This is a genomic window from Bacillus canaveralius (genome assembly GCF_002860125.1).
Classification (GTDB): Bacteria; Bacillota; Bacilli; order Bacillales; family Cytobacillaceae; genus Bacillus_BJ; species Bacillus_BJ canaveralius.
On the sequence record NZ_PGVA01000026.1, the window covers coordinates 115,343 to 157,665 of the forward strand.

The window sequence follows — 42,323 nt, forward strand, 5'->3', positions numbered from 1 at the left end:
AAGCTCTTCTTCAGTTAACTGCAATGATTTTGCAGAGACTGCTTGTTCACCGTTAGGGCCTTTATCAAGTACTTCTATATCTGGTATTTCCGGATTAATCGTTAAGGGACCATTTGTATCTGCTGAATAGTTTTCGTTTTTCTGTTGTTTTTCTTTTTCTGCTGAAGTTGATTCATTATTGCCGCATCCCAAAAGTGTCAAACTTACGAAAAGTAATATAAAGGCTGAAGATAACATGTTTTTTTTCAATTTCATAACCCCTTTGTTTTTATTTCATACTATCTAATTTTTTAAATTGGACGCTTTGACGTGTGAACATCACCTCCCAGGTACCATACGACAGGTTGTAAATATGTAATCGATTACAATTATTTAAGCATGTTTTGTAATCGTTTACATATTAGAGTGAAAAGAGTTGGAAGAAACCCGTCTCTTCATGTTTTCGATTCCAACATTTTAATTTGTGAATTTGTTTATTGTGCTTGATTCTCTAACAACTAGTTTGTCTGATAGTATAAATTGCTGTTTGTCTAACGAGTCATTGTTGATCAACTGTAACAGCAACTCCATTGCACACTTTCCAATCTCAAACGTTGGCTGTTTGATAGTAGTCAGTGCAGGTTCAAACACCGATGCAAATTTTATGTCATCAAAACCTACCACAGATATATCGTCAGGAGCTTTTAGACCTTTCGATTTCATTGCTTTAATCGCTCCCATAGCCATCTCATCGTTTCCGGCAAAAACAGCAGTTGGCAGATTTTCCAACGCCAGCAGCTTCGTCATTAGGTTATAGCCGCTCTCATAAGAGAAATCTCCTTCTTGCACTAGGCATGGTTCAATCAGAAGGTTATGTTGCATCATTGCCTGTTGGAAACCTTTTAATCTATCCCTTCCAACTACTACATTTAGCGGTCCTGAAATATGGGCAATTCTCTTATGATGCAAACTTATTAAATGTTCAGTTGCCTTTCTAGCACTACTAATATTGTCAATTGACACAGTAGGAAGCTTAGAACCTTCAAAATACTCACACGCCAGTACAATTGGGTAGTCTTTTGCAATTTCCTCTAGCAATTGCTGGTTGCTTCTTGCTGTAAGAAGAATCATTCCGTCGGCTTTCCTCTGGCGCAGGATATCAAAATATCCATATTCTCTATCAATTATATTACCGGTATCACCAAGTAATACTTGATAGCTGTTTTCTCCGGCAATGGCCTCTATCCCTCTTAAAACATTAGAGAAAAAAGTATTTGTAATGTCAGGTACTATTACCAGGATTGTCTTGGTTTCCATTCTCCTTAGTTGTCTAGCCAGTACATTTGGTTGATATTTCAACTTTTCTATTGCTTGCAATACTTTTTCTCTTGTCTCAATTTTTACAGTTTCGGAGTTACTTATTACCCTTGAAACTGTAGCAGTCGAAACATTTGCCAGTTTGGCCACATCTGCAATTCTTACCATTTGGATGTCAAAATCCTTTCTAGTTCATCTATTACGTATTGTAATCGATTACATTTTGAAGTACAAGAATTTTTTTAAAAAATAAATAGTTTGGACACATGGCGTTGGATTTAACTAGTCACACGAGCCAAGTGCATCTTGCGGATATCCTAAGTAATCAGAAAATCTTCTCAACATGTTCTTATAAAAAATTCCTATATTTCGTCATTGTCGTTAACTAACGCACACTCTTATTACAGGTTGTTCGTATCAAGACAACACCTAAACAAAAATTAATACCATCCTGAGATGAAAGTAGAATCCACACCGCCATTTTCACCAAATCAATACAGATAACAAAGAAGCTGCGAAAAAAACACACTCATTTTTCGCAGCTCCTTTGCAATTTCGGGACTTTTGGACAGCCCACTAATTCAATTTATACTCCTCTAAACGCCTGGCGATATACTTCAGCCAACTCAGTGACGAGCGGGAGTTTCGGATTGGCGGTTGTACACTGGTCTTCAAAAGCCCGATCCGCAAGTTCGTCTACTTTTTGCTCGAAGACTTCCTTGCTGACGCCGTTCGTTTCGATGCTCATCGGAATTTCAAGTTCCTTGGCCAGCTTGATAATCGCTTGAACAAGACTCTCGACACCTTCCTCTGTTGTCCGCGCCGGAAGTCCGAGCGTTTTGGCAATTTCAGCATACCGCTTATCGGCGATAAAATGCTCGTATTTCGGAAAGGCTGCGAACTTCTTCGGCTTAGCAGCATTATAGCGAATCACGTGCGGCAGTAATATCGCATTGGAGCGGCCGTGTGCGATTTGGAACTCGGCTCCAAGTTTATGGGCAAGGCTGTGATTGATGCCAAGGAATGCATTGGCAAAGGCCATTCCCGCGATCGTTGATGCATTATGCATTTTTTCCCTGGCCCATTCATCGCTGCCGTTTCGATAGGCTGTGGGCAAATATTCAAACACAAGCTGGATGGCTTTCATGGCAAGTCCGTCTGTATAGTCATTCGCCATATTCGACACATATGCTTCAATCGCATGTGTTAACACGTCCATACCAGTGTCCGCCGTAATATGCTTTGGAACGGTCATGACGAATTGCGGATCAATAATCGCAACATCTGGTGTAAGCTCATAATCAGCAAGCGGATATTTAATATTATTTTCTTTATCGGTGATCACCGAGAATGATGTAACCTCCGAACCTGTACCTGATGTTGTCGGAATCGCAACAAACTGGGCTTTCCCGCCAAGGTTCGGATATTTATAGATTCGTTTCCGTATATCCATAAACTTCTGTTTTAAGCCGCCAAAATCTGTTTCCGGATGCTCGTAAAACAGCCACATCCCTTTCGCCGCATCCATCGCAGAACCGCCGCCCAAAGCAATAATGACATCAGGCTCAAAGCTGTTCATCAATTCTGCACCTTTCATCACGGTCTCGATTGAAGGATCAGGCTCAACATCCGAGAATATTTCACAATGGACATAATCCGGACGCTTTCTTAAATAGTAGAGAACTTTATCAACATACCCAAGCTTAACCATTCCAGGATCTGTAACAATAAGCGCTCTTGAGATTTTCGGCATTTTCGCTAAATACTGGGTTGAATTCTTTTCAAAGTAAATCTTCGGCGGAATTTTAAACCACTGCATATTGACATTCCTTTTCGCCATTTTTTTAACATTAATCAAGTGGATGGAACCTACATTTGTGGATACAGAGTTCCCGCCAAATGTTCCGCAGCCAAGTGTCAAAGACGGCATATAAGCGTTATAAATGTCGCCAATCGCACCCTGTGATGATGGGGCATTGACAATGATCCGGCCCGCCTTCATTCGGTGACCAAACTCGCTTATGACCGCATCATCGTTTGAGTGAATGACGGCCGAATGGCCAAGTCCGCCAAATTCGAGCATTTCTTCAGAACGGGTTAAGCCTTCTTCTGTGCTGTTCGCTTTATAACAGGCAAGAACGGGACTTAATTTTTCTCTTGAAAGCGGATATTGCGGGCCGACACCCTTTAACTCGGCAATAAGAATTTTCGTGTCGACAGGTACGTGGACGCCTGCCAATTTGGCAATGTCATAGGCAGGCTTGCCAACGATATCAGGGTTGACTGCACAAGTATTTTCACTGATTACCAGCTTTTCAACTTTTTGTTTTTCTTCATTGTTTAAGAAGTAACAATCATGACTAATCATTACTGTTTTCACAGCATCATAGATTTGTTTGTCAATGATGACAGCTTGCTCTGAAGCGCAAATCATGCCGTTATCAAATGTCTTCGAAAGAATGAGGTCATTGACCGATCTTTTCACATTGGCCGTTTTTTCAATATAGCATGGTACGTTACCAGGCCCGACGCCTAAGGCGGGTTTACCGGAACTGTAGGCTGATTTCACCATACCCGATCCGCCTGTTGCAAGAATAAGTGAAACACCCGCATGGTTCATTAATTGCCTTGTCGCTTCAACCGAAGGCGCTTCGATCCACTGTACACAGTTTTCAGGAGCACCTGCTTTTACCGCGGCATCGCGGACGACCCTCGCTGCTTCACTGCTGCTTTTTTGTGCGGATGGATGAAATGCAAAGATTATCGGGTTCCGCGTTTTTATAGAAATAATCGCTTTGAACATCGTCGTTGATGTCGGGTTTGTTACTGGCGTAACACCGGCGATGACACCAACAGGTTCGGCAATTTCCACTACTCCTTCATGTTCATTTTCATGGATGATTCCGACCGTTTTATTGTACTTAATATTATGGTAAACATATTCTGTCGCAAAAATATTTTTGATGATTTTATCTTCATAGACGCCCCGCTTCGTTTCTTCCACGGCAAGCTTGGCAAGCGGCATATGCTGATCAAGCCCGGCAAGTGCCATCTCTTTAACAATCGAATCGATTTGTTCCTGGTCAAACGCCTTAAATTCCTTCAATGCAGTTTGCGCTTTCTTAACTAAACCATCAACCATTAGAGCGGCGGCTTGCTTATCAGTTAAAACTTTTTCATCTAAAGCCATCATAAAAACCTCCTTAATTTTAGTTTGTGAAATATTTCACAAGTTCTACTAAAAAAAATAATGATTCCTGTTATTACACTTTTATTATAATTGATTGGTTGGAAAATGTGTTTGTCTTTTTTGTGAAATGTTGAGCATGATATTCACAATATAATTCTTTTTTATGAAATCGCTATCAATACCTTTATTTTTAATACTTATTAATGAATATATATGTATATATATTCAGAGATATGCAGAATTAAGAGTGAATAAGACCTGCAATCGCCGCGGACATTATTCACTCTGCATTCTATTATAACTATAACGCCAATCAAAAATTTGTTATTCACAAACAGGGTTGCATGGGATTTTTGACAATAGACATATCAGTGTATATCGTTATGTCTTTTCGAATGAGAACAACGTGGTTCATAGTCCAAAGATAAGAAGGAATTTGACTTCCTTCCTCGATCATCATTGCCTTAAAATACTTTATCTATAATTGAACAATATTTGAAACTTGATCGTACAACATTCTCACAACTTATTTTCGTTCTCGAACCGGTAGTCGTAAACGCCCCTTCCCGTCTTGCGTCCAAGGCGTCCCGCTTTCACATATTGCTCCAAAAGCGGTGCCGGGCGATATTTTTCTCCCAACTTTTCATATAGATACTTTAGATTGTGTAAGCGGGTATCCAGACCGACAAGATCGCCCAGTTCAAATGGACCCATTGGATAATTGAGCCCGAGTTTAATCGCTTTATCGATGTCCTCCGCTGTGCCGACACCCTCCTGCAACATGTAGAACGCTTCATTGCCAACAAGCGCGCTAATGCGGCTTGTCACAAAACCGGGAAACTCATTGACGACAACTGTTTCCTTACCCATTGTTCCAGCGGCAGCGCGGATCGCTTCAACTGTTTCGTCACTCGTTTCAAGGCCGCGGACAATTTCAACTAGGGCCATTTTATGGACTGGGTTGAAAAAATGCATCGCGATCACTTTTTCAGGTCTTTTCGTAAACGAGCCGATCTCTGTAGGACTCATTGTTGAAGTGTTAGAGGCGAACAGGCAATGCCCGGGAGCATGCTGGTCAATTACTTCAAAAATGGTCTTTTTAATATCAAGAACTTCCGGAACCGCTTCAATGATTAAGTCAGCCTCTTTAACGTGTTGAACGAGACAAATTGAAAAGGTTAAGCGACGCTTCGCTTCGTCAATTTCCTGCGTGGATAGTTTTCCCCGTTCACGAGATTTGTTGAAAATTCCAATGATCTCAATCTCGGCATTTTTCAACTGCTCATCTTTAATATCAACGAGTGTAGTCAGGAAACCGCCTACAGCACAAACATAGGCAATCCCTCTCCCCATCACTCCTGATCCAATCACAACGACATTCCTCAACTCCATTGCCCCCCTCTCAAAATAAAGCTCACATTAAAGCGGAGCTAGCTGTCCACTAAAGGGCAAACGGGTTTAGCGGCCGGCTGCCATAATACGAGATCATACTTTTGGTTTCTGTATAAAGGTCCAATGTTTCAATGCATAATTCCCGTCCGAAACCTGATTGCTTATAGCCTCCAAAAGGCGTTCCGGGGAACGCTGAAAACGGACAATTGATCATGACAATCCCTGCTTCGATTTGCTTCGATACTCGTGTTGCCCTGGCATGATCTTTTGTCCAAAGCGCCGATCCCAACCCGTATTGGCTGTCATTCGCCAAGTGAATCGCTTCTTTTTCATCTTTAAATTCCATCACAACCGCTACCGGCCCAAAAATTTCTTCTTTTACTGCTTCCATTTCGTGATTAACGTTTATAATAACTGTCGGCTCATACCAAAATCCATTTTCATAGCCGTCTATTTTCGCTTCCTTGCCGCCTGTTAAGACGGTTGCTCCATCAGCGACGGCAGACTTTACATAGCCGTCGATCACGTTCAACTGGTCCCGGTTTATAATGGCACCAACATGGGTGTCCTTTGAGAATGGATTCCCAAGTTTCAGCCGTTTTGTTTTTTCAATAAATTTAGCGATAAATTCGTCATACACATGCTCATGAACATAGAGGCGTGATCGCGCTTCACAAGATTGGCCGCTGTTATAAAAAATTCCAAAAAGCGAGCCGTCAACCGCTGCATCAATATCTGCATCCTCAAAAATGATATTAGGTGATTTCCCGCCAAGTTCAAGAGTGACCCTTTTCAGAGTTTGCGAGGCTTTCGCCATAATATCCTTACCAATGGCTGTAGAGCCTGTAAAAGCCACCTTATCTACATCACGATGCTCAACTAAAAAATTTCCAACGTCAGAACCGGCACCCGGTACGACATTCACAACACCTGCCGGCACACCAGCTTCCATGCAGATTTCGCCGAGGACAAGTGCTGTTAACGGAGTAGGAGACGCTGGTTTAACAATTACCGAACAACCCGCTGCAATCGCCGGGGCGATTTTCCAGGCAGCCATCATTAACGGATAGTTCCATGGAATAATTTGCGCACAAACGCCGACCGGCTCCTTTTCCGTTACATTTTGAAAGGATCCGGGCATACTGTTGACAGCACCACGGTGGCCAACTATCGCACCGGCATAAAATTCAAAGTCTTCAATGGCCTGCATCACCTGGCCCTGGGCCGCTGCCAGCGACTTTCCTGTATTTAAAATCTCTAATTCTACCAGTTCGTTAAATCTTGATCTCATAATACCGGCAATTTTATTTAGTGTCCGGGACCTTTTATTGACGGGAAAATGGCGCCAATTGCCATGGTCAAACGCATTTCTTGCTGCGCGAACGGCTTCTTCCGCATCTTCAATGGATGCTTTGCTGACTTCGGCTGCCTTTTCACCTGTGGCCGGGTTTATAACGGTATAAACCCCTCCATTCAAGCTGTCTTTTCGCTCGCCATTTATAATTAATTGATAAAATTCCCGCTTTGTATCAAGCGCTGCAAATTTCTGTTCCTTCAATGTTTCCATCCATTCATCTCCTTTTAATAGCCTTTAAAAATTGGTTTTCGTTTTTCAGTAAACGCATTGACACCTTCTTTATGATCATCTGTTAACCCGGCAATCCGCTGTGCCTGGGCATCCTTCTCCAAAAATTCCTCGATGCCGCACTGCCAGCTTGCTTTTAAATTACGCTTAATCAAGCCGACCGCTTTAGTAGGCAGTGCGGCAAGCCGGCCAGCAAACATGGCGACCTGCTCCTCCCACTCACCCGAAGCGATCACTTTTGTGACGAGTCCAATATTCGCTGCATCTTCAGCGGATATTCTGTCACCAAGCACGGCAAGCTCCAGAGCTTTTGCATGGCCAACGAGCTTCGGCAGGTAATATAGATTTCCGGCGTCTGGAACGAGACCCACATGAATGAATGCTTGAATGAAGCTTGCTTTATCAGAGGCAAGCCGGAAATCACAGGCAAGTGCGAGGCTAAGTCCAGCGCCTGCGGCCACTCCATTTACGGCGGCAATTACCGGCTTTTCGACTTTTTCAAGCTCCATAACCATCGGATTGTAGCGGGTTCGCAAAATTTCCCCATGGTCTGTGCCGTCAGTCACACCACCTAAGTCTTCGCCGGAACAAAAAGCGCGCCCCGCACCGGTTATGACAATCGCCCGTACTTCGGGATCTGCCCCGGCCTGCTTTAAGGCTTTTCTTAGCTCACGGTTTAACTCTTCGGTAAAAGCGTTTAATTTTTCAGGACGATTCAGCGTTAACCAGGCTGTTTGGCCACGGAGCTCATAGTTTACGGTATTGTACATCGTATGTACCACCCCTTATCTCCCTTTAAAATCAGGCTTTCGTTTTTCCTGGAAAGCTTTCATGCCTTCCTTTTGGTCCTCTGATGAAAATAGCAAATAAAAATTTTTCCGTTCAAATTGCATTCCTTCATATAAAGGATAATCGACGGCTTTTAAAACGGATTCTTTAATCAGCCTGATCGACAGCGGCGGCTGCAGCGCGATTTGCCGGGCAAGCTTGACCGTTTCTTCGATCAAGAGCTCCGGGGCAACAATTTGATTGATCAATCCGTACTTAAGCGCTTCTCGGCTTGAAATTCGTTTTCCGGTAAACAACCATTCCATCGCTTTTGTTTTACCGACGAGCTTGGTTAAGCGCTGTGTTCCCCCAGCACCGGGCATAATCCCGAGATTGACTTCGGGAAATCCGAACTCAGCACCTTCGGCAGCCAGTAAAAGATCACAGCAAAGAGCTAATTCGAAAGCACCGCCGAGCGCAAAGCCGTGAACGGCCCCGATGATCGGCTTTTTAATCCAGGCGAGACGGTCCCAGTCGGCAAACTGGTTCAGCATCTCCAAGTCGATCGAACTGGCATTTGCCATTTCGTCGATATCTGCCCCGGCAGCAAAGGCGCGCCCTTTTCCATTTAGCACGATGACACGAACATTGTCATCCCGGTCATAAGACTCCATCACCGATAAAATTTCAAATATCATCGTGCGATTCAGGGCGTTTAACACATGCGGACGATTTAAAGTGATCATACCGATCTGCTCGCTTATCCCGGTTTCAATAAATTGATATCCTTCACTCATTTACTTCTTCACCGATCATCATCGTAACTAAATCACCAGCAAAAGACATAACATCCTTTCCGGAAGCTTTGGCCTCGTCTGTTTTCATGGCCGCTTTGAATGCATCAGGACCGTCATAAAACATTTCGCACATTAAATAATACTTGCCCTCCCCTCCCATCGGGCTGCCGATTATTTTCGTTACTTTCATTTCGCGCAGACCGGGAATCTTGGCTGTCAACGGCGCATGAGTATTAAAATAATGGTCATCAAAAGCTTCCTTGTTTTCCGGGTGCTTGTATAAAGCGATTAATTTAATCAATCATTCCATCTCCTTTAATTAAATAGATTTATAGCCAATCTTTACATCAGCGTGGATACCGGCTTCATTGCCTCAAAAGGATTTTTGCAAGATTTGCAGTATAGGATACTCCGGCAGGCAGTCGGGCCAAAGAGATTGTCAATTGATGTGTATTCGGAATCACAATACGGGCAATTGACGCTCCAGCTTCCATCCGGACCGAACACTTTCGGTGGAGGCGCGATTCCGAATTCCTTTAACTTCTGCCTTCCAGCTTCTGAAACCCTTGCCGATGTCCACGGAGGATGATAGATAAATTGAACATCCACTTCGACTTCTTCCGATAGCCCAGATAATGCTTTTTCGATATTGTTCTTAATAATATCAAGAGCCGGACAGCCCATAAATGTCGGCAGTAACTGGAGTTTGACTTTGTTGTCCAGCACCTCCAATTTTTCAAGCATGCCAAGTTCAATGATGGAAATCGCATCTATTTCCGGATCCTTTACAAAATAAAGCGCTTCCAAAACTCTTTCTTCGAGAGTATGGACATTAACTATTTCTTGATTGTTGTCCTTCACGGTCATCCTTCCTTTACCAGCTTGCGGCTGGATCAAAGTGGTATACTTCCCCAAGAGTAGAAATGGCCTTGGTGAGATCATCAGTATGAACGCCGTTTCGTCCATCTCCGTGTTTCATGGGAAAACGGGTGGGAATCTGTAGATTGACAGAGTTAAAAACGGGTTTCATCGCTTCTTTCCACCGCTTTTGCAAGATTTCCTCCGAATCTATCAAATCGTGACGCACAATTTCAGCACCTTTATTACCAAGACTGAGCAATCCGCCGAAATCGTCCATTACGATTGTAATGGCCTGCTCCATTCTCGATCTTGCTTCACCGCCGGCGAGCATCAACTGTTCAAACCATGTTTTCCAATGGAGCTGATGATAATAAAGTTCCATACTAATCTTTACCGCCGTTTCGGACAAAGGCTGATAGCTTGAGTTTTTCATAGAATTGATTTTGATTTTTTTGGCTGCCGTATAGAAATAATGGCGGACAACGGCAAATGCCCAATCATAATCAGGTTCTCTTAAATAATCGCCCGGTCCATTCGCCATTTCCAATAAAATAGCATTGCGGCGCTGTTCGGGTGTGCGGACGTGGGCCAAAGCGTCAACGCTGCCTTCACCAAGATCCTCAAGCAGCTGATAATACATGGCTGCATGGCCCATCGTGTCCTGATTAATCGATGAGAAAGCGACATCCTCTTCAATATGGGGAGCAAGTCCAAGCCATTCCGATCCTCTATAAGCGAGAATAAAATCATCATCTGCCAGTTGATACAGCAATTCAGCCAAAGAGTCTTTATAAGATGGATTCTCAAGTGCTTCAGCTGAGTTAAGCTTTTTCACGATCGTGCTCCCCTCCCCATGATAATATTTCCTTCTCATCGAGCATCCCCTGCTCATATTGACGCCATTTCTTTTTTAAATAGCCGTATCCTTTTGTATTTCGATAATCTTTGTTGTCGATGCGCTGCAATGATTGCCGTTCTGGAGCGGTCATCTTTCTAATATATGAGCGTTTGACGACCCAAATATCTGAAACAGGCTCCCTCCTCATAAAATTTTCTTGAGCCATAATCAAAGCGAGCTCTTCATTCGGCGCCAATAAAGAAAACTGATACTGAATCGGCGCTGCATCATTTCTTTTGCTAAACACTTCGTATTCCTGGTAAAAACCTTCACTGCCCAAAAAAACCCCCTCCTTCGATGACATTAGCTCCCGCTGCCCAACGCTTCACGGACCCATGAATTCATTTCATATGATTTGCGGCGCAGCTTTAGCCGTTCCTGCGATTTTGGTCCGTTGTTTTTAACAATCTGCTTAAAGCGGGCCCAATCAGGCTGCTGATAAATCCATTTGTTTGCTTGATTATCGAAATACATCGTCTCATCCGGTACCGTTAAGCCGAGTGACAACACTCTCGGAATATATTTTGAGAAAAAGTCCTGACGAAGCTGTTCGTTTGTTTTTGTGCGAATTTTATATTTGATCGTGATATCCTGTTTCGAGGTCCCGGTCGTTGAAGCATCCCCGGGCCCAAAAAACATCAGCAAAGCTTCCCACCAGCGGTTGATTGACGCTTGAACCATTTCGCGTTGCTCTTTCGTGCCCTCGGCGAGCGCCATAATAATCGCCTCCCCATGCTGGGCGTGAAAAACTTCTTCTGCACAGATGCGTTTTAAAGCCCGGGCATATGGACCGTAAGAAGCGCTGAGCATATTCGTTTGCGTGATAATGGCAGCGCCGTCAACGAGCCAGCCGATCAGGCCTGCGTCCGCCCAGGTCGGTGCTTCCATATGGAAAACATTATGGAATTTTAGATTACCGCTAAACAGATCATTCATAATATCTTCACGTGTTTTTCCAAGTGGCTTCATTAAATCTTCAGTGACGCGGAGGAGCAGCTGGCCATGGCCCATTTCATCCTGAACCTTTGCCATAATGCCAAGCTTGCGCTTCAAGGTCGGCGCTTTCGGCACCCATTCTTTTTCGGGAAGCGCCCCCATTATTTCGCTGATCCCATGCATTGAAATCAGCTTAATTAAGGTCATTCGATACTCATCGGGCATCCAATCGTCCGCTTCGATTTTTTCGCCTGCTTCTATCCGTTCCATAAAAAGCTCGTATTTTTGATGTTCTGATAAACACTCAAATGAAACCGTTTCTTCCAAATTTGCCACCTCCAGTTTATCGATTCCGACATTTGCTAAAGTGCAAAATTACCCTGCTCATTCCTTCGATCAATAACCCTGAGCGCCTTTCCCTCTGAGCGGGGGATCGACTTTGGTTCCCGGATGACCGTATCCATTGCAATCAGGCAGCTGCTTTTCAAAGCGGCCTTAAGTTTTCGCTCTAACTGGCGTATCTTGTCATGGGCCAGGTCAAAATCGATAGCTTTAAAGCACTCTTCAGTTATCTCGACGTGAAGCTCCAGTACTTTAAAAGAACGTTTTTGCAGCATATGAATTTGATAATGGGGTGCCAGCTCTTTCATCTTTAACATGCTGTGCTCAATTTCTGAAGGAAATACATTCACCCCATTCACATTGAGCATATCATCGATCCGCCCCTTTATTCTCGACATCCGGGCCGTTGTCCGGCCGCATCGGCACTTTTCTTTATTTAATGAAGCAACGTCGCCTGTCCGATAGCGGATAACCGGAAAAGCTTCCTTTGTTAAGCTCGTAAATACAAGCTCACCGTCATCACCATCGGCAAGAGGCTCAAGTGTTTCAGGGTCAATCACTTCGGCATAAAAGTGATCCTCGGCAATATGGAGGCCATTTTGCTCTTCATGACATTCGATCGCCACCCCCGGCCCAATCACTTCACTTAACCCATAAATATCACATGCCTTGATAGCCAGCTTCTCTTCGATTTTACGGCGCATTTCCTCTGACCATGGTTCGGCCCCGAGGATCCCATAACGCAGTGACGTTGCTGCTGGTTTTTTCCCCATCTCTTCCATTGTTTCAGCAATATTTAACACATAGGATGGTGTCCCACAGATAACCGTTGGCTGGAAATCTTCAATCAGCATGATTTGCCTTTGCGTGTTTCCCCCTGAAATCGGAACCGTGACCATCCCCAATCTTTCACTCCCGTAATGGAGACCAAGCCCGCCTGTAAATAAACCATAACCATAGGCATTATGGAGAATTTCCCCTGGTTCTCCCCCGGCAGTGGCAATCGAGCGGGCGACAATTTCGCTCCACATCTCGATATCATGTTTCGTATAGCCGACAACGGTCGGTTTCCCGCTTGTACCTGAGGAAGCATGAAGACGAACCAGCTCGGTTTTCGGAACAGCAAGCAAGCCAAACGGATACCCTTTTCGCAAATCTGCTTTGGTCGTAAAAGGCAGATCTACCATATCATTCAGACCCAGGTTTCTTTCAGGATTGAAACCGTTTTCATTAAACTTTTTTCTATAGAACGGAACATGTTGGTAAACTCTTTCTGTTGTTTTTTTCAGCCTTTTTTGCTGAAGGGATCTTATTTCCGTTCGAGTGGCCGTTTCAATCGAATCGATAATCAAATTCTTCCCTCCTTAATGAGCGTTCGATAAGATAAGCCAAATCATCAATCGTAAGTTCTTTTTGTATGACGTTAATAAATCGTAATGTAATATTTGTGTTATACACTGTTTAAAACAAAGATAACTTGAAAATATTTAAAAGTCAACTAATTTTTCTGAAAATTATCTATATTTAATAAATGCGACCGCTCTTTTTCTTTTTGTTTAATAGAGGTGTTTTTCAGGAATTAAAGAAAGAAAGATTTCAGTTCAGGGAGGGGAATTCTTATGTGGATCCGTCAGCCATTTTTTAAATATGGGGCTGCCGTCTTACTTGCTTTATTGATTATCTTTATGTTTGGAAAAATTGATTATTTTATCTGGCCCTTTCAAAAGACGATTGCCACAATATTTTTCCCAATCCTTATTTCCGGGCTGTTGTATTATATTTTGCGGCCGGTTGTCAGATCGCTTTCAAAGCATATCCATAAAACGGTTAGTATCGCTCTCGTTTATTTATGTATCATTGGCATCGGCTATGCGTTTGTTTATTTTGCCGGAGCAATTATTGGAGAACAAGTTCAGCAATTTTCTGAGCAGTTTCCGGAAAAGCTAAAGGATTTCTCTGAGGAATCGAAAGAAATAGTGGAAGAAAATAACTTTGGGATGTTTTCTGCAGATGATATCGAACAACGGGCCTTAAAATATTTAAGCTCCATGACTCGAAATATTGCGACGCTGATTTCAACGATCACAAGCGTCGCTACCGTACTCGTGATTGTTCCATTCATTGTTTTTTATTTTTTAAAGGACGACGACAAGCTGATACCTTTTCTGCTCAGGTTCATACCTGACGATGTTAAGCATGAAGGAGAGCGGATTTTAAAAGACGTCGATAAAACGTTGTTTACTTATATCACAGGCCAATTTTTGATCGCTTTTACGGACGGCGTTTTGATGTATATCGGTTACTTAATCATTGGTCTCGATTATGCGTTAATCCTCGCCCTGTTCGCAATGTTTTTAACGGTCGTTCCATTTCTCGGGCCTTTAATCGGGGTGATCCCCGCTTTGTGTGTCGGGCTTCTCAATGATCCATTCATGGCGCTGAAAATTATCATTGTGTTAATCATCGTACAGCAGCTTGAAGGGAATCTCGTCACGCCGCAAGTGATGGGCAATCGATTGAATCTTCATCCGTTGACGGTCATCACCCTGCTTCTGGTTGCCGGTTCCATCTATGGCTTTATTGGAATTTTGATCGCCATTCCACTTTACTCGGTTGTAAAAGTGATTGTGAAAGACTTTTGGAGGTTCTATAACTTAAGGCAACGAAATATAACAAATGCGTAAGCTCCTTGTCCACCCGACAAGCGCTGGCCGACTAAAAAGCGCCACACGTCAATCGCCGAATGCCGGCACTAGTACGTCCTGTACGTCGCAGGGCCGGACGGTGAAGCCGTTCTCTGACTTCATGCATATAAAAATCAAATGATTTTTTTAGTGCGATTTTACACAAAAAATTATTTTTTCAATATCATTTTGTGGGAGTTTTTCGTAAGTCATATTCCAGTTTCGGCTTGAAAGATGCAGGAAAATACGAAAAAAGCCATTGTACGACACAGTTCCGACAATGGCTCATCATTCATTTATTTTGCTTTCTTTATGATCAGCCGTGTCAACCACCTGATTGACAATCCGAGAACGCTGAAGACGATCAACGAGGTAAAATGGCTCCAACCGATATTTAGTTTTAACAAATCATAATGCATAAAGATAGGCTCAATAATAAAGGAAAACACAAATGCCAAGCCGAGATTAGCGAAAAAAAACGGCCAGTTATTTGGAAAAAATTGATATATAATCATATAAGCGACTGGAATTACGCCGATGTCAGCTGATATTAGTGTGTGTTTAATTGGAACCAGTCCTTTAGGATACTCCCAGAATCCGAACGTTGACCCAAGCTCATCAAGCAAAGATGCGATGCTCGACCATAACAAACCATGAAGCAAAATTTCGAGCAGCCGTCCCCTGTCGACTATTTTCCACCAGACAATCCATGGGATAAAAGTAGCGGCGAGCAAGAACCACCAGTGAGGCTCAAATAAGCTATAATCAGCGAAATAGACTTTGCCCATTGCATCGATCACATCCTGGTATTCCTGGATTTTTTTATATTCCACATTATGTGCCATTTACACCACCTGTTAGTCCTTTGCTTGAAATGATCGGGAAAGCTTACCGTTTATCTTAGTTCGATTGGTGTACCAGCAGGAACGTCAAAAAAGAAAATCAAAAAGACCGTAAACGGGATACTTAATGCAATTGCTAAAAGCGGTTTGCGAAAATGAATATAAATGATCGTATACATGACCGTATAAAACATCAACGAATAATATACATTCCAACCGTGAAAATAATGGATCATGTCGAAATGATAATAAATCGATTCGACAATAGAACTACATATAACCCATTTAAAAATATAAAAAACCTTTTTTTTTGACTCTTTTCCGATGATATGTGATAGATATAAAATCGTAGCTCCCGGCAGGACAAGAAAAGAATAGGCAAGATCGGTAATGATATAGCTGAATTGGGGTATCGGTTCATACTTCCATAACCAGTAGTTAGCCGCAAGTAGATTGTAAAGAATGCTGGCCAAGGCTACAAAAAGCATAGTTGGATAGTAAGAGTACCAGTTTTTCCAATCACCCCAAATAAAAGCAGCTGTTATTACAAAAACAATCAAAAAGAGATGCATACATTAATCACCTTTACGTGTTCGAATATGTTCAGTATTTGCTAATGAATGTAAACCTATGAATGCAAACAGACTCGTACAGTAATGACCTCATAAAAAAACCATGCCGTTTTATTTTTAACGACATGGTTTTTAGCTTTTATTACGTAATGTTCTCGTTCTCCAAGTACATTTTTCGCGCTCTCAAAAAACGGATCGTATTTAAAACAATCGTTTTTGTAACCGCATAGAACGGAATGGCTAAAATCATTCCCAATACGCCTGCAAGATTACCCGCTACAAGCAGTAAAATAATAATTGTCGCCGGATGGGTATCAAGCCGTTTGCCGAGAATGAGCGGGGATAAGACGTTCCCTTCAATTTGCTGCGCGATTGCGATTACGACTACAACAAGAATCGCTTTCGTAGGAGAATCAAACAAAGCAATCACAACAGCAGGTGCGCCGCCCAAAATAGGTCCAACATACGGAATGATGTTTGTAACGGCAACAATCAACGCAAATACAAGCGCATAAGGTAAATCAATGATCAAATAGCCGATAAAGGCAATCGTACCAACAAATAAGGCGACTGTCACCTGCCCCTGAATATAAGCAGCAAGTGTTTCATTTGTGTCTTTTAAAGTATTTAACGCTTCCTGCCGATAGCTTGCGGGCAAAAATTTTACAAGCGCCTGGGGAAAGTTCTTGCCGTCTTTGAACATATAAAACAATAGGAACGGAACAGTAACAATCGTGATCGTGATATTCGCAAGCACACCGAACACATTTGAGATCCCGTTTGTCAGTTTATCCGGCAAAGTATTGGCAAAATTGATAATCGCGTTTTCGATATTTTCAATAGGCACGTAATCCTGTGTCATAAACCATTGAAATTGCTTTGAATCAGCTAAATTATCAATCACGTTTCTCGTTTGCGCAACGTACATTGGCAAATCATTGAATAACGCGGTAACCTGCCTGGATATGACAGGCGCAACAAGGACGACCACAAGCGCTATTAAACCAATAAATAGAACGTACAGTATCGCGATCGCCAGCGTTCTTGGGATTTTAGCCTTCTGCAGCAAAACGAGAGCGGGATTTAATAGAAAATACAAAAAACCTGTAATGATAATTGGAAAAAACAAAGTCGAAGCAAAAACGACAATTGGTTCAAATAAAAAGGAAATTTTCGTTGAAACATAAACAATAATTAAAAGAAGCAAAATTTCTAATGTCCAAAAATGGAGTTTTGACTTAAACAACGAGTTCATCCTTTCAATATGGCAGGCTGCATCCTTGCACACAAAAATTATTTAACATCCAAACTGTTCCGCGAATTACACATTTCTTAAAATTAACTCTAGTCTGCGATTTCGCTCTTGCTTGTCTTGTTCATCTGCAAGATCGTATTTTTTCAGTAAATGGAACACATTATTCAGGATGTCCTGCGTATGCTCTTCAGCTAAAAATTTTGAAAATAACTCCGTGATTTCTTTCGGCAAATATTCAGACTGTGACGCAAATTTATTTTTGACATCGTCATGAGAATGATCGACATTGCACTCACTCATGTTATAACCTCCTCTATCCTTTCTCTCATATTCCCTTATTAGTGGCTCTTATTCACAAATGCCCTCTGTTTCTGGTCAGTATGTATGTTCTTCGGCGTTCGGCTACATTTTATCATGATGGAATGCTTTTATCCACGGCTGGATGTTTTGTATCTGCGAGCAAAATCCCCTCGATAACAAGCTTCAATAAAACATCCTCTGCGAAAAAATGTATCAAAAAAGATAGAATTGCACAAGGAAAATACTGGTTACACAACGAGATCTTCGAAAATAAGCAATCTCCCTTTAATGATTTTTATTATATTAAAGCCAATTATTTCCAATAAAACTAAATGAAAGCGGGTATATATGTAAAGTAATTATCTGGTCCGTACTCCTCGGGAGCAGCGGAACAAGCGGTATGTAACATCACCTGTCGCGCGACAATGTGAAGAGCTCTTAAAAGAGTTCTCCTATTGCAAAGATACATTGATCTCTCCAATTCAACTTCGAATCATATCTATCAGGAGATTGGTTTTCAGCCGATTATGGACTCGACAAGTGGTTAAGTTTTCGTGAGTTTGAACGGAGTGATGGTGCTGGGACAGAAAGGATTTTTTGTTTTGTCCGACGAAAAAATAAAATATACGAAAACCCTTACAAAATAGGCTGTTAAAATGGGACATTAGATAAGTTTGTTTCATATATTAATGTACAGTGAAGCGTGGAAATCCTATATTTCGCAAACCCTTTTAGCAATCGAGCCTATCAATATTTTTCCTGAGCCCAGCTTCACCGTTGGCAAGCTGGAGTCGCTATTGAAATTAGCTGGCCGACCATCATGATTAAAAAGGGGTGAGACAATGAACAATACAGTATTATTATTTTTAGCTGGTATTCTGGCTGGATTTGCACTATTAAAAGTTCCGGCAGTATCTTTTCTTACCGGATTAATATCTTTATTCCAAATTATCGGAGCACTTGCCATCATCGTGTTCTCTCTTGCGTTAATATATCTGGGCTTAAGAACCCTGCTGAGCCGAAATTGGGGTTAATATAGGGCCTAATTAATTTGTTATTCATAGTTCGAAAGGACCAATCTTTTTGGTCCTTTTGTATGTGTCAGTTTATTAACGTCTTATTGTTAGTTACACTGATAATGTTTGCATACAAAGGCATGCGATGATCTTGATAAGCGAAACAAAGTACAAATACCTGGTTTTTAAGATTTTTATCCCATGCCTTACACCGAGAAATCATGGTCACTTTCTTCTTCATTACCAAATTATTTTCCTCTCCCCCTCTTTTTGAATTGAAGCCCTTATTAAATTTATGTCTGTATGAATAGTTTAGCATCATAGGCTACATAAACTATGGTATATATCGGCAATATGATATTAAACTATCCTGCCCCACCAGCAAAAAAAGCTGCCGTAGCAACTCAATAGTAAAAATCAATGAACTGTGAATAAATATAATTTTTCAACTCTATTTAAAGCCGCATAGTGGTATTGTTATTAACACGACGTATCCATCACTAACGAATCACACATCTGATCCGAGTCAGAGATACATGCTTGTTCATATGGTGGCATAAGTTCAGCATTTTTGAACTCACGATACGGGACATCAACTGGTCCTCGAGCACTACTGTCTTTTTGCAATTCATTTACAACAATGCTGCCTATTTGTCTGCCAAGACGTAATCCTTGTTCGTTATCAATAGGGAAGTGAATCCCACCGTAAAGTCTGGACAGTGCGTCTTCTTCAGCTAATTCATGAATACGTTTGCTCTCTGCTGGAAAGAAATAGCTTAAAATAACCTCAGCCGCACCTGCGACCGCACCGTGACCCGATGTGTATGACGGATGTCTTGGTGTACATATTACAGTAGCAAGATCTTCATCAAATTGGTTTGGCCTGGCTACAAGCCATTTGTATTTCACATACCATGTAGCAACTAAAGCATCATTTAATCCAGCATAAAAAGCGGCAAGAATCCTGGCTGCTCTGGGTGCTTCAACACCATACGTGTCGATTAATTGTTCCACAATTGGGATCCACTGCTTTGAAGGAGGTCCACCCCCCCAATACTTTGCGATAATAATTTGCCTCTCTGTTAAATTATCTAAAACATGGTGAACCATTCCAAGTTGTTTACACCAGTCGATTGTATTTGGGTTTCGAACCGCAAGCTTTATTGGACATCCATCTAATGTCTCAAACCCTTTATTCGGATTGCGGCGAATATAGTACGTTCGCCACTGACCCGAAACTGTTCAACCGGATTGGTTGGCGGCCGGTTTTCACCTGCATAAGGAAGCTCTGTCCACAACGGATAGCTCCTTTTCACTTTCTTCAATGTCATCACCACACTTTCTGTTTCTATATAAATATGCTTTGTCCACTTTGTTGTATACACAGAAACCTAAATGCTCGTACACCAAACGGGGAAATTAATGGTTCTCTTCTTCAAAAACTAGTTCATAAAATGGAAATCCTTCATCTTCTTCCGGGATCGATTTAAACCCTAATCTATTATAGAAACCCGATGATGCAGGATTCGCATTCCACTGTAACCAGGAAGCTCCGTTTACCTCAGACCATCGCCTTATACTTTCAAAAAGTGATGCTGCAATACCCTTATTTCTTGCTCATCTAATACGAATAAATCATGGAATCGATGTAACTTTCTTCCCGTTCTTAAATGGGGTCCATAATCTTGAACCCAACCGCACCCTACTGCTTTATGATTGACAAAGGTTGCCTTTTCCACGTTGATGATTTGTTAAACAATAAAAAAGGGAGCCTTCACTGCTATATCAGTAAAGCTCCCATCATTATTATCGAGGATGATTAGATTCTAATTGACTCCACTTTCCTCCATATACATTAGCTCCCATAGATGTCCATCTATATCCTGAAAACTCCATCCGTACATAAAGCCATGATCAACTGGGTCATTAGAAGTCTTTCCGCCAGCTGCTAGCGCCTTATTCACAATCTCATCAACTTGCTCCCTGCTTTCAGCAGATAACGCTACAATCACTTCTGTAGTCTGAGTAGCATCAGAAATATCTTTTTTGGTAAAACTCTTAAAATAATTTTCAACCAGTAGCATGACAAATATATTTTCGCTGATCACCATACATGTGGCATTTTCATCGGTAAATTGGGCGTTAAATTCAAATCCTATTTGTGAAAAAAAATCGATGGAGTTATGCAAATCTTTTACCGGCAAATTGACAAAAATTTTATCTGCTTGAACTGCCATACTATCACCGTTCCCTTTCTTTTTATGTCCTGCTATATATTTTCTGTATTGTTTGCCATATTCCTTCCTAAAAAGGAAATTGTTCTAATAGATTCTTTAGCTAAGCCGCTGTTGCAAATGTAGCAACCCGATAAATCCCGAGCTTTTTAATTGAAATCTCCCAATTCTCCAAAGCTTAAAGACATTTATAATATAAAACAGTTGTATGTAGCTCCCCATTTGCTGACTTGGCGTAATAAGGGATCCGTCCAGCTTCCTGAAAACCTAATGATTTATAAAGGTGATTTGAAGGGGTACCCTCTCTTGTATCAAGAACTAACAGCGACCTGCTTTCTTGAATCGCTCTTTTTTGAACGGTATCCATTAATAAACGACCAATGCCATTATGTCTATAATCGGGATGTGTCATTAATTTTGCTACTTCCGCTCTATGCGTTCCATTCTGTTTAGTGGACAGAATGAGTTGAACGCTCCCGACAATCTGATTGTTAATCTTCGCTGCTAACAAAATAACTTCTGGTGATAAGACAGCTTCCCAATATTTAGTTGCCTCTGAAAGCGTCATAGGTGGCAGAAAGCCTATTGACGCTCCCTCTTCCACCACTTTTACCAAAAGCTCAGAAAGCTGATTAATATGTTCATCAATCGTAGTTAACTCTGCGATATTAATATCATTTAACAATAGAATCACCTCAGGTTCCTTCAAGTTCACTTTGTATTCGTTTGTAAACAATTGTGGATGTAGTTATTATAAATCTGATGATAAACGTATCATATTCCGACACTGGATTCCGTTCTCAAAAATTGCTTCTATAGTAATGTCTCTTAAAAAAATCCCGGTCGACTCCAGTTATCCTAAAACCACATTTTGATAAAGAGCAAGTTGCATTATACTTGAATTCCCAGTACCAATTTCAATTGTTTTATATCCTTGTGACCTGGCCCGATTAGCATCCACACTACGCAAAATCACTTAACCGCAGTGTGACTCCAGGAACCACATTGAGTAATTACATGCCGCTTGTTAGTAAAAGTCTTTTTCAGTCTTGGACCTATTTTTCTAACTTTATTATTGCTTTGGGAAAAAGGAAAAATTTAGAGTAATCTGTTTCATTTCCTTCCTATTTATGATAAAGTTATTTTTATAATATTTATGCTATTCAAAGGAGGAATGTAATATGAGCGTATATACAATATCTGAAAGCATTGTTAATTTCATATCACAGCCCTTCGGTAACAAGGAAGTATTAATTTAAATTAATATTTCCATTTCAATGGTTGAATGTTTATGATCCATGGGCTGTGAAAATAGCGTATGGTTTCTATTTAACGGGGAAGTTCTGACTTTAGCAGACTTCCACTGCAAAGACCGGTACGCCGGTCTTTTTTGTTTTTCAAAAAAACATTCAATCATTGGAGGAAACTAAATTGAAATTAAAGCAATTAGGTTGGAGTTTATTTTTCGAAAAAGGATTTACTTCCTATCAAAACGGGAGCTATACAGTCGGAAGAGTAGCCCTTGAGCATAAAAGAATTTACCGTCTATATACAGAATACGGCGAACTACTTGCCGAAGTCACCGGCAAACTGCGCCATTTGGCCTCGGAGAGACAGGACTTTCCGGCGGTAGGTGACTGGGTTGTTATAACGGTTAGACCTGAGGAACAAAAAGCAACGATTCATGCAATCTTGCCGCGTAAAAGTAAATTCTCCAGAAAACAAGCGGGACTAACGACCGAAGAGCAGATTGTAGCTGCCAACGTAGATGATGTATTTCTGGTCACTGCGCTAAATACAGACTTTAACCTCCGCCGTATTGAACGGTATCTGCTCTTGGCATGGGAAAGCGGAGCCAATCCGGTTATTGTATTAAGCAAAGCCGATCTTTGTGAAGATATTAATCAACGCATTAAAGAAGTGGAAAGCATTACAATGGGTGTACCCATTCACGCAATTAGTGCCGAGACAAACAATGGGTTAGAACAGCTCACACCTTATTTACAGGAAGGCAGGACGGTCGCGCTTCTTGGTTCTTCAGGAGTGGGCAAGTCCACTTTAACAAATGCCTTGTACGGCGAAGAAAAACTGGAAGTAAAAGCCATTAGAGCAGACGATGATAAGGGCCGTCATACAACCACACACAGGGAGTTAATTGTATTGAAGGATGGCGGAATAATCATTGATACTCCCGGAATACGGGAGATACAGCTCTGGGGTACGGATGAAAGTATAGGTCATAACTTTTCTGATATAGAGGGCTTGGCATCGCAATGCAGGTTCAGGGACTGTCAACATACTACTGAACCCGGATGTGCTATACAGAAGGCACTTGCTGACGCAACACTGGATGAAGCGCGTTATAAAAACTATGTTAAACTTCAGAAGGAACTTGCTTTTCTTGCAAGAAAAGAAGATCAACGCGCGTCACTTGCTGAAAAGTCCCGCTGGAAGAAGATTGCGGGTGACCGAACTAGAAACCATCGAAAATGATGGACGTAGCGACGAGAAAAATAAGTGATAATCCAGCTTGTAGACAAGGCCTATTTTAGGCAAGGCCTACAAGCTTTTTTCGAAGATTTATCTAATATGATTAGAGTATGGGTCAATAACTCCAGTCAACAATAATATCGTTAAGATAGAAACTACTATCCCGGAGCCGATAAACCCCAAAGCTAATCCTATTTTCTTTTTACTAAAGTAAATACCTATTAGTAGTGACAATAAAGCCAATGGAATAAGAACTAAACCTAAACCAATATTCATTTAATCTCCTATTCTTTTTCAAAATTAATAGTGCCCACCAGTTTTACATAAAGTTATGACATCACAGATTTTGAAATTGTATCGATGCTCTAATAGTGGCGTTCTCGGTGTCCTCATCAAGTTCACCTACAATAATTTTATGTCTTTAATTTTCTCTTTAATCAATTGTATAACGCTTTCATAAAATGAATTCTCATGTGGTACAAATTTATTTCTTCCAACAAACTTATCAATTAAAATCTTTTCTCCATCCTTATTGATTTCAAATCCCTTTATCCGAATTTCTTCTTTTTCTCCTAACCAAAGCTCATTAAAATCATCAAATTCAGCTCTTACAATCCCTGAAACTTCTTCTTTTTGTAATGTAAATTCATCAAAAGCATTATTGCTTTCATATAAAAATACGTTAGCTATTTCTTTATCAATAAAGTTTTCTTTTATAACACAGTAATCAATAATTCCTAATGGCACTAACTCATTAACAGAAACATCAATACCTATTTCTTCTTTAATCTCCCTTATTCCATCATGTACAGTTTCATGGGCTAATAAATGTCCAGCAGCAGTAATATCCAAAAGGTTCGGATAATCTTTTTTCAGGTCACTACGAAGTTGAAGATAAATATAATCTACTTCCTCTTCTCTACTAATAAACCAACAATGGAATGCTTCATGCCAGTGTCCTACCCTATGTACTTCTTCACGTGTAGCAACACCAACTTGATTTCTATCTTTATCAAATATTTTTAGTTTTTCATTTTCCATAATTCATTTACCCTCTAATTGTTATTTTGGTTCAACACATAATATCTATTTTCGTATCTTCTTCAATAAACCGTACCTCTTTAGCATTCTGAGTATAATTATCAAACTATAAATATCATCATAGCGTTTGATTGTATAAAGCACCAATTTCTGTGTTTCTTGTTATAACAACGATCATACTGAAGCAGGTAATTATTCTGAGTGCAAGTTCTTAACGGAATGAAATACTGCGATACCAGCAAATATAAAGGGAAATATACCTATTACAATTGATAAGCCGGCATTGCATATTTAACAGTATTGGTCTTGTTTGTTCCAAGCGTTCACTATCAATTAATTTTGTTTTGTGGTTAATTTTATTAAAAGTGGTTCAATTAAATTGTCGACCCCTACAAGACCCAGAATTGTTAAAAATATTTTTTGTACTCCATAGAACGCCTCTGTAGGAATGGAATATTCATTCAATGTGTGTGTTCCGCCAAACTCACCACCACCTCCAAGGGTGACTGCTGGTATACCCATGCTTATAGGAACATTAGAATCCGTACTGGATGGGTTGCCTAATTTCGGTTCAAAACCAAGAGACCTAGTTGCTGCTAACGCAGCTTGCACTATGTATGAATCGGGTGCTTGAGAACCTGCGGGTCTATAGCCGACTAGATCATATTCCACGCGTATTGTGTTACCCCCCCAGCGCTTATTTTCCTCATCTGCTGCACGCTCTACAACTTTTAAGACCTGTTGTTCGAGTTTGAACAACTCTTCGTGAGAGGTGGAACGTATATCAATCATCATGTTAGCTTTTTCTGCGATCGTGTTGATTGAAGTGCCTCCATTAACAGTGCCAACTGTAAAAGTTGTCTTAGGCTCATCTAGAGTTGTTAAATTAGATATGTCAGCAATCGCTCGACCCATAGCATGAATCGCACTTGGTAAACCAAAATCTCCAAAACTATGGCCTCCTTTCCCTATATAATTAACACTATACCTGCGACTACCTGTACCGAGATAAGTAGTACGTGAAGGCTCACCAGGTTCAATTGAAATAAACCCATCGATACTGAAACTACCATTAAATAATGCTTTAACTCCTTTCAAATCTCCTAATCCTTCTTCCCCTACAGTAGCTGCGAAAATGATATCTCCGATTGTCTCAAGACTTGTATGATTGAATGCTCTTATAAGAGAAAATATTGCCGCAAGTCCTCTTCCATCATCTGCAATACCCGGTGCATAATATGCTCCTTCTTTTTCTTTAACATCTGTATTAGTACCTTCAGGGAAAACAGTATCAAGGTGAGCGGAAACAACAAGAGTTGGTCCATTCCCTCTGCCTTTACGTGTTCCAAACACATTACCTGCATCATCTATCTGCACATCCTGTAACCCGAATGTTTTTTAATCTGTTTTCAAAATATGCTGCGCGCTGCTGCTCTTGAAATGTAGGAGCGGGAATCTCCGTCAATTTGATTTGATCCAATAATGTCTGATCATTATCCAACTTTATAAAGTCCAATCCCGTTTTTACTCGATTTTTTGTTAAGAGCTTTTTGATTACCTCATCTACTGCAGCCGAAATTGTGATATCTTTACTAGTCAAATTATCAACTCCACCTAACATCTAAGATTAGGTTCCTATAGAACCCCAAGCAAAATGTTCTAGTATGTTTTAAAAAAATCAAGGGAATAAACCAGTTGCAATGTGATTAGTTTATACTTGTTGAATTATAAAGGTGAAGGCTTAATATGGTTAGGGATGGGGCACTCATATTCTACCCCTTGTCTTCTTTCCTGTAACTCCACCTTCGCTCGTTCTAAAACCTCTGGTTCTTGAAAAATTTGTATGGCTGTTCCTGCTAGTACTTTTCCTGCCTGAAGCATCCCTTTATGTGCAATGTTTGTTGCCCCTTGAGAGACAAGTTGCCAGGAATGCAAAGGAGTTCCCAATACAAAACATAATCCGTAAAATTGCGCCGTGGGAACAACCCAACTGACATCTCCAACATCTGTGGATCCAAACATAACGTGTCTACTAGTTCCAGAATACGGAACTACCTTATCTGAAAATAATTGCTCTCGTATTTGATGAGTAATTGAGTCTCCTGAAATCTTATTCATTTCATTTATTGTATTGTTAACATCATCTGTAGTAATCTTTTGACGAATGGCGTTTGCAAACTTTAGTTCTTCCGAATGGTATAAAGGAACACTAAAAGACTCAAGGTTTTGATACGTCATTTCCCCAAGGATATGATTTGGAACATAGTCTGAACACGCCTTATCAAATCGAACCTCAACTACAGTATCCGTCATAAGAGCTGCACCTTTGGCGATATTATGAATTCTTTCAAAAATGGTTTTAACATCGTATATTTTAGGTGCACGAACTAGATATAACACTTCTGCTTCTGCTTGTACGACATTTGGGGAAATCCCCCCTGAATTTACAATTGAATAATGAACTCGAGCTTCCGGAATAATGTGTTCCCTTAAATAATTCACTCCGACATTCATTAATTCTACTGCATCTAAAGCACTTCTCCCTAAATGAGGGGAATTAGCTGCATGGGCTGCTGTCCCCTTAAACTTAAAATAAACTTGATAGTTTGCTAATGTAGGTGTAGAAAAAATACCGCTAAAGGATGCTGGATGCCAAGTGAGTGCACAGTCGACATCATCAAACAACCCTTCTCTGACCATGTATGTTTTCCCTGATCCGCCTTCTTCGCCCGGACATCCATAATATTTGATGGTGGCATTCAAACCATATCGTTCCATATATTTCTTCACAGCAATTGCAGCCGCTAAAGGTGCGGTTCCCAATAAGTTATGGCCGCAACCATGTCCGTTACCATTTTTGATTATCGGATTTATGATATCTGTTGCATGCCTTTGGCTTAGACCGGATAAAGCATCATATTCTCCCAAGAGTGAAATAACTGGTTTCCCACTTCCAAAGCTTGCAATAAAGGCTGTTTGTAATCCTCCAACGCCTCTTTCCACTATAAAGCCTTCTTTTTCTAAAGTTGAGGCCAACAGTTCAGCGGACTGGTATTCTTCAAACCGTGTTTCTGCGAATTCCCAAATCTGATCACTGATAGAAATAAAACCTTCACGATTGTTTTCTATTAAATTCTCAATTTCTAAAACCCAGTCAGCTTTTATCATAAGATTTACCTCGCTCATTATGCTGTTGTAATTTTTCATCGGTAAATTGGTTGATATCCAAGATCAACTGACTCAATGATAGGACAGCGATTCGCATTACAGACTCTTCAATATCGAATTTTTCATTGTGGTGGCCGGCAGCTAATGTTGTTCCAAAAATCATATATGAGGCTACACCTCCATTTTCTTTAACTCTTTCCATCATATAAGTAGCATCCTCAGACCCTGCTGCAGACGGTGAACCGTTCCGGATGTTTTTCACTTCAGCAATTTTGAGTAGAATTTTCTCAATATACTTTTTGAGAACCTCACTGCAATCACTTGTTTTTGCTTCCCCGACCACGTTAATGTCTAAATCTACGTCGTACATAGTTGCAGAGCTTTGAAGAATCTTTATAACACGTCTTACCATATATTCATCAATAGCCGTTGTTTGTCCGCGCGTTTCTAGTTTCATATGGGAGGTTGAAGGGATAATGTTCCTTCCGTTTCCTGCCTGTAAAACACCAACGTTTATGCGAGACTGGCCCGAACTGTGCCTTGGGATACTGTGTAGGTTTAACACAGCAGATGCTGAAGCTAAAAGAGCATTTTTCCCTTCTTCAGGATTCCCTCCAGCATGGGCAGCTTTTCCAGTGAAGGTAACATCTATTTTCGTTGTAGCCAGGAAACCATTTTCTCCGCTAACGACTTCACCTAACGGAATGCCCGTCCCCACATGAGAAGCAAAAAAGATATCTACATCGTCTAATACACCTGCTTCCACCATGGATTTGGCACCACGAACGCCTTCTTCGGCAGGCTGAAATATCAATTTTACTTTTCCTATTAAGTCTTGTTTATTGAACGATAATATTCTGGCCAAACCGAGTCCAATAGCAGTATGCGCGTCATGGCCGCAGGCATGCATCATAACCGGATTTACCGAAACAAACCCTTCCTTCACAGGAACATGGTCCTCACTATGGGATTCCTGTATATCCAGTGCATCCATATCAAAACGCAAGGCGATGGTAGGGCCAGGCCGCTCAGAGTCCAAGACACCAACGACTCCTGTAAAGCCACCCGAAAAAACAGGAAGCCAATTTGGATCTGCACCTTGTGCTAAAGCCCTTTTCTCGTGTTCATTTAAGTATCTATGTGGAGGGACCCCCATTCGGGAGTCTTCATCAATTACTTCTTTTCCAGCCAATACTTTATATCCCCACTCTTCCAGCCTAGCGGCGACGAGAGATGCTGTTCTAAATTCTAACCATCCAGACTCGGCATATTGATGGAAATCACGTCTCCATCCCACCATTAGACTATAAGTCTCATCTAGAAATTTTTTGGACGTTGTGAACATATTGTTTACCACTCTTTCCTTATGAATTAAAAAAAATAGCCAGGAGAAAAGATATCTCCTTATACATCATTTATTCAAGTACATCTCTACTCCTGGTCCTACCGGGATTCCAAGTAGGCCAAAGACAACGAGCAGAATAATCCAGATAATCAGAAAAACGATCGTGTAAGGTATCATTAAAGACATAAGAGTTCCTATACCTGCTTTTTTATCGTATTCATTCATAAATGCTAATAATATAGCAAAATAGGGATTAAGCGGTGTGACCATATTAGTGGAGGATTCCCCAATTCGATATGCTACTTGAATGAAAGCAGGATGATAGTTCAAAATCATTAGCATAGGTAAAAAAATAGGTGCTTCAAGGGCCCACAATGCGGAACCACTAATAATGAATAGACTTAGAATGGCTGTCAATAGGACAAAGGCTATGATGACTGTCATGCCGGTTAAATTCATGGAAGAAAGCAGATTGGCAGAGTTGACCGCAATCCATGTGGCAAGATTGCTCCAATTAAAATATGCAATAAATTGAGCAATTGCAAATACTAGAACAATGTAGCCTGACATATCTCTGATAGAATCTGTCATTAATTCCGGAACATCACTTACTTTATTGATTTTCTTGATTGTCACGCCAAACGTAGTCCCTACAGTAACAAAAAAGAGAAAGATAATTGGAATGATTCCATCTAAAAATGGCGATGGAATCAGACCTCCATCTTCATTTCTTAATGGTGAATTCGGAATAAATAGAACTAAACATACGAGAGCGATATAGATTAAAGCACCGATTAAAGCATTTCGAATTGCCTTATCTTCACGGGGGGTTGACTTAAAATCAAGCTCCTCCTTTTCTACATTCCCTGTATACGATCCTAGTCTTGGCTCAATAAACTTTTCAGTCAACAATCCCCCTGCTATTGTTAAGACAAAAGTAGAAACACTCATAAAATACCAGTTATCAACTGGTGTGACTACAACATCTGGATTAATAGTTTGGGCTATCTCCGTAGAAATTCCAGATAGTAAAGCGTCTGTTCCTGCAATCAATATATTCGCTGTAAATCCAATACCAGAACTTGCGAAACCAGCTGCCAAACCTGCTATTGGATGGCGGCCTAGCGAATAAAATATAAGAGCAGCTAAGGGAGGGATAATAACGAATGCCGCATCAGAAGCAATATTCCCCATGATCCCGATAAAAAATACAGTATACGTGATTATGGATTTGTGTGCCTTGATGATCGTTTTCTTAATGACACTTTCGAATAGGCCAACTCGTTGAGCCATTCCAATTCCGAACATCATTGTAAGTACCAGGCCTAGCGGCTTGAATCCAGTGAAATTTTCTAACATAGAAGTTAGCATGAATTGTAGACCTTCGCCTGATATCAAGCTCTTGATCTTTAATTCTTCGCCCGATCCCGGGTGGATAACACTCACCTCAAAAAGACTTACAAACCAAGAAATGCAAAGCATAAAGGCAGCAAGATATACAAATAACATAAAAGGATGGGGAAGACGGTTCCCAACTCGTTCTATGAAGTTCAAAAAACTCGTAAATCCTTTTTCATTTTGTGACTTTAGCGATGTAGAAATATTACCCATAACTCCACCTCATTTAAGTTATTTTTAACGTTACTAAAGTATCTAACTTAGCGCATTTTCATTTAAGGAAATTTTCCATTTGTATTCCTTAATTAATAATTCTGTATTATCGGACAATTATCCTCTTTTTTTTAATGTTTCTATAAAAAACCCTTCATTCTGTATTGAATGAAGGGTTTTAGCTATGAAGCTTTAATTCATATATTTTTCTTGGGCGACCTTTTTGTCCTGACTGCTCTTCTCCACAAATTCTCACCAGTTTGAGTCTTTCCAGTTCCGATAAAATCCTTCTTGCATTGCGTTCAGTACTCTTAAGCCACTGTGCTAACTCTTGGGAAGTGATATGATTCTTCTTATAATGGTATGAGAGTGATTGAATTCTGCTGATAACTGTTGGACTAATGTGTGCATCTTTAAGCTTTTCTTCCCAGTCACTTCCCTGTTGCCGCACATAATATGATAATTGTTGTTCCATTGATACATTTTCTGTGACCTTTTTATCTTCGTCTACAAGCACAACTGCTGGGTTCTCCTGATTTCTCGCATACTGAATGGCCTTGCGGGCGTTTTGTTCCGCTTCCAAGGCAGTGATTCCATATCCGATGCCAATTCTAATATTTAATCTACTATGAAGATGGGATTCCTTAATTAAATTAATGAGAGAGTGATCTTTCAACTGGAGCTCTAACTCTCCTCGTGTTGTATAAATGAAGAAATCCTCATCTCCAATCTGGACGAAAGAACCGTTGATCAATTCAGCATATGTGAGCAGGATTCGTTTTAATTCCAACTCCTGATGCTTCATTTTATAGGAATAAAACTGTTCCTCTGAAGACGATTGAAACATTTCTATACCCAGAATCGCTATTTGTGCTTTTCGATACCAAAATGATTCTCCTCGTTCTTTTAGAATTTGAAGGATAAGCCGGATCGAGGGAATATCCGGGATGACTCGGTAACACGGAATTGCAAGGTTATTTAAGCTGGCATACACCGTTTGTATACATGTGATAGCAATGTCTACTTCCCCTTTACGATATAAATTCACATGATAGTCGATTATATCCTGCGCCGGCATGTATCCTGTATAAGGAAAGGGCAATATTTCTAACGGAGAAATAGAATCATGGATGGCTTCGATTTCATGTTCCTGAATCGTATCCAAACTGATCCTTTTAAATATCTTTTGCTCTTTTATCTGAGCTTCAAGGAGCGTCTTGTACAAACTGTTCCCATTTAAAGGAGGATAGCTCCCTTCATCTTCTGATATAAGACCATTTGAAAATGCATAATAGTAAGGGGCCTGTCCCGAAAAAATCCATTGGTCAACGTGTTCTCTATTCTGTAAGATAATCTGATTTGTTTCTTCGACTTTCACATATGGGTATGGATAGATTTCAATTTTTTCAAATTCTTCTGCTGCATTTTTTACAATCTCAATCGAATCATTAGGACCGATTACTCCTACACGAATTTTCATATATTAATTCCTTGCTTCTCCTCGTATGTATATAACAAGCATATCTACTCCTATACTTAAATTTTTTGTGATATAAAAAATATGATAACGCTAGTATCTCTGAATAAAAATATTTCTAAAGAAAGGTCGTGTAGCATGCCATGAACATACTACACTTATAAAGTCAGCCTTTCCTCTATACATTTAACGGAAAATGACATGCTGCTTGGTGATCTACACGATACTCATTAAGCTCAGGTTCCTCCTCTATGCATATGGCTTGTGCATAGGGACACCTGGTATGGAAACGACATCCACTAGGAGGGTTGCTAGGATTGGGCAAATCCCCTTCAAGTAATTTATGGTCTTTCCGCATAGTTGGGTCTGGTACTGGAATCGCGGAGAGAAGAGCTTCGGTATAAGGGTGGGTCGGATTCTGAAATAGAGAATCCCTATCCGCAATTTCCACTACTCTTCCTAAATACATGACCGCAATACGATCACTGACATGCCGGACTGCAGGCAGGCCATGGGCTATAAAGATATATGTTAATTGAAAGTCTTTCTGAAGCTTTTTCAGAAGATTTAATATCTGTGCCTGAATAGATACATCTAAAGCAGATACTGGTTCATCGCACACAATTAGTTTTGGTTTTAAGGCTAACGCCCTCGCAATGCCAATCCTTTGGCGCTGCCCTCCGCTGAATTCATGGGGATAGCGTTTTAAGTGATAATCATTTAGACCTACTACCTCAAGCATGGAAACAACTTCGTTATGAATCTCAGTTGCACTTTTTGCGCCATGAATTTTTAGTGGCTCACCAATTAATTGCTCTACCGTCATGCGGGGATTAAGGGAAGAGAATGGATCTTGAAATATCACCTGTATGTCTTTTCTTAGTTTCCGTAGCTCTTCCTTGGAGAGTGCTGTAATCTCTTGGTCCTCAAACCAGACCTTACCTTCTGTCGGTGCTAGAAGCCCCAAAAGCATTTGACCAGTAGTCGACTTCCCGCAGCCAGACTCTCCGACTATTCCTAATGTTTCCCCTTCATATACTTCAAGTTCAACTCCATCTACTGCTTTTACAAAAGAAATTTCTTTTTTGATGAATCCTTTTTGGACAGGAAAATGTTTCTTTAACCCTTCGGTCTTTAGCAACGTCTTTTTCTTGGGCATTATTGTTGTCATCTTTTTTACCACTCTCCTTATACATGGAAACAACGCTTCTTATGAACAGCGCTGACGGCTTCTAATGGTGGATGATCTTTACGGCATATGTCAGTAGCAAGAGGGCAGCGTGGATGAAATTTACATCCAACAGGCATTTGCAATGGATTTGGTACAGACCCTTTTATCGAACCTAATTCTTCTACTACATGATCAATTTTAGGAATAGAGCTCAATAAACCCCTTGTATAGGGATGTCTTGGATTTTTAAATAAATCAAATACTGTAGCCTCTTCTACAACTTCGCCAGCATACATCACCACTACCCGATCAGCTACCTCAGCTACCACTCCCAAATCATGGGTAATCATAATTATCCCTGTATTAAATTCTTTTTTTAACTTTTTGATTAATTCAAGAATTTGTGCTTGAATAGTAACATCAAGAGCGGTCGTCGGTTCGTCCGCGATTAAAAGTTTTGGATTGCATGCCAGCGCCATCGCTATCATTACTCTTTGACGCATACCACCCGAAAGTTGGTGGGGAAACCTACGCACCACCATTTGAGCATCTGGTATTCCGACGATTTCCAGCATTTCGATTGCTTTTTTTAATGCCTGTTTTTTGTCCACCTGATTATGAAGTATAATGACTTCCATTATCTGATTCCCAATGGTGAAAACTGGATTTAATGACGTCATAGGCTCCTGGAAAATCATAGAAATATCTTTGCCCCGGAGTTTCCTAAGCTCCTTCGTTTTCATTTGGGTCAAATCATTGCCATAAAAAATAATTTTTCCATCATATATTTTTCCTGGCGCTGGAATCAAGCCTAATATGGATAAAGATGTAATACTTTTTCCGCAGCCAGATTCTCCTACAATTGCAACAGTCTCTCCTTCATCAACCGTAAAGGATACACCATTCACCGAAGATATAAATCCTTCATCCGTTTTAAAATGAACTTTCAAATCCTCTACTTGTAATAATGCCGCTGACATACAATCCCTCCTTTTGTTAATTAGCTTTTATCTTTGGATCGAGTACATCCCGCAGCCAGTCACCTAGAAAGATGATTCCCAATACTGTACTTGTAATTGTAAGTCCAGGAAAGGTTGCAACCCACCAGCTGGTTGCTAGATATTCCCTTCCGTCACTAAGCATTAGTCCCCAAGATACGTCTGGTGGTTGAATACCGAGGCCCAGAAAGCTTAATGATGATTCTAAGATAATAGTTGTGGCTACATTTAACGTGGCAATTACAATAAAAGATGAGATAATATTTGGCATGATATATTTCGTTATTATATGAAAATCTTTGGCACCAACCGCTTTCGCTGAACGTACATAATCTCGTTCTTTTATACTCAACGTTTCTCCCCTGATCATTCGTGCATAAACGACCCAAGTTGTAACCCCAAGTACCAGAATGAGTGTCATCAAACTCGGACCGACAATTGCTAGGATAATGAGCATAAACAAAATGTTTGGGATTGCCAAAATAGCATCAACAACACGCATTATAAAACGATCAATGAATCCTCCGTAATATCCTGCTATAAGTCCCATCGCAAGGCCAATTATTCCTGCAAGAAAAACGGCACTGATCCCTACTAATAAGGAAACCCTTGACCCCACTATGATACGACTTAAAATATCTCTTCCTAAATTATCGGTTCCTAGCAGATAACTTGAGTCTCCTCCTTCTGACCATGACGGGGGCAGGAGCCGTGCTGCAACGTTCGTTTGCGCAGGATCATGTGGTGTCAGAATATCTGCAAAAAAAGCCATAGAAACCATTATAAGAACAATGAGCATTCCTGCCATTCCTGTTTTGCTTCTCAGCAGCATTCTGATCCATCTTGATGATCCAACGTTTCCTTTCTTTTTAGGTATGTTTATTGTAAGTTCTTTATTAGTTTCCAGATACATCCATTCATGCCCCCTTACTCGTATTTAATTCTTGGATCCAGGTATCTGTAAGTGAGATCGGCGAGAAGATTGCTGGCAATTACGAGTATGGCAATAACAAAAGTCGCGGCCTGTACAACTGCCATGTCACGTAAATCTACAGCTTGAACTAACAGCTGCCCCATTCCAGGCCATGAAAATACCGTTTCTGTAATGAGCGTTCCACCTATTAAGGTAGCTGTTTGCAAAGCCATAATCGTAACAACAGGTATGAGTGCGTTTCGAAAAGCATGCTTATTAATTACAATAACCTCAAATAACCCTTTGCTTCTTGCTGTTCGAATATAATCCTGACTTAGGATTTCGAGCATGCTAGATCGTATTAGTCTTGTCATTTCAGCGGCAATTCCTGTACCGAGCGTTATTGCCGGTAGTACAAGGTGTTTTGTCGACCCTGTTCCTGAAACCGGAAACAAATTCAGATGGACAGCTAATAAAAGAATGAGCATTATACCTAACCAAAAGCTTGGCATAGCCTTTCCAAGCACCGAGGCACTAGTAATTAATAAATCTAATATTGAATTTCTTTTAATTGCAGATAAAATACCCAGTGGTATAGAAATAAGAGTCGCTACAATCATTGAAGCAAAAGCAAGGCTGAAACTTGCGGGTAGACGCTCCATTACTATGTCAAACGCAGGCTGATTGTACCTAAAAGAATCTCCGAAGTCTCCTTTAATAAGATCTCCTAAATATATTAGATATTGTTTATAGAGCGGTTCGTTTAAACCCAAACTTTCTCTCAGTTGCTCCTGTTCTTCATCAGTAGCAGTTTCAGGCAGCATCAGTGAAACCGGATCACCAGTTACTCTGACTAAGACAAAAACAATAACAGTAATAATAAATAGCACCGGTATAATACGGAATATATTTTTTAGTAAAAACTTCATGAAAGCACCTCCTCATTATGACAAGAAGGAACCGACTTCAAAGAATCCGTCAGTTCTTTTTCTTAAAACAATGCAACTATTATTTCAGAGTGATATCATCCGCAATCAGCATTTCGTCTAAACGTGGCTTAAACGAAAGCCCTTTATGAACACCATAAATCGAGTCTAATTGATAAAGGAAGATATACGGCCGGTCTTCTGCTATTATTTCCTGAGCTCGCTGGTATTGCTTTATCCTATCTTCCTTGTTCATATTGCTCATTGCTTCATTTAGCAGTTTTTCAACTTCTGGATTATTATAGTCAGTTTCTCCTTTAGCCCGTTCAAATAGCAGTCTATCCATGGCCAATGCAGCATCAAACATTGAATTGCCATAGCCAATCAGGAACATATCTTCAAAGCTCTTGCTGTTATATTTTTCATTAAAGGAACTCCATTCCAGTAAATCAAGTTTTAGATTAATTCCTACTTCACTCAACATCGCTTGCATTAATTCAACAGATTCTTTGTCTTTAAGGTATCGACCATTTGGGGCACTTAATGTTAGTTCTAAACCGTCTTCATATCCTGCTTCTTTTAACAGTTGTTTAGCTTTTTCCGGATCGTAAAGGCTTGTATTATATAAAGATTCATTTGCACCATTATTCCCTGGTGTCACACGGGTTCTAGTTACAGTCCCGGCACCTTCCATCAAATTATCCAGAATCGCTTGTTTATCGATAGCCAGGTCAATGGCTTCACGCACTTTAGGATCAGAAGTGGGGTAGTTTTTGTCATGGCGAAGAGTAAGCATCATAACACGCTGGGTCGGACTTTCAGCCAATGCGGTTCCCTCGTTGTCCTTGATACGGTTCCAATCGGTTGGAGGAATATTCGTCGCGATATCTACCCCTCCTGTAAGAAGTTCTGAAACTCGGGTAGAATCTTCTGGAATAGCACGGAAAATTAATTTCTCCCACTTTGGTTTTTCAGCAAAATAATCAGGATTGGACTCCAATACAACCCGGTCATCTTTTTTCCACTCTACGAATTTGTAAGGTCCAGTCCCCACCGGTTTTTCAAGGAAAGTTTCCCAGCCTTCTTCCTGAATATATTGAGAAGGCAGTATTCCGGAACCAAGACGAGAAAGACGATTCAACATTGCCGGTTCAGGCGTTTCTGTAATAATGGAAAATTCATAATCGCTGATGATTTTTACTTCCTTAATTTGTTTATAGTTACCATACTCCAGAAGGGTATTGTCCTTTGCGACACGTTCGAGAGTAAACTTTACGTCTTCTGCTGTAAAATCCTCGCCATTATGGAACTTAACTCCTTCACGTAATTTAAAATTCCAAGTTGTATTATCGATATTTTCCCATGACTCTGCTAAATCGGGAGCAAATTCACCGTTTTCTGCTGTTTTAACAAGATAGTTAAATAGATTGATATGAATCGCTTCAGTAGAAGTATTATTGTGGTCATGGATATCAAACGTAACCATATCAGATCCAGTTGCGATCGTCAGAGTTTTGTCTTTCTTTACTGCAGCCTTTTCGTCTCGCGAGCTGCTAGAAGAGTCGGAGCTGCAGGCAGCAAGACTCAATATAAGGACCCACATTGTCAGTACAACAATAAGCTTTTTCATCGTTTTCCCCCTAATAATTTATTGAACGCAAATTAACGGTTTAAATAGTTTAATGCCAATTGTGCCAGCATAGCCGAGCCATAGGGCAGAGCTTTCTCATCGATATCGAACTTTGGATGATGCCCTGGGTACCTTACGATTTTGTCACTGCCGACTCCTAGACGGAAAAATACAGCAGGGATCAGCTCTGTATAAAAGCTAAAATCTTCTCCACCCATAGCGGGCTTTACTTTTTTATAGTGTTTTTCTCCTAATACTTGATCCGCTGTGAAAGCAGCAAGTTCCGTCATTTGTTCGTCATTTAGAATCGATGGATATTTGAATTGGAAATCGAAATCATAGCTTGCTCCATATGCTTCTGTTACACCTTTAATAATTTTTTCCATTTTTCCCGGTATACGTTTTCTCAGTTCAGGGTTTAATGTCCTTGCAGTACCAGTCATTTCAACCCGAGGTGCAATGACATTACTGGCCGTTCCTCCGTGAATGGATCCAACGGTAATGACAATTGGATCGGTGGGATCGACCTGCCGGCTTGAAATATGCTGCAATGCCGAAAGAAGTTGTCCGGCTACGGCAATTGAATCAACCGACATATGTGGATGTGCTGCATGCCCACCTTGTCCAATAACAGCCAGCGAGAAAAAGTCCGCCGCACCACATCCAACGGGTTCACTTGAAAGAGTAATATTTCCTATACCAATACCAGTGTTAACATGCAAGCCTGCAATTGCTGATACTTCAGGGTTTTGAAGCACTCCCGCTTCAATCATCGCTTGAGCTCCTCCACCGTCTTCTTCCGCCGGTTGAAAAACAAATTTAACATTGCCCTTTTTAATTCCTTGATCTGAAAGAAGTTTCGCTACTCCCATTAGGATGGCGGTGTGAGCATCATGTCCGCAGGCATGGCATTTGCCTTCATTTTTAGAACAATACTCTGTATCCTTTTCATCAAAAATAGGAAGGGCATCAATATCAGCTCTTAAAGCTATTGTTGGTCCATCTGTGTTTCCTCTTAAAAGGCCAATAACACCGGTTCCTGCAACGTTTCTTTTCACTTCAAGATTCAACGATTCTAAAAAGTCGGCAACTAGAGCTGATGTCCTGTTCTCCTCAAATCCTAATTCTGGATATTGGTGAAAATCTCGTCTCCAGGCAATCAATTCTGATTCCAACTTCTTAGCTTCTTCTAAAAGAGAGATCTGGCCTTTCATTAATAGCCTCCTTATCTATTCGCATAGTCATCTATTACTGTGGATATTAATTTGATACCTTCGATAAAATCCTCTATGAAAATATTTTCATTTGGAGCATGATTATTAGATTCGAAATGGCCTACTCCTACAGATACAGAAGGAATGCCGTATTTTTGGCAGAGAATGTACATTGGCCCTGTGCCTGGTGACATAGGCATTACTGTTGGATCCATTCCGGTCAGTTCTTTTGAGGATTTAATAATACTTTCAGCAAGTGGATTCTTAAGTGGTGTTTTGGCTGGCTTTTCCAGTCCCATTTCGATTATTTCAATATCTTGGTGGCCGTGTTTATCCAGATGTTTTCTAAGCAAGCTGACTATTTTATGTGGATCCTGGTTAGGAACAAGTCTAAAATCCAATTTTACTCTTGCTTCTGAAGGCAGAACGGTTTTTGAACCTTCCCCTGTGTATCCTGAAGTAATTCCGCAAATGTTGCATGTTGGATGAAAAATTAGCCGCTCTTTCAGCTGATTTCCCTTTACATCCAGTAGAAACGAATTCAATTCAAGGCCAGCTAACATTTCTTCTTCACTATAGATTAATTGTTGGATAGCAACATTCTCCTCCTCAGTAAGATTAAGTACGTCATCGTAAAATCCTTCAATTTTCACGTGTTCAAATTGATCCTTTATTGAATTTAAAGCCCATAACAATTTCCAGGCTGGATTCTCAATAACAGCAGCATTAGCTGAATGCATGTCCGTATTGGCTCCTTTGCAAACAAGTTCGACATAGGCCATCCCTTTCACACCAAGGCTAATCTGTTGCCTTCCGTCAGCATTCCGATAGCCAAATTCCCAAATACAACCATCAGCTTTTATTAGGTCTTGATGGACTTCGCTGAACTCTTCCAAATGAATACTTCCAATTTCTTCTTCTCCCTCCACGATAAATTTAACTGTGAGAGGTAGTTCCTTCCTAACTTGCTGATAGGCATGTACAGCTGCTAGTCTCGCGACTAGATTACCTTTGTTATCAGCAACTCCTCGCGCAAACATTTTTCCGCCATCGATCACACCTTCAAATGCGGGGTAATCCCAAAGGTCGTTTGGATCTTCAGGTTGGACGTCGTAATGATTGTAAAAAGACAGTGTTTTGGAAATTTTTCCATTTATCTTCCCATATACCACAGGAAAACCAGATGTCTGAACAAGTTTTGTCTCACCGTTCAGTTCTTTCAAGTAGCTGATCACTTTATTCGCTGCTTCTTCCATTCCTCTATTTTGGGCTGCAACGCTAGGTATTTGACATAGCTCACGAAGCCATTGAATATAAACTTCTTTGTTCTCGTCTATGTAACTGTATATATCCTGCACTTTGAGACCCCCCGTTTGTTTTCGGTAATATTCCTTAAATGTTCCATAAATTTCTTAATAACCACTATAATTTTATTCGAATATTTTGTCAATTATATATTTGCAAAAAAATAAAAATATTCTAATATATTTGATTATTATTATTTGTTATGTTAAATAGAATTTATGCTGTAAGTATGCTAGGAGGATGAATATGTCAAGAATTGTTCAATTTTTAAAAGAGCATCAGCACGAAATGATTAATGATCTTATAAATTTGTAAAAGCAGAGTCTCCCTCTGGAGAAAAAGAATTAGTAGATCAATGCGGACAAGTATTAGAAAATATATTTTGGAGCGACTCGGCATAAAACCGCAACGTTTTCGGCAAAAGGAACGTGGAGATCATTTATTGTTTACCATAGGAACAGGCAATACAAGAGTGATAATTATCGGCCATTTTAATACAGTTTGGGATAAAGGCCGACTTCCACTTTTAATTGAGGAAGGCAAGTTTTATGGACCCGGTGTTTTAGACATGAAGAGCGGCATAATCCAATCTATTTGGGCAGTCAAAGCTTTTCTTGCACTCGGTTACCGGCTGGAATTTGAAATCGCCTTTCTCTGCACTTCTGATGAAGAAGTTGGAAGCCAGACTTCGAGAAAATTAATTGAACAAGAAGCAAAAAAGAGCAGTATGGTTTTTATTACGGAACCACCTGTTGCAAAAACCGGAGCTTTAAAAACGGCAAGGAAAGGAGTAGGAATCTATCAACTAAAAGTTAAAGGAGTCAGCGCTCATGCTGGAAATCATCATCAAGCTGGAACAAGTGCGATAAAAGAAATGGCTTATCAAATTATAAGACTTGAAGAATTAACCGATTATGCACTCGGAACAACTGTAAATGTCGGAGTCGTTACTGGATGGACACGCAGCAATGTCGTGCCTGAGGAAGCTGAGGCTATGATTGATTTCCGGGTAGAAACAATGGTAGAAGCAGAACGCATGGTGAAATTCATAGAGAATCTTACACCAATGATGGATGGTACTGAAATTGAAATCGAGGGAGAAATAAATCGCCCTCCAATGGAAAGAACAAATAAGACAGAAAAGCTATTTAACAAAGCACAAGAAGCAGCAGCCGAAATAGGTATTAATCTCGCAGAGACCCATGCTGGCGGTGCTAGTGACGGAAACTATACAGCAAGCATCGGAATTCCTACACTTGATGGTCTTGGTGGTCTAGGTGAATATATACCTATAGAAGAATAACTATCTCAGAGAAAATGTATTTTAGAATATTTTTCTCTTACTAAAATCTGGGCCAATTGTTAATATTATTCATTCTGCAACATTGTTAATTCCAATATACAATAGGAGTCTTAATGAGATCACCAATATGATTTCTTTGTAAATATTACATATTCGTATTGAAAAAACTTTTTTTATCTTAGCACCTTTTGTTTATTATTCAGACCAAGACTTATTTTTATTATCAACCTACTTACAGATTTTGTAATAGTTAAAAGGCTAGGGTTTGTATAGGCAGAGTCATCCTTTCCTCAAATTCTACTGTCTTTATTTGGTGTGCAGAATTCCACTCATTAATATAGTTTAAATCATTCAGAGTCTTGATTTTCATGTCTCCTATACGATCATTTAATATAAACATTGAACCTGCTGTTTGAATAAGTTAACGAAAAACCTTCGCAAAAAAAGGCTACCGCGACCGCAGTAACCTTTCCCGTTTAGCGCGGAAGGAATATCGACACCGCCGTGCCAATTCCCTCATCGCTGTCAAATTCTATCCGGCCTTGATGATTTTCAATGATTCGAAAAGAAGTCATTAAGCCAAGCCCAGTTCCCTTTTCTTTTGTAGAATAAAAGGGCTCTCCAATGTTGGCTAATCTTTCTTTCGGCATCCCTGTGCCATTGTCAACAATTTTAAAGCAAATCTCTTGTTCTAGCATAAATCACTAGCGTTGCACAAAAAATCTATGAAAAAGTCAAGGATGAAAAAATGGAATAAAAATCA

General features: G+C 40.4%; 40 protein-coding genes and 2 pseudogenes (1 of these 42 cut by a window edge). 4 read left to right on the top strand and 38 right to left on the bottom strand.

The window, feature by feature from the left end; all coding sequences use genetic code 11:
• From CU635_RS11900 to CU635_RS11960, 13 genes are all read right to left on the bottom strand, one after another.
• A protein-coding gene (locus tag CU635_RS11900) for a substrate-binding domain-containing protein (protein ID WP_180956549.1) crosses the window boundary here: on the bottom strand, positions 1 to 255 show its start. It extends 924 nt beyond the left edge of the window; only the first 255 of its 1,179 coding nucleotides appear in the window; the start codon lies at positions 253 to 255; the stop codon falls past the left edge of the window.
• Between the two features lie 201 nt (positions 256 to 456).
• Entirely contained in the window at positions 457 to 1,464 is a 1,008-nt protein-coding gene (locus CU635_RS11905; protein WP_101577589.1) for a LacI family DNA-binding transcriptional regulator, read from the bottom strand.
• 418 nt (positions 1,465 to 1,882) lie between these two features.
• Positions 1,883 to 4,486 carry a bifunctional acetaldehyde-CoA/alcohol dehydrogenase gene (gene adhE, locus CU635_RS11910; protein WP_101577590.1) on the bottom strand — a complete coding sequence of 868 codons (2,604 nt, stop codon included), beginning with the start codon at positions 4,484 to 4,486 and terminating at the stop codon, positions 1,883 to 1,885.
• Positions 4,487 to 5,005: 519 nt separating this feature from the next.
• Complete coding sequence (locus CU635_RS11915) at positions 5,006 to 5,878, bottom strand: 3-hydroxyacyl-CoA dehydrogenase (RefSeq protein WP_101577591.1); 873 nt, start codon at positions 5,876 to 5,878, stop codon at positions 5,006 to 5,008.
• A gap of 49 nt (positions 5,879 to 5,927) precedes the next feature.
• Positions 5,928 to 7,445: an aldehyde dehydrogenase family protein gene (locus CU635_RS11920; protein ID WP_101577592.1), complete on the bottom strand. Its 1,518-nt coding sequence runs from the start codon at positions 7,443 to 7,445 to the stop codon at positions 5,928 to 5,930.
• A gap of 14 nt (positions 7,446 to 7,459) precedes the next feature.
• On the bottom strand, positions 7,460 to 8,233 hold the full coding sequence (locus CU635_RS11925) for an enoyl-CoA hydratase-related protein (RefSeq protein WP_101577593.1): 774 nt from the start codon (positions 8,231 to 8,233) through the stop codon (positions 7,460 to 7,462).
• Positions 8,234 to 8,248: 15 nt separating this feature from the next.
• Positions 8,249 to 9,028 (bottom strand): enoyl-CoA hydratase-related protein, encoded by a 780-nt coding sequence (locus CU635_RS11930; RefSeq protein WP_101577594.1) that lies wholly within the window; start codon positions 9,026 to 9,028, stop codon positions 8,249 to 8,251.
• Positions 9,021 to 9,329, bottom strand: a complete 309-nt coding sequence (locus tag CU635_RS11935) for an EthD family reductase (RefSeq protein WP_101577595.1) — start codon at positions 9,327 to 9,329, stop codon at positions 9,021 to 9,023. The genes CU635_RS11930 and CU635_RS11935 overlap by 8 nt, the downstream gene beginning before the upstream one ends.
• 41 nt (positions 9,330 to 9,370) lie before the next feature.
• On the bottom strand, positions 9,371 to 9,895 hold the full coding sequence (gene paaD, locus CU635_RS11940) for a 1,2-phenylacetyl-CoA epoxidase subunit PaaD (RefSeq protein ID WP_101577632.1): 525 nt from the start codon (positions 9,893 to 9,895) through the stop codon (positions 9,371 to 9,373).
• 7 nt (positions 9,896 to 9,902) lie between these two features.
• Positions 9,903 to 10,763, bottom strand: a complete 861-nt coding sequence (gene paaC, locus CU635_RS11945) for a 1,2-phenylacetyl-CoA epoxidase subunit PaaC (protein WP_101577596.1) — start codon at positions 10,761 to 10,763, stop codon at positions 9,903 to 9,905.
• On the bottom strand, positions 10,711 to 11,067 hold the full coding sequence (gene paaB, locus CU635_RS11950) for a 1,2-phenylacetyl-CoA epoxidase subunit PaaB (RefSeq protein WP_101577597.1): 357 nt from the start codon (positions 11,065 to 11,067) through the stop codon (positions 10,711 to 10,713). The genes paaC and paaB overlap by 53 nt, the downstream gene beginning before the upstream one ends.
• Before the next feature lie 23 nt (positions 11,068 to 11,090).
• Entirely contained in the window at positions 11,091 to 11,993 is a 903-nt protein-coding gene (gene paaA / locus CU635_RS11955; RefSeq protein WP_373270885.1) for a 1,2-phenylacetyl-CoA epoxidase subunit PaaA, read from the bottom strand.
• A gap of 92 nt (positions 11,994 to 12,085) precedes the next feature.
• A complete protein-coding gene (locus CU635_RS11960) occupies positions 12,086 to 13,417 on the bottom strand; it encodes a phenylacetate--CoA ligase family protein (protein WP_101577599.1) in 1,332 nt (443 codons plus the stop codon).
• A 267-nt stretch (positions 13,418 to 13,684) separates the two neighbouring features.
• Between CU635_RS11960 and CU635_RS11965 the strand changes: the two genes are divergently transcribed.
• Positions 13,685 to 14,749, top strand: coding sequence for an AI-2E family transporter (locus tag CU635_RS11965; protein WP_101577600.1), 1,065 nt, complete (start codon positions 13,685 to 13,687; stop codon positions 14,747 to 14,749).
• Positions 14,750 to 15,045: 296 nt separating this feature from the next.
• Here CU635_RS11965 and CU635_RS11970 read toward each other — a convergent pair whose 3' ends face one another.
• The 4 genes from CU635_RS11970 to CU635_RS11985 form a co-directional block, all read right to left on the bottom strand.
• A complete protein-coding gene (locus CU635_RS11970; protein ID WP_101577601.1) occupies positions 15,046 to 15,594 on the bottom strand; it encodes a CBO0543 family protein in 549 nt (182 codons plus the stop codon).
• A 50-nt stretch (positions 15,595 to 15,644) separates the two neighbouring features.
• Complete coding sequence (locus tag CU635_RS11975) at positions 15,645 to 16,163, bottom strand: CBO0543 family protein (RefSeq protein ID WP_101577602.1); 519 nt, start codon at positions 16,161 to 16,163, stop codon at positions 15,645 to 15,647.
• Between the two features lie 142 nt (positions 16,164 to 16,305).
• Positions 16,306 to 17,409 carry an AI-2E family transporter gene (locus CU635_RS11980; protein ID WP_101577603.1) on the bottom strand — a complete coding sequence of 368 codons (1,104 nt, stop codon included), beginning with the start codon at positions 17,407 to 17,409 and terminating at the stop codon, positions 16,306 to 16,308.
• A 75-nt stretch (positions 17,410 to 17,484) separates the two neighbouring features.
• Positions 17,485 to 17,718, bottom strand: coding sequence for a group-specific protein (locus CU635_RS11985; RefSeq protein ID WP_101577604.1), 234 nt, complete (start codon positions 17,716 to 17,718; stop codon positions 17,485 to 17,487).
• Between the two features lie 842 nt (positions 17,719 to 18,560).
• On the opposite strand from CU635_RS11985, the gene CU635_RS11990 reads away from it, so the two are divergent.
• On the top strand, positions 18,561 to 18,752 hold the full coding sequence (locus CU635_RS11990) for a hypothetical protein (protein ID WP_101577605.1): 192 nt from the start codon (positions 18,561 to 18,563) through the stop codon (positions 18,750 to 18,752).
• 462 nt (positions 18,753 to 19,214) lie between these two features.
• Here the strand turns inward: CU635_RS11990 and CU635_RS11995 are convergent, their stop codons facing one another.
• From CU635_RS11995 to CU635_RS23820, 5 genes and pseudogenes are all read right to left on the bottom strand, one after another.
• Complete coding sequence (locus CU635_RS11995) at positions 19,215 to 19,844, bottom strand: vanadium-dependent haloperoxidase (protein WP_101577606.1); 630 nt, start codon at positions 19,842 to 19,844, stop codon at positions 19,215 to 19,217.
• A gap of 65 nt (positions 19,845 to 19,909) precedes the next feature.
• Entirely contained in the window at positions 19,910 to 20,065 is a 156-nt protein-coding gene (locus CU635_RS23355) for a hypothetical protein (protein ID WP_180956550.1), read from the bottom strand.
• A 495-nt stretch (positions 20,066 to 20,560) separates the two neighbouring features.
• Positions 20,561 to 20,971, bottom strand: a complete 411-nt coding sequence (locus CU635_RS12000) for a VOC family protein (protein ID WP_101577607.1) — start codon at positions 20,969 to 20,971, stop codon at positions 20,561 to 20,563.
• Between the two features lie 175 nt (positions 20,972 to 21,146).
• Positions 21,147 to 21,653 carry a GNAT family N-acetyltransferase gene (locus CU635_RS12005; RefSeq protein WP_101577608.1) on the bottom strand — a complete coding sequence of 169 codons (507 nt, stop codon included), beginning with the start codon at positions 21,651 to 21,653 and terminating at the stop codon, positions 21,147 to 21,149.
• A 66-nt stretch (positions 21,654 to 21,719) separates the two neighbouring features.
• Positions 21,720 to 21,914, bottom strand: a pseudogene (locus CU635_RS23820) (N-acetyltransferase); the annotation flags it as partial.
• Positions 21,915 to 22,399: 485 nt separating this feature from the next.
• Between CU635_RS23820 and rsgA the strand changes: the two are divergent.
• Positions 22,400 to 23,461: a ribosome small subunit-dependent GTPase A gene (gene rsgA / locus CU635_RS12015; RefSeq protein ID WP_101577609.1), complete on the top strand. Its 1,062-nt coding sequence runs from the start codon at positions 22,400 to 22,402 to the stop codon at positions 23,459 to 23,461.
• A gap of 87 nt (positions 23,462 to 23,548) precedes the next feature.
• Here rsgA and CU635_RS12020 read toward each other — a convergent pair whose 3' ends face one another.
• The 15 genes from CU635_RS12020 to CU635_RS12085 form a co-directional block, all read right to left on the bottom strand.
• Positions 23,549 to 23,734: a hypothetical protein gene (locus CU635_RS12020; protein WP_101577610.1), complete on the bottom strand. Its 186-nt coding sequence runs from the start codon at positions 23,732 to 23,734 to the stop codon at positions 23,549 to 23,551.
• Between the two features lie 126 nt (positions 23,735 to 23,860).
• Positions 23,861 to 24,499, bottom strand: a complete 639-nt coding sequence (locus CU635_RS12025) for an NUDIX hydrolase (protein ID WP_101577611.1) — start codon at positions 24,497 to 24,499, stop codon at positions 23,861 to 23,863.
• Positions 24,500 to 24,832: 333 nt separating this feature from the next.
• Positions 24,833 to 25,876, bottom strand: coding sequence for a M20/M25/M40 family metallo-hydrolase (locus CU635_RS12030; RefSeq protein WP_308303509.1), 1,044 nt, complete (start codon positions 25,874 to 25,876; stop codon positions 24,833 to 24,835).
• Positions 25,863 to 26,099 carry a hypothetical protein gene (locus CU635_RS24205; RefSeq protein WP_308303510.1) on the bottom strand — a complete coding sequence of 79 codons (237 nt, stop codon included), beginning with the start codon at positions 26,097 to 26,099 and terminating at the stop codon, positions 25,863 to 25,865. Before CU635_RS24205 ends, CU635_RS12030 begins: the two co-directional genes overlap by 14 nt.
• A 125-nt stretch (positions 26,100 to 26,224) precedes the next feature.
• A complete protein-coding gene (locus CU635_RS12035; protein ID WP_101577612.1) occupies positions 26,225 to 27,667 on the bottom strand; it encodes a M20 family metallopeptidase in 1,443 nt (480 codons plus the stop codon).
• The gene (locus CU635_RS12040) at positions 27,654 to 28,967 is read right to left on the bottom strand and encodes an amidohydrolase (protein ID WP_180956551.1); all 1,314 of its coding nucleotides are present in this window, start codon (positions 28,965 to 28,967) and stop codon (positions 27,654 to 27,656) included. Before CU635_RS12040 ends, CU635_RS12035 begins: the two co-directional genes overlap by 14 nt.
• 111 nt (positions 28,968 to 29,078) lie before the next feature.
• Positions 29,079 to 30,623: an AbgT family transporter gene (locus CU635_RS12045; RefSeq protein WP_180956552.1), complete on the bottom strand. Its 1,545-nt coding sequence runs from the start codon at positions 30,621 to 30,623 to the stop codon at positions 29,079 to 29,081.
• A gap of 178 nt (positions 30,624 to 30,801) precedes the next feature.
• Positions 30,802 to 32,103: a hypothetical protein gene (locus tag CU635_RS12050; protein ID WP_101577614.1), complete on the bottom strand. Its 1,302-nt coding sequence runs from the start codon at positions 32,101 to 32,103 to the stop codon at positions 30,802 to 30,804.
• Positions 32,104 to 32,278: 175 nt separating this feature from the next.
• Positions 32,279 to 33,271: an ABC transporter ATP-binding protein gene (locus tag CU635_RS12055; protein ID WP_101577615.1), complete on the bottom strand. Its 993-nt coding sequence runs from the start codon at positions 33,269 to 33,271 to the stop codon at positions 32,279 to 32,281.
• 17 nt (positions 33,272 to 33,288) lie between these two features.
• Entirely contained in the window at positions 33,289 to 34,251 is a 963-nt protein-coding gene (locus tag CU635_RS12060) for an ABC transporter ATP-binding protein (protein WP_101577616.1), read from the bottom strand.
• Positions 34,252 to 34,267: 16 nt separating this feature from the next.
• Entirely contained in the window at positions 34,268 to 35,182 is a 915-nt protein-coding gene (locus CU635_RS12065; RefSeq protein ID WP_101577617.1) for an ABC transporter permease, read from the bottom strand.
• Positions 35,183 to 35,196: 14 nt separating this feature from the next.
• Positions 35,197 to 36,111, bottom strand: a complete 915-nt coding sequence (locus tag CU635_RS12070; protein WP_101577618.1) for an ABC transporter permease — start codon at positions 36,109 to 36,111, stop codon at positions 35,197 to 35,199.
• A gap of 79 nt (positions 36,112 to 36,190) precedes the next feature.
• Complete coding sequence (locus tag CU635_RS12075) at positions 36,191 to 37,738, bottom strand: ABC transporter substrate-binding protein (RefSeq protein WP_101577619.1); 1,548 nt, start codon at positions 37,736 to 37,738, stop codon at positions 36,191 to 36,193.
• Between the two features lie 32 nt (positions 37,739 to 37,770).
• Entirely contained in the window at positions 37,771 to 38,952 is a 1,182-nt protein-coding gene (locus tag CU635_RS12080; protein ID WP_101577620.1) for a M20 metallopeptidase family protein, read from the bottom strand.
• An 11-nt stretch (positions 38,953 to 38,963) separates the two neighbouring features.
• A complete protein-coding gene (locus CU635_RS12085) occupies positions 38,964 to 40,310 on the bottom strand; it encodes a M20/M25/M40 family metallo-hydrolase (RefSeq protein ID WP_101577621.1) in 1,347 nt (448 codons plus the stop codon).
• Between the two features lie 389 nt (positions 40,311 to 40,699).
• Here CU635_RS12085 and CU635_RS12090 point away from each other — a divergent pair, with 389 nt between their 5' ends.
• On the top strand, positions 40,700 to 41,560 hold the full coding sequence (locus CU635_RS12090) for a M20/M25/M40 family metallo-hydrolase (protein WP_180956553.1): 861 nt from the start codon (positions 40,700 to 40,702) through the stop codon (positions 41,558 to 41,560).
• Positions 41,561 to 42,036: 476 nt separating this feature from the next.
• On the opposite strand, the pseudogene CU635_RS12095 reads toward CU635_RS12090, so the two are convergent.
• A pseudogene (locus tag CU635_RS12095) lies at positions 42,037 to 42,237 on the bottom strand (ATP-binding protein); the annotation flags it as partial.
• Positions 42,238 to 42,323 lie beyond the last annotated feature (86 nt).

Coding starts and splice junctions, on each gene's coding strand:
- adhE (WP_101577590.1), bottom strand. CDS start 4,486: ATGGCTTTAGATGAAAAAGTTTTAACTGATAAGCAAGCCGCCGCTCTA.
- CU635_RS12055 (WP_101577615.1), bottom strand. CDS start 33,271: ATGACAACAATAATGCCCAAGAAAAAGACGTTGCTAAAGACCGAAGGG.
- CU635_RS11915 (WP_101577591.1), bottom strand. CDS start 5,878: ATGGAGTTGAGGAATGTCGTTGTGATTGGATCAGGAGTGATGGGGAGA.
- CU635_RS12080 (WP_101577620.1), bottom strand. CDS start 38,952: ATGAAAGGCCAGATCTCTCTTTTAGAAGAAGCTAAGAAGTTGGAATCA.
- CU635_RS12050 (WP_101577614.1), bottom strand. CDS start 32,103: ATGAAAATTCGTGTAGGAGTAATCGGTCCTAATGATTCGATTGAGATT.
- CU635_RS12020 (WP_101577610.1), bottom strand. CDS start 23,734: ATGAATATTGGTTTAGGTTTAGTTCTTATTCCATTGGCTTTATTGTCA.
- CU635_RS11925 (WP_101577593.1), bottom strand. CDS start 8,233: ATGTACAATACCGTAAACTATGAGCTCCGTGGCCAAACAGCCTGGTTA.
- CU635_RS11920 (WP_101577592.1), bottom strand. CDS start 7,445: ATGGAAACATTGAAGGAACAGAAATTTGCAGCGCTTGATACAAAGCGG.
- CU635_RS12075 (WP_101577619.1), bottom strand. CDS start 37,738: ATGAAAAAGCTTATTGTTGTACTGACAATGTGGGTCCTTATATTGAGT.
- CU635_RS11990 (WP_101577605.1), top strand. CDS start 18,561: ATGAACAATACAGTATTATTATTTTTAGCTGGTATTCTGGCTGGATTT.
- CU635_RS11930 (WP_101577594.1), bottom strand. CDS start 9,028: ATGAGTGAAGGATATCAATTTATTGAAACCGGGATAAGCGAGCAGATC.
- CU635_RS12070 (WP_101577618.1), bottom strand. CDS start 36,111: ATGAAGTTTTTACTAAAAAATATATTCCGTATTATACCGGTGCTATTT.
- paaD (WP_101577632.1), bottom strand. CDS start 9,895: ATGACCGTGAAGGACAACAATCAAGAAATAGTTAATGTCCATACTCTC.
- CU635_RS12025 (WP_101577611.1), bottom strand. CDS start 24,499: ATGGAAAATGAAAAACTAAAAATATTTGATAAAGATAGAAATCAAGTT.
- CU635_RS11965 (WP_101577600.1), top strand. CDS start 13,685: ATGTGGATCCGTCAGCCATTTTTTAAATATGGGGCTGCCGTCTTACTT.
- CU635_RS11970 (WP_101577601.1), bottom strand. CDS start 15,594: ATGGCACATAATGTGGAATATAAAAAAATCCAGGAATACCAGGATGTG.
- CU635_RS12065 (WP_101577617.1), bottom strand. CDS start 35,182: ATGTATCTGGAAACTAATAAAGAACTTACAATAAACATACCTAAAAAG.
- CU635_RS12045 (WP_180956552.1), bottom strand. CDS start 30,623: ATGGGTAATATTTCTACATCGCTAAAGTCACAAAATGAAAAAGGATTT.
- CU635_RS12040 (WP_180956551.1), bottom strand. CDS start 28,967: ATGGTGGGATGGAGACGTGATTTCCATCAATATGCCGAGTCTGGATGG.
- CU635_RS12035 (WP_101577612.1), bottom strand. CDS start 27,667: ATGATAAAAGCTGACTGGGTTTTAGAAATTGAGAATTTAATAGAAAAC.
- paaC (WP_101577596.1), bottom strand. CDS start 10,763: ATGAGAAGGAAATATTATCATGGGGAGGGGAGCACGATCGTGAAAAAG.
- CU635_RS11975 (WP_101577602.1), bottom strand. CDS start 16,163: ATGCATCTCTTTTTGATTGTTTTTGTAATAACAGCTGCTTTTATTTGG.
- CU635_RS11985 (WP_101577604.1), bottom strand. CDS start 17,718: ATGAGTGAGTGCAATGTCGATCATTCTCATGACGATGTCAAAAATAAA.
- CU635_RS11995 (WP_101577606.1), bottom strand. CDS start 19,844: ATGGTTCACCATGTTTTAGATAATTTAACAGAGAGGCAAATTATTATC.
- CU635_RS23355 (WP_180956550.1), bottom strand. CDS start 20,065: ATGACATTGAAGAAAGTGAAAAGGAGCTATCCGTTGTGGACAGAGCTT.
- paaA (WP_373270885.1), bottom strand. CDS start 11,993: ATGGAACGGATAGAAGCAGGCGAAAAAATCGAAGCGGACGATTGGATG.
- CU635_RS11905 (WP_101577589.1), bottom strand. CDS start 1,464: ATGGTAAGAATTGCAGATGTGGCCAAACTGGCAAATGTTTCGACTGCT.
- CU635_RS12060 (WP_101577616.1), bottom strand. CDS start 34,251: ATGTCAGCGGCATTATTACAAGTAGAGGATTTGAAAGTTCATTTTAAA.
- CU635_RS12000 (WP_101577607.1), bottom strand. CDS start 20,971: ATGGCAGTTCAAGCAGATAAAATTTTTGTCAATTTGCCGGTAAAAGAT.